The organism is Halomonas colorata (genome assembly GCF_014897985.1).
Taxonomy (GTDB): Bacteria; Pseudomonadota; Gammaproteobacteria; order Pseudomonadales; family Halomonadaceae; genus Vreelandella; species Vreelandella colorata.
The window spans coordinates 1-52,801 of record NZ_JABUZA010000033.1 but is presented as its reverse complement, the minus strand read 5'-3'; the positions used below and the strand labels follow the sequence as shown (position 1 = coordinate 52,801).

Genomic DNA, 52,801 nt, shown 5'->3' with positions numbered 1-52,801 from the left:
ACAAGGTCTCGCCGGAGTTATTAAGGCCTCTCCGTGACGTGAAGTAGGTCAACTACGTCGTGGAATGAACGCTTACGCTCCCACGCAGCGCTGGCGACACAGCCAACGACAGCCATCACCGGCTGCCAAAGGGCATTGATGTCATTACTCTGGACAAGATCCGGGAGTTAATTGCCGACGGCAAGCCCTGGAGTGCAGAGGAAGTGGGCGCCGCCATGGGTGCATCGCGCACTACCGCAAGACGCTACCTGGAATACATGACCGGCACCGGCACGCTAGTGGCCGAAGTCAGCTATGGCAGCATTGGCAGGCCGGAACGGCGCTACCGGATGGTGTAAGGCAAACCGTTCATCGAAATCTCCACAACGTTATAGAACTGCTCAGGGACTATTAATCCGCCCGGACAAAAACCCAGTTGGTCCTAACGTTGTCGCACACAATAACGTCGCGATTGATGGTTTCACACAGAGACAGGCTTTCTGGCAACTCATTGTGATAACGGGTCTTCAAGCCCAGAGTTTTTCGATCCTGTTTGAGCAGCTCGTAGGTCTTTTCCATGCGCTCGGAAAAATCCACGCCGCCGCTTTCCAGGGTATGAAAGGCGTTGTGAAACGCCGTAAAGCTCATGGTATTCGCGCCAAGGCCAATGGCCAGCATTTGGGGAATGTAACGATCATAGGCGGCCGAAAGATAGGTTCGTACGGCTTCATCATCATTACGCTCACCATCGAAAGGCACTATTCCAAGGCGATTACCCGGTTCCAGAACGCCGTCGTCCAATGTTTCCAGTGAACGATTAGCTGCCAGTTCATAGGCCAGGCCCGGACACTGAATGAGTTCTTCCTGCAACTGGCAACCCGCCAACACTCGGGTAATCGCAAGCTCAGAGCCGGATTCTTTCGCGGGCTCCTCTGTTTGCCTGGCCACCTCTGGTTCAGGAATGGAGGAAACCTCAGGCAATGTCAGCCCCAGACTCCTAGCCGGCTGACGCAACAAGAGCGCCTGCACCCTTGAATCATTACGCCTGAAATCCATCATAGAAGGCAGGCCCGCACCACCACGCGCCACAACCTCACAGTAAATACGTTCCAGGTCCGTCTGGGCTGACGCCAGACAATCTTCATCAGCGCTGGCAACCGACATCCAGCCAAAAGCCAGAATCATGGGCAGTTGTTTTTGACACGGAATCACGAAAACTCCATCTGGTGTACTTTGATTGCTTACCATACAGCGACGTGACTGGTTGACGCAGGTATGTTGGAGCGCTTGCAGCATCATTGCAATGCCCACATATCCCTGAACGTACACGGAAGGGCCAGAAACCGGGGGCCATCTGAATAATATCAGGTTCTGGCAGAATCTTGACTACGACGATTAGTACACCACTAGCATTAACGTATATTAAAAAATATTCTAATCAACTATAGAAATGGCCAATGTAAAAACCTGCCCTGGCTCACAATTATAGAAAATTTTAAACACCAAATTCCGCCTCAAAATATCTAAAACACTGGATGACAATTCAACAACAAAATAATTATACTTCTCATTCCAAAAAACCACCTTTGAGTCAGAAAACTCAAAGTATCGATGCGATACCGGATAAATAGCTTTAAATAAACTTTCTTTACCCGAAAATAAAATCGTCAGCCCCTGCGAATAAGAAAGTGATAAACTTTTCAACAATGAAACCTCTGCTCTCCCTGCAATAATTCCTGACAAATCTACACTTTGCTCTTGAGACATCCAATTTTCAACATCTACACCTAGCAACACCGGCTCCCTATACTTTGCAACGGCAACCGCACACTTATCATTGTGGGAAATTGAACCAACAAAACCTTTCGGCCAAATTGGCTCACGATTTCCACCAATATCGAGTTGGACCGGTTTTTCTTCTAACGCACATATAGCATCACAAGCTACAACTCTACCGGCGATGAATTCAGCCTTACGCTTGACCGCCGCTGCATTTAGCTGCAAAGGCAAAAATATATCATATGGATAAATATCATTTTCAATAAAATTAATTACATCAAAATAACGAACATAAATAAACTCACCTCCCAAATGTAAAACTTCAGACTTACCAATAAAACATTCACTCGATCTAGGCACCAGCGACACCCTTAAAATAAAAAAACGATATACAAATAAAAAATCCAGGCACACATACTGGCTAGATATCCAATATGCCTACCCGGAAAACATTTAATGTTATCGCAAAAAACATACAACCGAAAAAACAAAAACTATATACGAACCTACCACTTGACTTTGAAATCAACTCCCATAGTCATTGGATCGCCGGAGCGGCCATACCAATTATCGTTCATGACAAATGCACGAGTAACATATTCTTCATCAAAAAGATTCTTAGCCCACAGCGAAGCTTCATATCTACTGTCTGCATAACCAGTCCGAACATTAAACACACCAAAATCTGACTGACTTTCTGTGTTTTCATTATCAAAATACATTTTTCCTATAACGCTATAATCAAAATTTACAAAATAATTATTCATAAACGTATAGTCAGCGCCCAGCGTATAAGTATAACCAGGTGTGTTCGCCGGACTTTTATCGGAATAATCATAATCTCCTACATAATTACCACTACCATCATACCGAGACACATTGTAATCATCGAAATGAGCATCATTATATCCGCCGTTGGCGAAAAGCTTTAAATCAGAAGTTGCCATCCAACTAACGTCCAATTCAACGCCACGACTGACAGTCTTACCCGCATTATCGGTATATGAATAAGGATATTGCTGCTGCTCAACCTGCTGATCCTTCCAGTCAATCCAGAACAGGGCGCCATTGACTGTCAGGCGGCCATCCAACCACTGACTCTTCATACCCAATTCGTAATTCATGGTATATTCCGGATCATAGGCAGGCGCCACTCCACTTGGTACCAATGGGTTAAAACTACCACTCTTATAGCCTTCAGAAACCGAGGTGTAAACCATGACATTTTCACCTGCATAATAGTTTACGCCCACTTTTGGCAGAAGTTTCGTGTAAGAATTGGTATACTGAGCGGACATCGCGCCACTGGCATAATCGAAATCCAGTTCTGAGCGGTCATAACGCAGACCAGAAACGAATTCCCATTGATCACTTATAAGATAGCTGACGTTACCGAATACAGCGTAGTTTAGTGACTCCATATCTGAATAGGAGTCACCCATTGGGTACTCCATATAGTAATAATCAATATCATTTATTGAATCTTCGTTTTCAAAGTAGATACCAGTCAGCCATCTCAATGCCTGATCCTGCTTTGAATTAAAACGGAACTCCTGCGTAAATCGCTTCTGCTTTGAAATCACATCTAAAACAGTTTGATATTCCGGAAGAGGGGTAAAATCCAGATCCTGCTCGCTATCTTTATTTTCGTATGTATACGCAGTAGTCGATGTAAAATCAACGTTATTACCTTGTCGACTGACCCGTACCGATCCTGTATACACATCAACATCATTATACCCGTCTGTGTCCGAATAGACTTTATGAGAGTCGGATTTTATTTGACTTAACGATGCAAATGAATTGTTTCCGTTACGCTGCTTCTGGCCCTGGATGGTCGTAATCATGTCCCATCTTGAGTCTAATGGACTCCATCTAAGTTTCACGCGTCCATTTAAATTATTCACATCATCGAGTTCATCATTGCCATCCGTAGAGCGCGTGAAATATCCGTCATTCTTATCAAACTGAAATGCCGCCCGATATGCCAGTTCATTATTGATTGCATCATTGGAAATCAGAGTCGTTTTGAGTTCGCCGTAATTACCAACCCCGAGCCCAACGCTTCCTTCTTTTCGAAATTCAGGGGCATTAGTTATGACATTGATAACGCCAGAGGAGGCATTTTTACCATACAGAGTACCTTGCGGTCCCCGTAATACCTCAACGCGCTCTGCATCAAAAATATCTGTATCAAAAGTCAGATAGGGAACGCCATCAACCAGAAACAATACTGTCTGCGACCCTTCCATTGTTGGTGTAATTCCTCGCAAGGACAAAAAACTGGCATCGGAAGGGTTGCCGGATTTAATCATACTTAAATTCGGAGTCTTATTGACCAGGTCGTAAGTGTCACTGATATTTCTTTTTTCTAATTCTTTTTCAGAAAAAACAGACAGGCTTACTGGAACATCCTGAGATCCTTGCTCAACTTTTTGTGCGGTCACAACGATAGGTTCGATCTCGAAAACCTGGTTTTCCGCCTCCTCTGCATAACAAGAAGCCGATATAAAAACCGCGACCAAAGAAACGGGAGGGATTTTTTTCCAACGTGAAGACATTCTTATATTCCTCATACTATTAAGATAAAAATCAAAATAAGCGGGACTCCGAATAAAGAATTCAGAGCACAAAACAGCTATGCACTGGTTGGGATGAAAGCATTAATTTGTGTCAAAGAAATCGCGAATCTGGACTCTTAAAGCGCCAGACAACCAATTTGCAACACAGTATTGCAAATCAGTCATGCAAAATCAATAATGCGATTGATTATCATTGAGATTTTTTTGGAACAGATGAACGCTGGATAAAAAAACAAACAGAAAAGAAACCAGCCCTGATAGATTCAGCGCTGGGGGCCCGCAAATTAAGCGGGCATTAATTGCTGATTAAAGTGCGCGTAATAACGAAGCTTGAATAACGCGACCAGGCACAGCAGCGCAAGACAGGACCCAGCAACAAAAACAACGCTGTAACCCAGGCTGCCGGCAACATAAGTAGCAATCGATGAAAATACAATTTCACACAAAGTCTGAGTGCTTTGAAAAATAGCGATGTTCGTCCCTGGCTGCGGTGTTCTCTGCGAAAAACGCATTGTGTAGGTATAGGTGCTGACCGCCACCAACCCCATCCCCAGACCTACAACCAGCGCACTCATCCAGACAAACCAATTCGCAGAAATCAACGCCTGAGCCAAACAAAGCCACAACCCTCCGCCGAAAAGGACCATCACCAGTCCTGCTGCCAGTGTAAAGCGATATCCCCGCCATTGAATAACCACACTCGCAAATAGACAACCAACTAACATCATCATCAAATGGGCCACGCCAGTAAGCGTACCTATCTCTGTCATCGACCACCCCCCGTCTACCAGGATAAATCTCGAAATGGCCAGAATCACCACCCCGTAAACCGTGACCAGAGAACATAAAACCAGACTCGATGTTGCAAGCGGTGTACGAAAAAACAGTCTGAGCGACGCTTTTTCGGCTCGATGCCTCTGCCCCACCCGAACCTTTTCTGACCAAAACAAGACCGGTAATAACGACAGGAGCACCAGAACAGACAAGGCTATATAGGTGTGGTGATAACCGAGATATTCAAACAATACCAATGCCAGCGGCCCGGCAACCAACAAACCCACCAATATTCCCGACATCTGAATGGTATTGATTAGCCCCAGGTAGTCGGATTGACTATTCTCGGCCGCAAATCCATCCGTGGCGATATCCTGTGTAGAGCCGGCAAAAGACATGATTGCCAGAAATATCATCAGGCTGAATAGCGATGCTTCATCAATCTCAATGAAGGATAAACAATAAATCGATCCCGCCATGAGTAACTGCATTGGAATGATCCACGACTTTCTATAGCCAATGCGAGCAATACAGTGGTTATCAACAAAGGGGCTCCATAAAAATTTCAGTGCCCAGAAGAGACCTGCCAACGGGACCATAGCCGTCATTTCCAATGACAACTGTGAAGATCTCAACAACGTGGGGACCGCATGAAATACCAGTCCCATGGGCAATCCCTGAGTCAGGTATAAGCAGAAGAGTATAACTATCAGTTTCTTACCTGGGCCCGAAGACGGCGACAGCTGCTTCTGCTGTCCGGATAGTTCATGTGTATACATCTCAATATTTCGACCTTTTCGTGATTCATCCATGGCCTGTCTACCCGGCAGCCAACACCCAGCTCTGGGACTGATGCTGCAGATGCCATAACTCGTGGTACAAGGACTGATTGGCCAACAACTCACTATGCTGCCCCTGTTCAACAATTTTGCCTTGGTCAAGAACCACAATCTGATCCGCATGCTGAATCGTGGATAATTTATGGGCAATCACGAGAACCGTTTTCTTTTGAATCAAAGCCTGTATAGCCATCTGAATCTCATATTCATTTTCAGGGTCCAGGGATGCAGTTGCTTCATCCAGGATCACAAAGGGAGCATCTTTAAGCATCGCCCTGGCGATCGACAGGCGCTGCTGCTCACCTCCGGATAAATGTACCCCAGCCGCCCCTATTTCTGTCTCCATCCCATCAGGCATAGCCCGCACACGTGCAGCCAGCTTTGCCATCTCCAGCGCCTGCCATAATTCATCGTCACTCGCGCCTGGTCTGGCGACCCGCAGATTATTTGCAATGGTGTCGTTAAATAGATAACTGGCCTGAAAAACCACACTAACATGTTGCAGCCAGTACTCTTCATCCATCTCGGTCAGTTTCACCGGGTTTTGCAGATCACCAACCCAAATCGCTCCTTCATCCAACTCCCAAAAACGCGCGATCAGGGAGGCTGCCGTTGATTTACCTGATCCGGACGGGCCAACCAATGCAGTAATTTTCCCGCTTTCAAGAGTGAGGCTAAAGTGCTGAAACACAGTGGCCGAACCGGGATAAGAAAAGCTCACGTCTTCCATTCGAACCGTCATGTCCTGCAATTTCGGTCTTTTCGAACCACCGCATAACTGCGGCAGTGCAATCAGTTCATCAACCCGTCCAACAGCCAGGTTGAGGAAGTTCAGTTCGGCCAGAAACATCGACATATTCAGCAACGGACGGAAGAAACGCGTCGCAGCGATCAAAAACAGCAGCACTTCAGCCAGGGTCAGCGATTCCCCTAACCAGGCCCAGGTCACAGCCACCAGTAATACGATAAACCCGACCTCAACCAGGAAATTAAAGCTATATACTGGCCAGACCGCGGCAACCTCGGCTTTCATTGCTTTCTGCCGAGTCTGATTCAAAACCGAGTCCAGACGTTTAAACATACTGCCGACCATCTGATGGGACTTCAGTTCTTTCAGCCCATCCACATACTCCATCACCGCATCGTTGAGCTGGTGCATCAACCCCTGCATATGATCTTGCCACTTTCGGGCATAGTTGCGTGTCAGCCAATAAGCCACCACCGCCAGAGGGAGCGTCGACATCATCGCAAGACCCATACGCCAGTCTTTCAGTGTCAGCCCCAGTGCAAAAAAGATCAGCACTGAAGCCGTTGCGATCATAGGCGCATAGAGATGGGTAAAGATCCGCTCAATGAGATCGACATCTTTTAGTAATCTATTGTTAATATTGCCGAAATCGGAGCTTTGAAAAAAACCCATCGGCATTTTTCTGAGATGCTCACCCAGTCGTTCCCGAATTTGGCGCCCGGCAGCAAAGCCAATCAAATTAATCTTCAGATGAATCGCACGTGCCAGGAATACGCGCGCTACCATCATGATCACACACCACATTACCAGGCTGAGCTGATATTGAAGACTGGGATTGGCTGACAGCATATCCAGCAGAATATAGTAGAGAAACCCATACGGAGCCGAGGCAAAAAAAGCGTCCAGTACCGTCAGACCTATTGTGAACTTAAGGCCTTTTAAGGAAGAGCCCGTCAGTCGTTTCAATGTTTTGATTTTCAACATGTCTCTTTTCCCACTAAATACAATTCGCTTTGCTGCGTCAGTTGTTTCTCTGTCATCCGCCACTGCTTGGTTCGTTGATGAGCATTCCACATCGCTTGGTACAATTCGCACTCTGCAAGCAACTGTGTGTGGGTACCTTGTGAAACATTCCTGCCGTCCTGAATCACAACGATCTTATCGACCTGAGTCAGGGTATTGAGCCGGTGAGCAATCACGAGTACTGTTCTGCCACGCATTAAACGGGAAATCGCCTGCTGAATCCGGACTTCATTCCGGGCATCGGCATAGGCTGTGGCTTCGTCCAAAATGAGGATAGGAGAGTTTTTAGCCAGCGCTCTTGCTATCGCAATCCGCTGAGCCTGCCCTCCACTTAAACTCCCCTGTTTAACGATAGTCTGATACCCATCCGGCATTTCCTGAATGAACTCATGGGCACAGGCGGCTATTGCTGCACTTTCTACTTCGGCAAGAGAAAGCGCCTCGTTACCCATACGAATATTGTCGGCAATTGACTGTTCAAAAATAAACACATCCTGAAAAACAAAACTCACCAACGACATCAATTGATTTAAAGGAAACTGCTGGACCGGAACACCACCAATCCGGATGCTTCCGCTCTGGTTATCAAAAAAGCGTGGGATCAACTGTGCAATTGTAGTTTTACCAGCACCAGAAGGGCCTACGATTGCTGTAATCCTGCCTTGTTCGGCGACAAACGAGACTTCATCCAACGTCTTGTCCGTGGCTCCATCATGGGTAAAGCTCACCTGATCAAAACAAATATCTGTGCTGACTACAGCCTGAAGTGAGTCACCTTCCTGCTGCGGTTTATGGGTACAGAAACGCTGGATCGACTCGACCCCTTTCAACATTTCGCTGAACATGCCCCCAAATTCAACCAGGTTATATAAAGGCTGCATTAACCCTACTCCAAGCAGCATAAAAACGAACAAGGTTGGCAAGCTCAGACTACCCTCTGCATGAAGCCATACGCTGACCGGAAGTATAAATATGAAGCCGAGTTCAAGCGATAACTTAAACAGCGCAGCCGGGGTTTTAGTATCCAGCAACCAGTTGGTGACCAGTTCATGGTGAGCTGCAACGGCCTGGCGGTATTTCTGATAGGAGCTCACCTTTATATTGAAGGCTTTTACTACCTGAATCGATTTAACAAAGTCGACAATACAGATATGCAGATCACCAACCACTTGATAATAACGTTCAACCCGCTGATTAAACCCTTTAAACATCTTCACTTGCAGGAAAATTGCAATCGGAAGAGGCAGAATAGCCAGCAAAGCCAGACGCCAGTCAATATAAAACAAAGCAAGCGTCGCAACTATGGGCATCACAATTGCTGCGGCCATATCGGGCATATGGTGCGCTATAAATGTTTCTACTTTATCTACATCATCGGCAATAATTTTTTTTACCGTCGCTGAAGCTTGCTTATTACTTTCACCCAAGGTTAATCGGCCAACACTATCCACCAGCTTTTGCCGGAGTTCAAACAACAACTGAAAAGCCGCTTTATGTGACAATAATCCGGATAATAGTTGAAATGCCATCTTTGCAACCAGTGCGCTTCCGGCAGCCAACACCCAGTACCACACTTCTTTTGTTCCAGTTATAGTGCCATTTACAAAACCATCGATCATTTGATAGATAATCAGATAAGGAACGATAGTCAACAAAGCATAAATCACAGCCAAAATCATAGAAACGATTAACCGACGCTTCTGGCTACCAACCAGCTCCACAAACCATTCAACCGTTTGATTTTTCAATTTAAAAGCCTCGAAAATTAAATCCCGCCTCAATAAACGCACTTATCATATTCAGATATCTTATTTTTCAGATATTGAAAAAAATGATGACTCTTCTCATTTAAATAAAAGTGCCCACCTTGAAAACCCTGAAACTCGAATCTCCCGCTCGTCACCTCAGCCCAACGACAAATTTCATCAGACCTAACCTCGGTATCTCGCCGCCCCAACAGTGCACTCACCGGACAGGAAAGCGTGTCGAAATTCCGGCGCTGATAGGTTTCTATTGCCTCGAAATCTGCTCTCAAGATTGGCATCACTAACTCTCTTAAAGCCTGACACGCAAATACATCTGATGCCGTACCACCCAATGCTGAGACCTTCTCAATCAACTCCTGATCACTTCGGCGGTAGTAATCCGTTCCACTGTTCTGATCAGGAGGCATACGACCGGAAATAAATAAGTGCTCCAGTGACTGGCCGCGTTTTTCCCACCGTAGCGCCGTTTCAAATGCCAGGGTGGCCCCCATACTGTGTCCAAAGAAAAACGTAGGCCGCTGAGGTAACATCGCCAAACTGCCGACCACCTCATCCGCACACTGGTGTAGGCAGGTCTTCAGCCCTTCCGCCAGCCTCTGACCGCGACCTGGCAGTTGCACCGCATAAACCGCAGTCTGTGCATCAAGATGATTTTTCCAGGGCAGAAAATATTCGGCGTTACCGCCAGCAAAATGAAAACAGATCAACTGGCGTCTCGTTCCAGGTTTAACCAGTCTCAGTTGCTTATGCATACTGCCCTCCTTGGTCGTAGGCCGTTAACCATTGCTGAATATCCGGCTGAGTCCGGACCGGTGCGGCTGCCTGAATGACTTCAGGATTCCCGACACAGCTCATCAGCGATTTCCAGACTGCAGCTTGGGATAAAAGGCTCTGGGCAGTTTTAGGCGAAGGTTGCTCAATCTGGGAGGCAAACTGACGCAGTGCACTGCGAATCGCCTGTGACCAGTGCCGCTCCAGAATTTCTTCCAGTGAAGCGCTACCCTGATAGATGACTTCGCAGAGCGGTGGCGTATAAAAATCACCAGCCTGCTGCTTGTCGACGAGTTCCCGCACACCTTGCCGGGTTTCATGGCGGGGGATATAGAAGGTCCGGTTCCACAACACCGGACCGTGCGTGTTCACTAGCATCAGGTTCCCGCTTGGCAGACCTATCGTGATGCGATGCATGATATGAAAGTGATTATCCGGATCATTCGGGTCGAGCTGATTCTGGATCTTGAGTGTCAGCGGAACCCCGGCAAAGATTCCTTGAACCACTTGGTACGGCGGCGTACAGCGGGCCTTACGGTGCAAGGAGGCAGGGAGTCTGGGGCTGGCATAGAATTCATAGGGAGCAACACATCCCAGCGCACGGGAGAGTATATCCAGCAATCCACAAATGACCTGAACACCACAGGTGGCTTCAATAAACAAGGGTTGCTGGCTCTGCTTCGCGGCCTGACAATAATCAATGAAATGCTGAACTGCCGGCACCGTCGGATAATGGGTATTAATCTGATACTGGCAACCCTTTTCTCTGGCCAGCTTTAGACATTCCACCACATCTTTTTCGTAAACCGGGTGTTCCTGCAAGACGTGAATTCCCCGCGCCAGCAACGAGGTAGCAAGCTCACTTCCCTGCCCGCCTACAATGGCTGATCGCACCACCACACAGGCAATGTCGATATCATCCGGTAACTGCTCTACGTTCTGATACAGGGGAACCCCGTACCGGTCGGCCAGGAGTTGTGATCGTTCACTTCCACGAGCGAGGATACCCGACAGTTCAAACTGAGGAAAATGTCGCTGAAAGGCCGACAGATAGACCTGACCGAATAACGTTCCGCAAACAATCACCCGATAGGTTTTAGTGGACGCCTGGCTTACAGGTCTCGTCGTCATAAAACTCCCTCCTCAAACACGACCTCTTCATCCGGGGTCAATGACATTTCCCAATGACGGAAAAGATTCGCCTGCGACAGTTGCTCCAGCAAGGATTCAATCTCGACAGCTTCAGATAGCCAGCATAGGCTCGGGCGCTGCCGGCGGCTCCGTCGGATCAACTGGTCGGCTGTCACGGCTGCCACCCAGCCCGTCAGTCGGTAGCCGTTATCGAACCGGCAGTTCAGCTCAAACCGGACCGGCTGATCAGCCAGCCAGCCCCGGGCATGCACCACACAGTACTGTTGCGTTCCATGCTGAGATGTAAGCGCTTCACTGGCCGCCACCAGCGCATTCAAACGGCCAGACGGATCTCCCTGATCCGCAAGCACCAAGTGCTTATCGGCGATCAGGTTATAGGCCCGATAGTGATCGAATGACAATGACCGCGCGACTCTCTGATGTTCCGCACTCAGATAAGGTAAAGCCGAGAAGACCGGGGCTCCTGGTATCGGCGCCACCCCTTCTCTGGTGGCAATTCGAGTGATCCGGCCACCGACCACACCACAACCGCTGTAAGATTCCCTTTGACTCAGGCTGGCAAGAAAATCTTTCGCGGAGGTGGGGGTGAAAACTTCGATACCACCGACATACAGTTCAAATTTATCCACACGCTGCATTTTCTTCCGGACAAGGTATGCCAGCAGCGAACTGAAGCCAGGAACAAACCCGGCCCCCAAAACACAAGGGGATGAAGCCTGACCCTGTCTTTCAGCAAGAGAGGTAAATACATCTTCTTCACCCCCTACATCAACGTAGGGAACCCCCTTCAGAAGGGCGATCCGTGCGACGTGATCCCGAATCACCGCCGCCGGACCCGCAGCGTTGATCACCATATCGTGGGAAGCGCAGATTTCCTCAACCCGCCGGGCATCAAACAGATCCGCCCGTTGATAATTCGCTACCTCGGGGCGAGGCTGGCGCCCGATAATCGCAGGGTGATATCCCAAAGCTCTGAGCGCTTCAACCACATAGCTCCCGACTTCACCCATGCCACCAAAAACTGCAATTTCAGCCATGTGGCACCTCACATGCTGCACGCTGATTCAGAGCCTCAGCCAGAGGTTCGACCGCTCCATGTTGCATACAGGTAAAATGATCACCACTCAGCGGGATGTGCGCGATTTCCCCCAAGCCGAACTCCTGCCAGAAGGCAAGCATGTCGGTTTTCAGCGTCGGCAACAGATAAGTCGGCTCTTGCTGACATGCAAATGTCAGATCACCGCAATAGAAAGCCGGCTGATAATGGGACACTGCCTGAACACTATGATGGAACACCGGGTACATACTGCGAATATCCCAGTTACGCATGCCTGGTTCCGGGTGCTGTTCAAGCAGACGTTGCAACATCCCAACCCGCTCATGCTCCGGAGACTGTGCGTATGGCAGATAAGATTCCGCGAGTTTTGTATAACCTAGCCGCCCGGCACAAGCCACTACATCAGCAGGACAAACCGCCGAAGGTTTATCCTCAAGAACGGCCAGATACGTTTCCTCCAGTTCTGCCAGTTCAAGTTCTGGCCACGGGTTTCCTAGACCAAGTTCTTTAGCCAGCGCCAAATCGGTCATCATAGGGTCATTGACTAGATAAGGGATCTGATAACTACTGGCAATGGTCAGCGAACTGACAGTTATCCCCTCATCCAGACACTGCCTTACCAGTTCAAAGGCGATCAGACCGCCCATACAGAAACCAAAAATGTGGCATTGCTCTAGATCCAGCTGCTCCGCAATCAGCGTTTTATACTGATACGCAAGATCGACAATCAGCGTCTCTTGCGGCAGGGCCAGATAATGCTGATGATCCGTCACACTGACACCGTAGACCGGCGCTTTCAGCTGTTCGATCAAGTTAAGGCAAGGCATCACGGTTCCGCTGCCATCATGAATGACTATCACCGGATCTCCCGATCCCGCTTTCAGCAGTTGCATGGGAGACTGCAGTGAGGGTTTTTGCGTTGCATCGGAGTCCGAGGCATTTCCCATCGCAGTCTGCTGACGTAAGAACTCGGCCAGTGCAAGCACTGTCGGTGTAAGCAATACCTGGCGCAAAGTACCTTCCCATGGAACCCGATCTTCACCCAACTCTTTCCTGATCCGGCTGACCCATTGTGTAATCAGCAGAGAATCCCCACCGGCACTGAAAAAGTCATCACTGGCAGACATAGCCGGATTGCCAATAATTTCCCGGCAGGTCGTCAGCAACGTCAGCGCCAAAGAATCCAGCTGTTCTGTCGTTTTCAGTGTGCTTTCATGCTCTTCCACCATTATTTCGGGTAGAACACTGCGGTCCAGTTTCCCGTTGGCCGTCAACGGCAGGCTGCCCATGATCGCCAACTGCCCCGGCAGCATGTGTTCAGGTAATCGGGTCGCCAGCATTTCGGTCAGCACGGCTTTATCGCAGCGCGCCTTACCGCTATTAAACTGCGCCATCATGAAACTCTGTCCGAGCTGATGCAGCACCTCCCGCGGATCCGGAAAGGCATACACGCAATCACCGCCAACATCCCGTATCGCCTGTAACCAACGCTCCTGCGGCATAAATGGCGAGTTCAGTTCCAAACGCTCATCCTGATGTTCTGTCAGGCCGTGTTTGAATTCCATCGAAGTCATCAGCTGATAATTGTCGCGGGTCGCTTCAATAACCAGCAACCAGCCACCAGGAGACAGTAGTTCACGCAGGTGATGCAGTCCCTCACGGGCTACCACCGCATTGTGCAGCACATTCGAGGACACAATTATATCGAACTGACCACAGTCCAGACCCTGTGCCAGCGCTGGTCGATTGAAGTCATACAGTCGATAGCGAATGAAGTCATAGTCCTCATAACGCTCTCTGGCTGCATTGAGGAAAAACGGCGAGACGTCGGTAAAAGTATATTCGACCGGTTTACCCGCCAGCGCCGGGATCAGCTCATTACTGGTTCCCCCGACACCGGCACCGATTTCCAGAATACGGATCGGACGTTGCACTTCTCCAAGATGCGCAACTTTCTCCAATGTCGCCGTAACCAACATTCTATTCATCATGACGCTGAGCAGATTGTTCTGATAGGCGGCTGTTGCAACATCCAGATTCCCTTCCGGGAACAACAGATCCAGAGGGTCTGCAGTGTCCCGAAGCAGTTCCGGCAGGCACTGACTGCTCCGCTCCAGGTAGCCGACCAGACCTTTATCCCCGCCAAGCCGTTCAAGCGCCTGATAACAACCCTGCCAACAACGCTCGATTTCTGCAGCGTCTACGCCTCGGGTAAGCCGATAACGCCCCCGCGTCTGAGTCGCCAGCCCGTGTGCCTGCAAAGCCATCATCCAGCGACTGAGCAAAGGCTCATGGCGCGCCGCATAGTTCCCCTCAGACATTACTTGAGGTAAGGTTTTTGACTCTCCCTGCGCCAACCCGCCACTTTCCTGAAGCGCCTGATTCATGTGCAGGAGTGCAACCTGATCCAGGTGACAGACAAAATCTTCAACAGCTGCCAGGTCTGTTGCCTGACGAATGCGGCCGGCCAGTTCGTCAAGGTGCTGCCGAGTCTGGCTGAACTGGCCGGACAATTGTTGAAACTGATCCGGCTGCGCCGCAACGCCGGGCTGCACATACGCCTGCAGATAGCGCTGGTGCTTTTCACCTCGGGCAATCACCACCGCCTGCGAAACACTCGGTTGCTGTTCCAGCGCCGATTCGATCTCTCCCAGTTCAATTCGGTGACCGCGAATTTTAATCTGGTGATCATTACGACCGACAAATACCAGCACACCATCATCCCGGTAATAACCCCGGTCACCAGTGCGATACCAGCGCAGACCGCTCTCTTCATCAGAAAAGAAATGATGCTGAGTCTTCTCTTGATCCTGCCAGTAACCCAGAGCCACTCCAACCCCGCCGATACATAATTCACCGGCAACCCAGTCCGGACAAGGACGCCCGTGAGCGTCACGGACCATAAACACTTGATTTGCCAGCGGGCGGCCGTAAGGGATTGAGGTGCCATAGCAAGCTTTCGGATCAACAGGATAGAAAATGGACCATATTGCGGCTTCCGTCGCCCCGCCCAGACTAAATATGGCCGCGGCCGGATAGTTGCGGGCAATTTCTTGCGGCAAATCGACAGGAATCCAGTCTCCGGACATCATCACTATCCGCAGTGAATGGTCTGTATCACAAGCTTCATCCGCCAAATAGCGGGTAAGCATATTCATTTGTGCCGGGACGGAGTTCCATACGGTGATCTTATGGGTCTGAATCAGCCGGGCCCAAAGCGCCGGGTTTTTCAGTGCATCTTCCGTTGGCAGGACCAGCGTCGCGCCGCAGGCCAAGGTGCCGAAGATGTCGTAAACAGACAAGTCAAAACTTAACTTCGCCAGCCCCAATACCACATCCTGTCCGGTAATCTGGAAACGGCGATTGATATCCAGCACAGTATTAACGGCAGCCCGATGACTCACCATCACCCCTTTGGGTGTGCCTGTACTACCAGAGGTATAAATAATGTAGGCCAGACGCTCTGTCGTTGACGAGACATTGACCGGTTGAATTTGTTCACCGTCAGCAAGCCCGCCTTCGGAGAGAATGTTCATGGCATTAAAACCGTCTTCCGTGAAGCGGCAGGCAAGCTCCTCATGGTCGGTCAACACCAGATCAACCTGAGCATTGGACAGGATCTGACCGATACGTGCCATCGGCTGGCTAATATCCAGAGGCAGATAAACCCCATCGGCCAGCAAAATGGCGAGTGTCGCGACAACCTGCTGCGCACTCTTTTCCATGGCAACGGCCACTCGTTGACTGCGGGGCAGACGAGTAGCCAGTTGCTGCGCTTCAGCAACCAGCTCCCGATACGTCAGCTGACGCTGTGGCGTCTTCAGTGCTATCGCATCAGGGGTCTCTATCGCCTGCTGCAATACCAATTGATGCAACATGACATCTGGCATCGGATGCTGCGTGTCATTTACCTGCCGGCGTGTTTCTTGCTGTCGCTGCGGCAACGGAATCCCGACCGGATTCCGCCAGGCGGTTTCGCCCTCTACAAGTACATTACGGATAGCATTTTCAAATGCAGCAAACATCGATTCGATCATGTGAGGAGGGAAAATACCATCCAGAACATCCCAGTTCACACACAGACGCTGATCACGAGTCATCAGTTGGCAGTCGATCCAGACTTGCGGGGTCTGGCTGATGCCAAAGACCATTTCCAGACCCATATCGTAATGAGACATGGTCTGCGAAACCTGTTCACGCTGGTTACCGACCAGTGCGCTGGTGAACACCACCGGCATTCGCGCATACTCTGCCCCATGTTTTCGAGCCAGTTCGCGAACGACTTCGATTCCACTGAATACTTTATGTTCCAGGTCCTGCCACAACTGGTTCTGTTGTATCCTCACCTGTTCTGCCAATGGCCTGCGCTCACGTAAATCGACTTCCAACAGGTTAACGCTGGTAAAGTCACCAACCATACGCATGAGATCAGGATGCATCGGTTCACGATTCATCACTGTCAGATTGAGACAAAAATGCTGACTATCAGACCAGCGGGCAATCACTTCGCTATAAAGGGTCATCAGCAATGAGGAAGGTGTTACTCCCTGTTGCTGACACTGCGACTCAAGCGCCTGCCACTCAGCCGGGGAAAAAATAGCTTCATAGCGGGTGAACCCCGGCGCTCTATCAGACGCACGATCCCTGGTTTCGACTGTCATAGCCGTATCAATGCTCGCCCCGGCCCGTGGCAGGGCCGGGCAGGATGGCAGCTCATCTATACGTTCATGCCAGTACTGACGGGCCCGACCGTATTTCACCGTCAATTTCTGCCGTCTCTCGTACTCAATGACATCTTTAAAGCTCAGTGACAGGGGAGGTAACACCAAATCCGGATGGTGATAGAGATGCAGCAATTCTGACAGGACAATCTGAATACTGAGAAAGTCAGCCACCAACAAATCGATACTGAAATGCAGATACGACACGCCATCCGACGACGATACCGCCAAGTCAAACAATGGCCAGGTTTCGGTGTGATAAACCCGGTGAGACATGGCCTCACGGTAGGCGAAGCGCGCTTCTGAGCCCTGTCGGTAACCGATGTTAAATTGAGGAACCTGCGGTAAAATTTTCTGCTGTCCATCACCCATCACAATAGCTCTTAGCATATCGTGCCGTTCGATCAGCCTGTTCCACGCCCGGCTTAACGCCTTGTGATCGAGCTTTCCAAATTCAATTTCGAAATAGCCATGACAACCAGTGCCCCCATACTCAAAAATATTCTGCCGCCCAATCAGATAAGCGGCCTGAACATCACTGATGGCAAATGGCTGGTACCTGTCCTGGGGATCACTGGCCGGTGTCAGCTTCAGCCCCAGCTCCCGCTCTTTCAGCAAAGCGATCAATTCTGGTTTGCATGCTTTCAGTTGAGCGGTGATTTCCGGATTGATTATCCCCTGAGGAGCCCTGAACCTGAGCGCTCCGTCTTCCAGCCAGAACTCGGCATTCTGAGCCTCTAACTGTTGCAATAAAGCAAGCGGCGTTACCCTGACTGTCTCTGATATCATATCGATCCTTCCTCATATTCGAATCGGGGTGTTTTCTGATCGGGTATTGCAATCTCCTGGGCAAGCCGGCCAATGGTCTGCAGATTAAATACGCTTTGCAGTGGCAGCTTGATCTGGTGCTGTTTCTCCAGCCAGGCCGTCAGTTGAATAGCAGCAAAAGAGTCACCGCCAATGGCAAAGAAATTGTCGTGGATACTCATCGGTTCCGAACGGCCCAGTATCTCGGCCAGAGCTTCGGTCAACAGGCACTGCTCCGGGGTCGTTGCCGCCACAAACTCCGTCGACTGCAATTCAAGGAGTTTCATATTGCTCAACTGTTTACGATCGATTTTCCCGTTAGCTGTCAGCGGCCACTGGCTCAGCACCGCATATCCGTCCGGCATCGCGTAAGGCGGCAAGTAACGTCTCAACGTCTGCTCGACTTCAACAAAATCCAGTGATGCTGACGCCAGCAAATAAGCATGAATTCGGGGGCGACTTGCATGCGGCTCGACCATGACCAGAGCATCTTCCACCTGAGGACAACAACGAAGCGCCTGACTGATTTCATCGAGTTCAATCCGCAACCCGGCAATTTTCACCTGTTGATCCCGGCGTCCCAGAAACTCCAACCTTCCGTCCGGCCAGTAACGGCCCGAATCTCCGGTTCGGTACCAGCGCTCTCCCTGAAACTGGCAGAACTGCTTCCCGGTTAAGACCTCATTCCCGATATAACCGAGTGCGACCCCCTCTCCTCCGATCCAGAGCTCTCCACTCACCCAGTCAGGGCAGTCATTGCCGCATTCATTCACGACCCTGAACTTCTGATTCTGCAACGGAAACCCGTATGGGATAGATTTCCACGCAGGGTCAACAGATTCCACCAGCCAGTAGTTTGACCAAATCGACGCTTCGGTCGCGCCACCCATGGAAACCAGTTTGACCTGCGGATTACACGCTTTCAGTCTGTCGGGCAGTGCCAGAGGAATCCAGTCTCCAGACAGCATCACACAACGTAACGATTCCAGATCCTGCTGCGTCGCCCGCAATAAAAGCATATCCATCAGAGCAGGAACGGTATTCCACAAAGAGACCTGATGTTGTTGCAAGAGCCTCAGCCAGACAGCCACATCCCGGCTCTCTTCATCCCGGATCAGGACCACTTTCCCCCCTGCAGACAGTAGCCCGAAGATATCGTAGACCGACAGATCAAAATACAGCGCCGACAGCGCCAATACCGCATCCTGACTGCTAACCTGGTGTTGGTGGTTGATCGCCAGAATCGTGTTCATCGCCGCCCCATGGGTAATCGCTACCCCTTTGGGTTCTCCGGTACTGCCAGAGGTAAAGATGACATAGGCCAGATCATCGGCATGACGGGGAACCGGAGCCAGTAAGTGAGCCGACTGCGACGAATATTCAGGGATCACCACAGCACGTGCATCCCCAGGAAGTAAGCACGACAATCGGACGATCACCCGGCTGATCCCGGCTTGATTCAACACCGATGCAACCCGAGATTCCGGCCAGTCCGCCGCAATCGGGACATAAGCAGCGCCAATCCACTGAATCGCAAGTACAGCAACGACTTGCTCAACAGAGCGGGGTAACATCACCCCGACACATTCACCCGCTCGAACGCCTTCCTTTTCAAGCACGGAGGCAGCCTGGCTGACCCACTGATGCAATGCGCCATAGCTGACGGAATGCGCATCCAGAACCACCGCCACCTGATCGGGGCGGGACAGCATCTGCTGATAGACGGCTTCATGCATAGCATGCCCGGGAAGCTCACCATGGGTTTGGTTCACCCGCTCGCGCGCAGCATGCTGTTGCGGCGGCAGTCCGATCACACAGGGCTGATGCCAGTCGTGGTCAGTCAAATGCGTCAACAAAGTACAATAGGCGGTGAACATGGCATCGATCATTCCCTCCGGGAACAAAGATTCGACGACATCCCAGTTAAAGTGCAACGCACCGTCATGCTCATAGACCTGGTGATCAATCCACACCTGAGGTGTCTGCGAAACACCCCATACCGTATTGGCCGGACTCAGGAGCGAACTTTCATCCAGAGCCGTATCGGCACCAAGCGCACTGGTGAAGACCACCGGCATACTGACATCACTGACCTGCCTCAACTCTGCCAACTGGCGCAGCACCCATACCGCTGAAACATCTGCGTGCTCCAGGTCCTGCCATAACCGTTGTTGTAACCGCTGGGTAGCTGCTAGCCAGGATTCGCTTTCATGCTGCACCGTTTCAAGTAACAGCAGTGAAGTAAAATCACCCATAATGTGGTGAATATCAGCATGAACCTGCCTACGATCAAACAATGTGACATTGATGCTCAGCGCTGGGTTTTCAGACCAACTGGCCAGCACACTGGCGTAGCTGTTCAGCAGCAGACAGGACGGCGTAACCCCCAGCCCGCGTGCTTTGTCAGTCAGTTTCTGCCACTGTTCTCGAGGAAGAACCGACTTACGGCGGACAAACCGAGGCCTGCTCAGCTGATTTGGCTCTTTCGCCAACGGCAGCCGCGGTGCGTCCGGTAGATTGGCTAAACGGGCCCTCCAGTAATCCTGTGACTTTTCCTGGTCACCGGCTGAAATCCGGGCATAAACCTGATCCTGATAGTCTTTGAATGTCACACCCAGCGCAGGTAAGGTCACCTCCGGGTCGCGATAGCACATACCCAGTTCAGCAAAGAAAATCCGCATACTCAGGCCATCGAGAATCGCATTATCCAGACCAACACAAAGACGCTTCTGGCCCTGATCGGACACAATCACCGTCAGATGGAACAATGGCCACTGGGTCGGATCCAACACTTTGTGCGATAACTCGCTCCGCATCCGGGCAACCGTTTCATCCCAAACTTCATCTTTACAGGTTATGACATCCAACGGACAATGCGGCGCTGTGGGTAAAAATCGCTGTTCGCCCGGCTCATCAAATACGATTCTCAGGGTATGATGACGCTCAATCACCCGCATCAGAGCCTGCCTGAACCGTTCGATATCAAGCTGATCATCTTCAAACTCTGAGTAGAAATGGGTTCCGACGCCGCCCATGACCAGCCCTTCCTGGCGACCGGTAATGTACGCCTGCTGAACATCCGTCAGAACAAACGGCTGATACAGCTCCTGCTGATGATGCAGCAACTCAAATGCGGGTCTATTCTCAGACTCATCCCGTTTCAGATGGCGGGCAAACTCCTGCAATACCGGGCGGTTGAACAGATCTGCCAGCCTGACATCCCTGATACCGGCTTCATCCAGCGCGGCCACAATTCGTGTCGCGTGCAGACTGTCGCCTCCGAGCTGGAAGAAATTGCTGTGACGGTCGACATTAACACCCAGCACAGAATGCCAAATGTCTGCAACCAGAGATTCGTTCTCCGTCTGGCAGGCTTCTCCATTCGCAGCGACAGCTTCGATGGTCGGCTGCACCTGTGCGAGGAGTTGTTTTCGATCGACTTTACCATTCGCCGTCAGCGGGATCGATTCACACAGAGTAACCCGCTTCGGTACCATATAGGCAGGTAAATGCTGTGCCAGCCAGCTTTCCAGTTGCCGGGTATCTTCAACAAGAACCTCACCGGACTGACGGCCAGACAAGAGCACTAAATCACCTCGATGACTGCTGACACACAGCTCAGTCTCCAGCGATGAATAGGCCAGACCTATTTCCCAATCCTGAGCATTCAGAAGCGGTGTACAATCGCCCTCTCGGCTATCTTCAAACGCTCCGGCCTGCCCCGAGAACAACTCTGGCTGCAACAAACAAACCGTCAGCCAGGCTAACGGACTTAAATGTTGGGTTTCCAGCACCATAAAATGCCCGCCTGGAGCCAGTAAGCCGGCCAACGAATCAATGCCATGATTGATATTGGCAAACCGGTGCAAAGCGTTGTTGCTAATCACTACATCCGCAGCCAGAGGCTCACATGCAGAGAGCGGCAGCACCTGGACATGCTCACCAAACCCCGCCAGCCGGAAGACAGCTTTCTCTCGCATGGATGCAGCACTTTCAGTGACCCGGTAACGGACATGCTCCGGATCGCAGTGGCTCAGTATCGCACCTGCCAGTCGCCCTTCACGGCCATTGAGTTCAACAACATTCACCGGCCGGCCCAATTGCGCGGATAATTGGGTGATTGACGTACATAGATACGAGATCACCTGAGGCAACTCCGGATGGTTCAAAACCAGCACTTCAGGTGTCAGGTCCGGGTCATCCAGCAGTTCTAGCGCACCGACCTGTCCCTGTAGCAAACCGGCATACCAGTCCACCCGGTTTTCCAGTGCCGTCAGTAGTCCCTGGTATGAGGGCGCGACCTCATCAACCGGCAACCTGTCGGCCAACTCAACAAAAGTTTCTGTCGGGGTAAACTGCATTGCCTGTTGCTGCCATCGCCGGGTCTGAACCAACAACTTCAGCCACGCCTCAATCACAACCCGGTACGAATCAGCCACAGACAGTGCAGCACACCATTCGTCAGCATCCAGAGAACACGGCGTCACCTGACCGCTGCGATCCAAAAGCTGCCGGAGGATCCGATCGGCAATGTAGGCCGTAATTTCAACCTCTGTTCCCCCGGCATCTTCCAGCGTCAACCACTGCATCGGTGACAACCGCGAAGCGGCCAATGCCGCTTCGCCCCCCCTGGCTCGGACAAACGATGTATCCGTTACCGAGGTATCTGTCTGTACCATCAGTTGTATCTGCTGACCCGACTGTTCGGTGACCAGTGCAACGGCCCGCTTAACTCCGGGATATTGAGCAGCTACATGCTCGATTTCTCCCAACTCGATACGGTAACCCCGGATTTTGACCTGATTATCGCGCCTCCCGATGAACTCAATGATGCCCTCGGGCCAGAAGCGTCCCATATCACCAGTACGGTAATATTTTTTCCCTTCATGAATCACAAACTGATCAGCGGTTTTCTGTGGATCATTGAAATACCCGACAGCAACCCCTTCACCACCGATCCATAGTTCACCGGCAACCCAATCCGGACAATCCCGGCGACTTTCATCCATCACCCGGTAATACTGATGGCTGAGGGAATATCCGTAAGGGACACTTTTCCATTCGGGATGCACAGTCTCAATATCGAACCAGTTCGACCAGATCGCGGCTTCTGTCGCGCCACCCAACGCGGCTATACGAGTTTGTGTACTCAAAGCTTTCAGACGCGGATGGAGATCCAGACCAACCCAGTCTCCGGATAACAGCACTTGTCGCAGTGAGCCCGGCAAAATCCGGGCATCGGTACGTTCGGCAGCGATCAGCAACATATCGAACATTGCCGGGACCGAGTTCCAGACGGTGACCTGATGCTGCTCCATGGCCTGCAACCAGGTTCTGGCTTCCCGGAGCTGCATTGAATTAGGCATCACCAGTGCAGCGCCCACCGAAAGCGGCGCGAAAATATCAAAGACTGACAAGTCAAAGTTCAGCGCAGACAGCGCAAAAACCCGGTCACTGACACGCATCTGAATACGGGCATTAATATCGTCGATTGTATTCGCCGCTGCCTGGTGGGTCGCGACCACCCCTTTCGGTATTCCGGTTGAGCCCGAGGTGTATATAATATAGGCATGCTGTGTGGGCAAAAATCGTGGCCACAGACGCGGGGAGGAATCCGGTTTCCCTGGCGCTCCGGGATGAACCAGCACTTCGACACTGACTAGAGATTCTGGCGTAATACCACCCAGCCCGGACAGCAATTCCTGACCCTGCTCATCGACCACGATACAACGAGGGCTCGCCTGATCGATTATCTGCTTTAACCGGGGAAGCGGCTGTTCAACATCTAAAGGGACGTAAGCCGCTCCGAGCAAGTGAGTTGCCAGTACAGCAACGACCTGAGACCGGCTTTTCGGCAATAAGATCGCAACCCGGTCACCGACACACACTCCCCGCTCGAAGAGCTGATCTGCCAGCGATTCGGACTGCGCTGCCAATTGGCGGTATGTCAGCGATCCGTTCTCATCGATCACGGCAATGTTATCGGGACAGCGTCGTGCCCGATCAAAAAATCGTCCGTGCAAGGTCCGCGGCTGGAATTCCACCAATTCCTGCCGGTTACGCTGCTCACGAAGTTGCTGCTGCTGCGGATTCAGATAATGCTCGACGGGCTGATGCAATCGGGCCGAATCTTCCGACAAGGAGAAAATCAGCGCTCCCATAAAGCCAAACATCTGATCGAGCATCTGTGGCGGAAAGAGGTCATCTACCGTGTCCCAGCTGACAATCAGTTCGCCATGCTGCTCCATAACCTGACAGTCAATCCACACCTGAGGGGTCTGAGACACAATATAGTCCAGGGTTCCCAGCGCGCTGCCCTCAAGAAAATCATGGCCCAGATTGCTGGTAAACACTACCGGCATTGTCACTTGCGCCCCATGCTGGCGTGACATTTCCTTGAGTACCTGCACGGCATCATACTGGCTGTGATCCAGATTTCTCATGAATGTCTGATTCAGGCCAAGCGCGTTATCCAGCAAGGTGTCAGAAGCCGTTCTGTGACATTCCAGCAGCATCAGCGTAGTAAAATCAGCAACCATATCTGAAATATCAAACGCATCGAAACGACGGTTAAAAATCGTCAGATTGAGACAAAAATCCGGCTGTTCACTCCAGCCACGAAGCGTTTCAGCATAGCAAGCGGCCAGTAACATGGACGGGGTAACACGGTGATGGCGACAGGTCTCTTTCAGAGCTTGCCAATGTGCCTGCGGCAACCTCCAGTCGCGGTGAGAAAATACGGGAACCGCAATCGCTTCCGGCCTTTTTGCCATCGGTAAAGCGGGGGCTCCTGGCAGATCCGGAATTCGCTCCAACCAGTATTGACGGGCGTCCTTACTGCCATTCCGAGTTGCCATGTGGTGTAAATAACGCGGGAAATGTTCCGTAGCCTCCAATAACCCAGCCTGTGGTGGCTGAGCATAGAAGCGAGCCATTTCCTGCACCAGGATATGAATGCTCAACGCATCGGCAATAACCATATCAATATTGATATGTAACCGACTGCCTTGGGCTGTATGACTGACATGAACCGACAGCCCTGATTGCTGTTCTAAATCGAGCACCTGTGATTGCAACTGTTCACGCAATGCCATCTGCCTGGCCAGCGCTTGCCGACCATCGCAGTCCTGCCACTGATGCTCTGTCACTTGAGGCGCCGGCTGATCGGTAATGATCCCCCGTCCATCCGGCTGCATGCGTAACCGCAGCATACTGTGCCGCAGCGTGAGCGCCTCAAGTGCACGATTAAGGCGTGCGCCATCGAGTTCCGGCTGATTCAGCTCCAGATAGACCTGGCAGGCAACCCCCCCCAAGACCTGATCCCGGTTACGCCCCTGCCAGTATGCTTGCTGAACGCCGGTCAACTCAAAAGGTTTACCAAGCCACCGTTCGCTACTGTTAGCCTGAGGCATCCCGCCTGCCGCTTTGGAGAATCCTTCCGTCCTGCTTCCCTGCATCAACTTCAGCCAGTCTTGCACTGTGGGGGACTCATACATGCGGGCCAAGTCGAGACAAATTCCCAGTTTTTTTGCCTCGTCAACCAGGTCCATCATCTGAAGAGAATCAATGCCCATGCCGATTAAATCATCGGCCTCACCAATAGCTTCAGCATCCAGCATCAAGGTATCCGCAAGCCATTGGCGCAAGAAGGCTTCCCGGTCAACGTCCGCCAGCAGTGTGACTGACGCCGATAGCGGGTGCGACAAGCCCGGCTCAGACGTGGCCCAATACGCCTCCTTAGCAAACGGATAAAGAGGTAATGCCATGCGGGTTGCTACGGAAAAAGTATGCTGACCCGCCAATAGTGACCAGTCATACGATGCCCCATCGACCCACGCACGGATGGGGGAAGGCAGTGTTTGCCCCACCAAAGTATCGGGCGCTGAAGCCTGCGGATCTGCCGAAAACTCCAATAGTGCTGCGATCAGTTGCTCTGCCCCCTGATACGCTATGCAGGCTCGTACCGGCAACTGATGAGAACGATGACACAACCATGCATCCAGAAGCTGACCCCGCTCATCGGGATGCTCACTTAATACCTCGGCCCATTGATGGGCGTATCGTCGGAGAGCATCCCTGTCCGCGGCCGCCAATGGCAGATAACAAATAGCCGCTGCCTGATGCTGTGCAGACTTGACTGGATGCTCACGCTCGGGCTCATGACGCAGGATAAGGTGAGCCAGCGTTCCGGTGAAACTCATCGCACTAACAGCCATTCGTTTCAGGCATTTCGGCTGGCTATGCCGGCTGAAGCAATAGCGGCTCAGCCAGGGTTGAAGGTGCGGATTAGGCCGATCAAAAGTCGGGTGACCAAACAGACACTGATGCTGCATCTGGGCGATTGCGCGGATCACGCCTGCAACACCCGCTGCTGACTCTAGATGACCGAACTGCGATTTGGCTGCGGTTAAATGCAGTGGCTCCTGGCGACAACCATACACGCCATCTATAGCACTCAGCTCAATCGGATCCCCAAGAGAGGTGCCGGTACCGTGTAGCTCAATCGCATCAAGATCATCGATGCTCCCCCCGCTTTGCTCGAGGACCTCCTGAAGCAGTGCCTGCTGCGCCAATGGGTTCGGTGCTGTCAGGCTACTACTTTCTCCATCCTGAGCAACTCCGCTAGCTTCAATCACCGCAAGAACCGGATCTCCATCCTGCCGCGCCTGCTGATAATCCTTTAACAGTAACAACCCCATCCCTTCCGCTCGGGCATACCCATCAGCATCATGGCTAAAGGTTGCACATCGACCATTGGGAGAGAGCATCCCTGCATTTTGCAGAGCCAGTTCTGTCTGAGAGGAAAGCAAGCAGTTCACACCGCCGGCTATGGCCGTCCTCCCTTTTCCAGAGCGGATATAATCCACAGCCATATCAACTGCAACCAGAGATGACGAACAAGCAGTATCAATAGTGATGGCAGGTCCACGGGTGCCGAAAAATTTTGCAATTCTTCCAGAGCCGGCACTCCGGCTATTGCCGGTCGCCAAATAACTTTTGGCATGCTGACTGTCATTCATCTGAGCCAGCGCATCACTGTAATCCTGACTACCCTGACCAATGAAAACTCCCAAAGCCTGCCCTTTCTGTTTCTCAGGGAACCATCCGGCCTGCTCAAACAGATGCCAGCTTGACTCAAGCAGCCACCGATGTTGAGGATCCATAAGCCTGGCTTCTGTTGCAGTAATGCCAAAAAAAGCAGCATCAAATTTGTCGATGTCATCAATTGCACCAACAGGCAAAGAGAAGGAACGCAGTGACGAATCCACCCGAGTCAGCGCATTTTCTCCTTTTGCCAGCCAGTCGGCGTACGTAGACCACGCAGCATATTTTTGCTGGGGCAAGCGACAACTGATTGCCACCACAGCGACCTGACGAAGCTGGGGTTCTGAATACGTATACGGTGTGGACGGCAGTCGTGAAGTCTTTGATTCCAACCATGCACGCAATGACTTCAGATTCGGATAGGCAAACAAGACTGTTGGCGACAACGATAACTGATAATACCTGGCCAACTGAGCACACCACCGGGTTGCTACCAGACTGGTCAACCCCATATCGGCAAAGCCCTGGAACTCGTCGACCCGGTCGCCGCCAAGTAATTTTTTCAGTGAATCGGAGACAAAGTCATCAGTCGTTTGCAAACCGGCTTCATTTGACTGACCGGCCAGAGGTTCAGTTTGCGGTTCTGAGACAAACAGTGGTTTGAGTTGTTTTGCGTACCAGTCAGCCAGCATCTGACTGCGGCGAATCTTGCCACTTGAAGTTTTTTTCAAACCGCCTCTGGTAACCAGTATCAACTGTTCGGGCAATAACTGATGATGCTCAAGCACTAAAGCTGAAATCTCTCTTGCCAGGGCTTCGAGCGTCTCGACTGGCGTATGGCGATGGACCTCACACATCCCGTAGATTTTGCCGTTTGCCGCATCCTGCACAAAACACGCACCACCAACATTAACCAACTCACAGTACGTTTCGATACTGGCCTCAATATCGTTGGGCATATGATTCTCACCCGCAACAATGACGACATCTTTCTCTCGGCCACAAATAAACAGCTCGCCTTCAAGGAGAAAAGCCAGATCACCGGTGCGCAGATAATTGCGATTATCCTGACTATCGGCTAACCGGGCGTGAAACGTCTCGTCGGTTAAACCGGGGTTCTGCCAGTAGCCTTGGGGCATACAGTTTCCGGAGATCCATACTTCCCCGATTTTCCGGTCTTCGCAGACCATCCGGGTATCGGGATCGACAATTTTCAGCGTCCAGGAACCCATACAGTTCCCACTACTGACCAACTCCCGGCCGCATGGACTTTCAACGGCTCTGCCTGCAGCCAAATGCTTCTCATCAAAACGCTTACGGACCAGCGCTGTTCCCTTCGCCTGATAGCAGACCACCAGCGTTGCTTCCGCCATTCCGTATCCCGTCATCCACATATCAGGCCTGAAACCGGACGAAGCGAAATGAGCCGAAAACGCATCAAGGGTTGCCGGACGAATCGGCTCCGCAGCCGTCAAAGCTTCTTCCAGGCATGACAAGTCCAACTGACCCGCCTGTGCCGGGGAAACCGACTCTACACACAGCTGATAAGCAAAGTCAGGAGCCATCACGACATTGGCCCGGTAACGATCAATCAGCGCCAGCCAACTGTACGGATCCCGAATAAACTGGCTGGGACGGATAAAAGTGCTACATCCGCCAGAAAGCAGCGGGTACAGCAGACCGTAGAACAACCCCAGATCATGATAAAAAGGCAGCCAGCTTGCGACATGAATACGGTCGATCGTCGGGTGCATCCCCGTCATCAACTGGTGGTGGTGGTGAATATTGTCATCATGATTGCAAACCGCCTTGGGCTTGCCGGTCGAACCCGAAGAGTACTGCAACAGAATCGGCCCGGAGGCTGCCCGGATAGCTTTCAGATCGATCCCGGGAGCATTACCAGCGATTTGATCAAGATAAATCACCGTTCGGTTTTGATGCCAGCCCATCCTCTCCAGCTCTGCTTTTGATGAAGACAAGGCCAGAATCACCCGAGGCTGACAGTCCTGCAGAATATGCTCCAGCATGAGACGCACCCGTCGCAGCCGCTGAACCCCCGGCAGATTAACCGGTACTGCGGTGACCCCTGAAATAACACATGCCAGAAAGCCGAAGACAAACTGAGAATCACCAGGCAACAAGAGCAACGCCCGCTCACCGTAAAACGGACGAAGCTGACCAGAAATACTGAAGACTTTCCGGGAGAGCTCCCCGTAACGGTATTCCTGATGTCTGTCAGAAGTACAATCGCGTATGGCAACATCATCGGAACAGTCATCAAACCGCGCCAACAATGTCATCTGAACCCAACTTGGCCTAGAGTCTTTCATGTAATAACTCCGTACTAAAAGCCTGCTCACGGCACACTTTTCACTTGATTATTTATTAAAATTCATGGCTTATTTAATTTACAAAAACCAAACCCCAGTTAAATCTGACTAACAAAATGGACCAAATAATATATAGCTTCCAACTCTCCACAGAAATAAAAAACCTTAAAAACTCCAGACTGAAAAATATGAAAACCTAATAAAAATAAACTATTATCCAATACATTTGAAAATAGCCTAAAAACAAAAACTCAACTAAATTATATAAATAAAATATCCAAAGCAAAAAATACCGAAGTGTAATATCGACCCACTATAACGATACAAGCGAAGGATCGCAATGATAATCATTACCGTTCAAGAGCCATGTCAACCCTTCTTAAAACCGACCTTGCGCGCTGAGCCGAAGAAAGCCTGATCAACGAGTAATTTTGCCGATGAATCGCATTCCAGCTCGCAAATCCATATATAAGGCTGCTAAAACCCTTCCTTGCGGCTGGCAATACCTGCAATGTCGCTGACCTGAGGACTTGCCCACAGGCTCTTCAGGTTTGCAACATAGTGTTTCAAATTACGCCTCCATAGTCAATAATGATATTCATTATCATTTGGCAATTCCTTTAATTTTCTTTGAAATCATCATGTTAACAACAATCAGAGCTTGAAAATCTACCTGATCGCCCGAGAGAGTCGTCTGGTTTCATATCAAGTCAGGAGGGTTTCGGGCGGTCATATCGCCTTGTTCAGAGCAGGTAAAGGGCTCGAAAGAACCCGGACGACGAGGACAACTGACACTGAGTTATTAGCTGAGCGTGAAGCGGTTTATAAACGAACAAAGAGCTTGAATCCCGCGCGCGGCGCTGATGACATCCGAATCCGGATAGCAACCGGGGCCGTATCGCTCACACCTGGAGAATTGCAAGAAAGCGTTAAATGCCTCATCATTAAAAACCAAACAAAAAAGAAAATTAAACCTCGAAAACACAAAAAATAAAAAAATAAATACGAAGCCGTTTAAAAAAAACAGCACACTTAAAACAATTTTTTTAGAAAATAATATTTAGGGAGACTCTGATTAAGTCTCAAAATCAGCGATAATACGGCCATCGTCAACCGCATAGGATTCGTTGCCACCATGGATCAGATCACCTTCTCCGAAGCCGAGTACCAGACCAAAAAGCGCAAGACTCGCCGCGAGATCTTTCTGGAGCGGATGGACAAACTGATTCCGTGGAAGCAGTTGGAGAAGAAGGTCGCTCGTTATTATCCCAAGGGCCAGACTGGCAGGCCACCGTATCCCCTGCCGACCATGCTGCGAGTCCACTGCATGCAGTTGTTCTATAACCTCAGCGACCCGGCCATGGAAGATGCCCTGTACGAGATTGAATCCATGCGGCACTTCGCCGGCCTGAAGTTGGATCGCTTACCGGATGAAACCACCATTCTCAAGTTCCGTCATTTCCTTGAACGCCATGGCCTCGGCAAGGTGTTGTTCAAAGAAGTGAACAAACACTTGGAGAAGAACGGTCTGATGCTGCGCGAAGGTAGCATTGTGGATGCTTCCATCATTTCTGCTCCAAGCTCCACGAAGAACGAGAGCGGCAAGCGTGACCCAGAGATGCACCAGACCCGAAAAGGCAATCAATGGTACTTCGGCATGAAGATGCACATCGGCGTCGATGACACGCTCGGCCTGATCCACAGCATCGATACCACGGCAGCCAACATCCACGACATTGTGCCCGCCGGTAACCTTTTTCATGGTGACGAGCAGCGCGTGTTCGGTGATGCTGGTTATCTTGGGATTCAAAAGCGCGATGAGCATAAAAATCGTAAAAACGTATCCTGGTTCATTGCTAAACGTCCTGGCTCTCGCAAGAAAATGGATGACCGTCAGTTGAAAGCTGAAAAGCTCAAAGCCAGTGCTCGGGCCAAAGTGGAACACCCATTCCGCTACATCAAACAGGTCTTTGGCTACAGCAAAGTCCGCTATCGCGGCCTGGCCAAAAACAGTACCCGGTTGCACTTGCTAGCAGCATTCACCAATTTACTGATCGGTGAAAAATACTTGCTGGCGTAGGGCCAGTGCGCCCGAATTCCGCCAAAACGGCGGGAAACGGGCAAAAAACGAACAAAAAAGGGAAAAATTACGCCGAAATCGAGTTTGAACGGCTTTTTTTCGAATTGAAAAGCGATTCAGCGACAAATCAGGCGTTAATCAGACCCTCCTTAGGAGATTTCAGTGGTGTACGAACCTCGTCCACTCAAGATTAAGAACTTTGGGAATGATCTTTTGTTCAGAAGTGTAGAGGAGCTTAAAGAGACGCTGAAAAAAGAATTCAAGGGAAAGGATACCAGTGTTGTTTTTCGCACTAAGCCCAATGGGATGCGTTCAACCGTTTTTGTGTCGGTGGGTGAGGATGGCGTGATCCGTGAGAGTTACGGCGAAGAACCCGAGGTAGATTTTGACGCCATCTCAGAGCGATTGATGGTGATCTAGCCCATCACGGGCTGTGACAAAGGAGTTTGTTATCACCATGCGCGTAAGACTCCTTCCAAATGCCCGGTGAGGATGTCAAGGGTGCATACTGGGGTAGCCGCTGGTTTGCGGTAACGGATGATCCAAAGACTGCTCGGGTTGAGCAAGTGGATCTGGTATCAGACGGAGTGATTGGCACTAGCGATCGTGTGATCTGCCCGGCAACGCCGGAGCTTGAGGGTTGCCAATCCTGCGAGTCTGAGGAGGACGCTGTTAAGAAGCGCATTTTGGCGCAAACAGAAAGCAAGATTGTTGAGCTGATCTGCGCTATTGAGTTGTCTAAGCTGCGAATTGAGAACAACCGGCTCTTGAAGGACAAAACAGAACTCGCTCAAAATTCTGATAGTAATGATCGGCTCGACATTAAGAAGTGGACGGAGGAGCTAAAAGAACTCCGCCAGTTGCGCCGGGCTAAAGTCATCGTTGCTTGAGGGTTTTGTTATACGCCTCTTGTCGGTTGGCACGGCATTGGCTCTAAAGCGGACGGTACTCTGTAAGCTGGGCATACTTCGTGAACTGCTCGCCGTCCCAGTGCAGTGAGTAGTGTCCCGCCTGCGTAACGGGGCTTGTCGCTGGCGGTCTCAGCAATGCGATCGCTTCCGCCCCCGGAGAGCGCACCGAACTATACAGAATGCCGAACTCATCTGCGTTAATGAGGTTAGCTGCTTCCTGTTGGCCGGGCGCATAGTTCGTATCGTGCATGTACTGGGGTTGATCTCGAAGGTCAACCAGTGGTTCAGCTACGTGCCCGGTGTAGCAACGCACCACTGCTGAGTAGTCGACTCCGACGCCAAAGCCTCGCCAGATCTTGCCGGAATGATAGATCCATTCGTGCAGAGCCGTTTCCAGACTGTCTCCAGCGTAGTACGCACCTCTTGATAGGGTGTTAAAGCGCCCTTCCGACGGATAGCAGAATGAGGCCATAACAGCGCCCCACCCCGGCCCCGCCCGGTAATCTTTGTTGTCGACGTACCGCGGCCAGTGAATAACTCGATCACTGGTTGCGGACTCCAGTTCAGCAAGAATCATGGAGTCCGGGCTTTCAAAGCAGTCAATAGGTGGGTATTTGCTGTGTATGACGCGGTGGTGCTTCCATAGCGGTTTAACGTGTTCCAACTTAATCTCCCTTAACCGCGCATGGCATCCAGATTACGACGAATATAGTACAGAGCTTCCATGGAGCCCTGTTCCAGCAAGTAACGCTTGATTGAGCGTCCCTGCAGCCCCATTAGATCTATGGGTTTCTGGAACCACTCATTAGCCATGCTTTCATGCCCTGCCGGTGTAATAAGAGAAAGTGCTTTATGGATGCCCAGAAGCAAGCTGATTCGGTCCATCATATCCCGGGATACTTCTACGGTTTCACCGTTGTTCACCTTTGCCTGCCACCCAGTCAAAGTGCGACGACTGACGCCTCCCAGAAGAGTGCCCAGATCGTCCATCGTCAGGCCCCAACGCTCACGCCGGTCGAATAGCCAGCGGAGCCCGGCGGTTCCATGAGCACTGGTCAGTGTTGGTCCATCGTGTTGTGGTGGTGCTGTGTCGACAGGATACTGCTCTCGTAGGGCAAGCATAATCTCCTCCACTACTCTTTTTGCTTGTGAGTTGATTATAGATGTCCGATCCCATATAGGCAACAATGCTCACGCCGGTAACAACTGAGCACTATTGCCCTGACACCTGTTCGATTAACTTATCCCGCTGAGTCTCAACGGCTGCCAGTCGAGTTTTAATTTCATCGCGCTCTTTACGGAGGTCGGTTTTATCGTTGCTGAGATCATCGTTTCGGCGGCGAATATCTGCCAGCGACTCTTCGGCGCTTTCCCGCTGCTCGTACTCTTTGGACAGTTTCTCCCGGACAACAGCAAGCTCGCGCTCCGCTTTCGACGCCGACTTTCTGAGCGTGACCAACTCCTCTTGAGCCTTGCTGAGCTCGGCCCGGACGTTGCCTAGCTGATCCTCCAGATCTTCAACGGTCGTGGCGGCATCCACCAGCTCGGCTTCAGCGTTCTCCTGCTGCTCTTTTGCGGATCGCATAACGTCCGCGACTCGCCGCTCGGCTGTTTTGACTGCCCTTGCGTTCAGGTTCTGTGCCAGTCCTCGGACCTGCTCCAGAAAGATACCTGTCATTTCGTTGAGCGCTTCCTCTACTTCCACTGGGAGTTCTTGCGCGGGCTCGCTCGCCACTACTTCCTGAGATCGTCGGTGGTCTTCCCAGACCCTCGCCAAACGGCTTGGGTTGCCGCCGCCAACGATTTTTCTTAACGCAAACCCTGTGACCTTCCTGCCGTCTTCCTGTAACTGCTGCCCAGCGTTGATGATTTGCTCATTCTCGATCTCTGGTGGTCGCATTCCTGCCGCTCCGGTTGGTGTTTCAAGCATTCTAGTTGCGCACTAACAAACTAACAAACTAACAAACTAATTTTTCTGTTCAGTGTCCCGCTTCAACTTCGAGTCGTTTTTGGCGGGCAAGTAATCCTGCGGCACTTGTAGTTGCGATAAGTCATGCGACATTTAGGGAGCTCAAACAACGACCGTAACGGAGTCGGTTATGCCAGTAATCCCAGACACTATTGCAGAAAATGCCTTCATGGATGAGTACAAGCCTGTTGAGCTAGAGCGCGAAGCTGACGTGATGATGCAGACATTTGATGAAGCCTTGGCGCTTGCGGAAAAGCGTGGCGGTGGCGTCTCGAATGTCTGGTCGATTGCTGAAGGTGACGAGGGTGATTCCTTGTATGCACTTGCAGGCTTCCATCATGTGAATGTCATTGGCTTCATCGTGACAGAGAAGGCGTGGGAGACCGGCATAGAAGAGGTTTTGTGGTTTGACAGTGAAGACATGTGTGACTGAGCGAGGAAGGGTGTTATGCAAAGCGTGAGCGTATCGGATTTGCAGGGGGAAGCGCTTGATTGGGCTGTCGCCAAGGCAGAGGGGTTAGTCATCAGGCGCGACCCTATGGGGTTTGGGTCGGGCAGTGAGTCCGGGTACTGGATATGGGAAGAAAGCGGTCGCGGCTTGAAGCGGTACGGCTTAATAGGTCGGGAGTATTCCCCTTCAACTAAGTGGTCTGAAGGAGGGCCGATCATTGATGCGCTGCGAGAGTGTGGCCAGCACCAGTTTTCGTTGCAGACTGATGCAGGGGGCGTTTGTGTTCTTTCACGGTCAACGGAGAGCATTTCTTTTCGTGGGTGCGGAGAAACTGTGCTTATCGCTGCCATGCGTTGTTACGTTGCAGTCAAGCTGGGTGAGAGCCTTGCGGTTCCTGCGTTTTTGTCGGTGTCGGATTAAGACGCGGGTAAAGTGTGGGTTGCTGCAGCGTGTATGGGTTTCTTGGCGGGCTGGCAACGACAGCCCTTGCAGTTGCCCTGCCCAATGCGATGTTGGTGGTTTCGAAAACGTGAGGAGATCATCTATGCACCCCAAACAAATGCGATACCTGATACGCCGACCACAAGCGTTCATCCGACACCAGGTGACAGGGCAACTGCCACGTACGGTTCGACCCCAGAGCCCTCTAATCACTCTACTGGAGAGCATGCATCATCATCAGCGGCTGCGCTATCGTGGCATCCGCCTGTCGCCGGAGTTGGGGTATCAAACAGGTCACCAGTTCCATAGCGCCGAGCAACTACTTCGTTGGCTCAAGCCTAGTGATCAGATGATTGAGGGTGAGCCTTGGCCAGCCGAGAGCTTCCGTATCAAGCGTTTCGTCAGCACCCTGACTCTGGAAGATCTCCAGCGTCACAGTGCCCAGCATCCAGAGCAGGAGGGGCGTAAATGAAAGGGGTGATCACATACGAGTGGTGGCCGGAAGGTGTAGAGTCTGCGTCGGGCGGTGTGCTGGATCATCATAAAGAAGCATTGGCCGAGAGAGCGCTTGAGGTTATTGGCCCTCAGGCCATAGAGGGCTTCCGAGAGGGGGTGCTTGCCGATAACATACACATGTCGGGCGATCCAGAGCAAGGCGTGGCCTACAGAGGTTACTGGAGCTTGTCCGAGTCAGGGGGTAATTAACGTGAATTCCAACCTTATTTTTTGGCTGGCTGTTTTGGTAGCGGGCGTCTCATTGGTTTTTGGTGGGCCTGAAATCCTTGCTGCCTATGGTTTTGGCGGTTCTTGATCTCTTGTCACAGTGTTCGGCTCGGACGCTGTGGCGTTGATCGTCTTGGTTCAACAATTAAATTATTCAAAAGGTAGTAGTAATGGCGTCAAAGCTTGCTGTCAGTTTCGGGGTTGTGATTGTAGGTATGGCTATTTCGATTGCTGGCTTTGTCGGCAAAATAGCCATGGATGAGGCGGATAAAAGGGCCAGAGCAGGTGTAAGTGATCTGGTTAACTTGGTTGAGTCATCGAGCGAAGGCAATGTGCGCGTCACCTATGGATCGATTAGTAATAGTCTTTTTGATAATACGGTCACCGTTGAGGATGTTGCGTTCAAAATGGTAGACGGTACGACCATGTTCACTGTGGACTCTGTAGGTTTTAGTGCTGAGGAAGGCTTTAAGGATAGCCGGATTCCCCATGCCGCTAGCTTGTCGCTTCGTGGTGTTGAGGTCATTTATGCGCAACTCCTGCGGGAGCTAGAGCAAAAAACCGGTGCAGACTTCAGTGGCAGCCCTTTTAATGCTGCCTTCAGCTACGACTACAACAGTGCTGGTGATGTCATACACCCCATTGTTTCGTTCTCAGGTGAGGGCTTTGCCGATCTCGATATAGTTTGTTGGGAACTGCCAAAGAAGCATCAAAGCAGTAAGCCTTGTAAAGCTGTTGCGCAGTACCTTGTATTCGCTGCTTTTGATGCAATACTTCCAACCAGGCATCAGGAATGGAAGCCACACCGTAAAATGCACCCGCCAGCTGACCAGTAATAGCCGCTGTCGTATCGGCATCGTCACCCAGATTCGCTGCCATTAGAACCGCATCCTCAAATGACTCAGTTTGCCACAGGCACCATAGAGCAGCTTCCAGGCTCTCAACGACATATCCGCTGCCAAAAATATCGACTCGCTCTTTAACGCGATATTCACCCTCTGCCAATGCATTGATAAGTGAGGGTGCATGTACCTCGGAAGGCACTGACATTAACCAAGCTGTTTTATCGGTGGCCCCCAGAAGCGCATTGCTTATCAGCTGAGACATCAGCCTGCTGGCACTGACGCAAAGTGAAGAGGCATGCGTAGTTTGCGAGCTGAGCTCAGCATACTCACCCAGCATTACTGATCCTGCGTAACGCATTGGAATCGGGGCCAGGCGCATAAGGGAACCATTACCGGAAGATGCTGAAGACTCACTTCCACACCAGGGGGAGCCAGACTGTTGATATCTTGCCAGTGCACCCGCAACCGTCTTACCGATTCCAAAGGCACGTGGACGGGTTGAGTTTTCCCCCTCCTCAGCCCAACGCCAATAGCGTGCCATCTGATCTGCTGCATCAAAGCCATCACAAGCAATCAGACTATCCGCCAGACATAGTGCCATGGCTGTATCATCCGTCCACTCCCCTTGGCGCATCCGAAACTTGCCACCTTCAATCATACCGGTGATCGGTTTAAGCCGGTCGCGAGAATGAAACTCCAACGGTGCTCCCAGAGCATCACCTACGGCCAGACCCAACAGGCATCCTGTCCACCGAGATGGATCCGGTGAAATATTCACTATTGTGCTCTCTCTACGGCAACCGTTTTATCGCTACCTACTTCATAGCCACTGACCAGCACATAACGGCTTCCACGACGATGACTTTTCCATTTGCCTCGGTAAAAACGTTCATCGCGCAGCTGCCGCCAGTAAGGTGAAACGGAATGGGGTGACACCATGGCGGCCACCAGTTCGCGATCATGTCTGTCGTACTCCACCTGCGCAAAGGGCATACCGCCCTTGCCACTGGGGTGCTTATTTTTCATATACGATGGCACGCCACTGTTAAGAGACTCCGGGTAGGCAGACAAATACATACCCAGCGAGACCACATAGCGAATCACGGCATTCAGGATGCGTTGCTCATCGGCGTTCATAGACATACCGGATAGCCCAACGGTCTTCATGGCTTCCCGGTTGATAAAATCCGTCAGCTGTTCCGGCGTAAAAGCTGCCCGTAAAAGGGAAGGATTAAGGGTCGACTGAGGCTCCAGCGGATTATGAATACTGATAGTTAACCACTGCTCCGGCTGAGAGGCAGGCACTTCCATCTGGAAAGAAGAACCATACTGGCGGAGAAAATCATCATACCGCTGTTGAAGAGAGGACGCCTGCATCCAGCTCACCATCACGCCTTCAATGGTATAGCCTTCAAACAGCTGGGCAGTCGGCAGAGAAATCGTACTGAACTCATATGGCCAGGCAAACGAATCACCTTGCACCTTGCTCAAAGACACCTGCTGTAACCAGGCCGAAAGCGAGGGTTCCGGCACGATGATTCGCCCCTGACGCTCATGCCAGTATTCGAGCACAAGTGCCTCACCGTTGATACTGGTCATGGTTCTGGGGTCTTCTACCAGATCAAGAAACACTTCCTTTTCATGCTTCTTGGGCAACCCTACCTGCTTCAGGATGGAGCGGGTGAAACGACGTGTGAAACTGGGATAATGACGATAGGTACTGGCGGCGGACATCCGCATCTCCTTGCAATCTACAGCTGCCCCATACTTTGCCGCAAAAGCCTGCACGTTGCACAGTCCCGCTACATCAGAAACTGGAAAGGCTGGTTTCGGCCAGGAGCGGTCTTTTAGGAGCCGTTGATATAGCGCTTTAACGCCCGCAGTACGTGCAACTTTGTAATGAAGGCGCAGCCGCAATGGAAAAGCCGTAGCTGTGCCTGCGATTGTTAGGCAATCTCTTCACTTGGCCATGCTCAAAAGGTAGTTACGACCTTGAGCGGTAATATTCCATGCAATTGATCGGCGTGATGTGACAATTTGGGATGCTAAACCCTTTTCTTCCAAGCCAGCCATGAGCTGTCGCACGGCAGATACGGAAAGCTCTAAATTCTGAGCAAGACCGGTCGCCGTTCTGAAAGTGAAAGGACTGTCTTCGATCGCTTGCAATGCCTCTCGCTCTTGAGCAGAAACCTGAATCGTGGCGATTTTCCCAAATTGAGCGTCAGAGACATCGTCAGCATCGACTTCAGTTTCTCTAACTGCCATTGCCTCGACCTTTTTAGCCACATCGCGAAGCTTTGCGGAAAAGCCTACGCCGCTGAACTCAGAAAAATTTTCCAACCTCAGAAACGCCATGCAAACAGCAGAGAAGCCCGCCACAACGGCCATCTCTGCAGCTTTCCCTAATAAAGCCAGCACAACAAGAAGTAAGAATGATAATGGCACGAGCACTGAGAAAAGATCATCGTTTGAGGCGGTAAAGCTACAAATTCTGCCTAATACCTTCGTTTGACGCTCTGACTGTCTTTCTTTTTGAATCGACATACGACTCCCCTAAGTCAACAATTCGCCTAATGCCTCATATGACCGGCAGCAATAAACAGAGCGTCGAAGGAGCGGCGCTTATTGCTGCCCGAGTGCATGTGATCGTTATAACTTACTTTCCGGCAAGCTTTGCTGCTTCTTCTATCCACTTAGAAAGATCTTCTGAATTTGTATACTTATATGCCTTAAAGCCATTTTTTTCGACCTGACTCGGTATCGCTCCTGGAGAACCAGTATTGCCATCTTTATCTTTCAAGTGATGAATTTGTACAGCTACGAGGCCATTCCCCCTAGCTAAAGATTGCTCTATTTCATAATCAATATATTTACGGTCTTTAGTACCATAAGTAACAAAGACGACAGTCACTGAGGTGCGTACGAGCGCCTCGTCGATCATTTTTTTAATTTCTTTGTCACCTTTTTTCTTTGCCTCCTCCCACAAAGAGGCGTCTTGGAATCCCGCTGCTGCAGTTCCGGTTACATTAGGGATGCTACGTATTTGATTGACCTTCCAAACATACTTGTAAGTGCCTGATCACAAATTTCCGTGTAACATCGATTTTAAAATCACTGATACGGATAAACCTATGGCAAGGCGTCGCTTTGTTGATCCTCTCACAAAGTCTGAGCAGCAGGCACTAACCAAGGCCTATCACCAAAGCGAGAAGCGGGCTTTACGTCGACGTGCGAATGCCATCCTGCTGAGTGGTCAGGGCCATACCATCAACCAGATCAGTGACATTCTGCAGGTTCGCCGCGATGCCGTCTCTCGATGGCTCAAACAATGGGAAACGTTGGGGCTTGACGGGCTCGCCGATAAGCCCCGCAGTGGTCGGACACCTATTCTGGACGAGCACGACAACCAGCGATTGAAAGAAATGGTTGTTGAGCAGCCTCATCAGATTCGATCCTTACAGGCTCGGTTTCAGGAAGAGACTGGCAAGACAGTTAGCACGGTGACCCTTCGCCGGGCGTTGAAAAAAAAAATGATCTCAGCTTCAAGCGCATTCGTCATTCACTGAAGGCACGGCGTAACGAAAGGGATTTCCGCAATACTCAGGGCCTCCTTAAGGCGCTTCAGCAGCAGGAAGACGAAGGCGAGCACGAGCTTTACTATTTTGATGAGTCAGGCTTTTCACAATCGTCGTCAGTGCCATACGCGTGGAGCCCTGTCGGTCAACCCTGCGAAGTGACCGCCTACTCTCGTAGCCGAAGACTAAACGTATTAGGGTTCCTCAGCCGTGCAGGGAAGCTTGTCTACCATACCACGACGGAATCAGTGACGGCCGAGACGGTCATCGAAGCCTTCGACACGTTTGTGACTCAGAAAGACCCTGACACGTTCGCCGTTGTGGTGCTCGATAATGCCAGTATGCATCGCTCCATGGCCTTCAGGAGAAAAATAGTAGAATGGATGTCGCATCCAGGAGAAAAATAGTAGAATGGATGTCGCATCGTGTGCATTTGATCTACCTATCAGCTTACTCGCCAGAGCTGAATCTAATTGAGATTTTATGGAAGCAGATGAAGTACGCATGGTTGCCGTTAAGCGCCTATCTTTCGTTTGACCGCCTCTGCAATGAGGTTCATCGCCTACTCGGCGGCTATGGAGTTTTGCACGCGATTAATTTTGAATAGGCACTTACATGAACGTTTCGAGTCATATCTTGGCACATGAGCCACTCAGTTAGAGGATGTAGATCGTGCTGCTTGCATCAAGGACTATTGCTATGGCTTCAAGCGACGGGAATTAGAACCGTTAACAGCAATTTCTGACCAATCAATCTTGTGTCATGTGATCTCTAACAGGGGATAGTTTATGTCTGACAACCGTTACCAGTTTGATATTACCGATGGGCATGTTTTAGCTATTCGGGAATGGGACGATGGCCGCTGGGAAAATGAGGCCATTGATAACGACGATCGTTACAGCGTTCAGGGCAACCGTATCGTCAAAACCGAGTGGAACGATGATGATATAACGATTTATGAAGATCGTGGCGACGGCGTGTATTTTGAAATTTTTGACGGTGAACTTAATGACTGGAATCGTCGGAATGACTCAAATGACATGAATAACATCGATGGATTGGATATTCAGAGTGACTGGGATGATCGGATTGATTTTAACGAGGACCGGCTTACCTATGACCAGCAAGTGACACTTTTGTATAGCGCTGCGTTCGATCGTGCTCCAGACCAAGCTGGTCTGACTTACTGGAGTAACCAGATGCGGGGCGAAGACGATCTGGACCTGGATGATATCGCTGAGATTTTCATGGCCTCTGATGAGTTCATCAACCGTTATGGCAGCAACCTCAATAACAGTGATTTTATTGAGGCGCTGTACAACAATACCCTGGGTCGACCTAGTGATGCTGAAGGCAAGGAATATTGGTTGAACCAATTGGCGACCGATGAGGATCGTGACGACATTCTGGAGGCGTTTGCGCTTTCAGATGAACATATCGCGCTGGTGCTGGATGATGACCGCCCGCCTTCTACTCAGCAGAACATAACCAGCAATGATGGTGACAGCCTCAATCGTGGCGATGATTTTGATGACGCTTCTGAGAGCGGGTTAAGCATTGATGATCAACTCACCCTTATGTACAGCGCTGCGTTCGATCGTGCTCCAGACCAAGCTGGTCTGACTTATTGGAGCAACCAGATGAAAGGAGAAGATGATCTGGACCTGGATGATATCGCTGAGATTTTCATGGCCTCTGACGAGTTCATCAACCGTTATGGCAGCAACCTCAATAACAGTGATTTTATTGAGGCGCTGTACAACAATACTCTGGGTCGCCCCAGTGATGCTGAAGGCAAGGAATATTGGTTGAACCAGTTGGCGAGTGACGAGGATCGTGACGATATTCTGGAGGCGTTTGCACTTTCAGATGAGCATGTTGACTTGGTGCTCATCGGCCAGAACAATCAGGATGCTACTATCTTCTGATACTTCAGCATGAAGTTTAAACTGGAAACACGTTTCTGGATACGTTTCTGACTATGCTTTTCAAAACTGTCTGCCAACCCTATTCAGAGATTTCGTTGGCAGACAGTCCACATTATGAAAGCGATAGGAACTCATCACGAAGACAACTTGTCAGATAAACCCTAACTTAAATTTTTCATGGCGTATAAAAGAAAACGATTGGCAATTTTAAATTTTCAAGATCTTGCATCAAAACCAAGATCAAAAGTTACTTCCAAAATAATGCCTGAAAAATTGACCTTCTCGCTACTCTCACGGCACCAAATTGAAGCTGGCTTGTTGAGGTCACATCACCTCCGATGCAGGGTTACTTTTGCTACGGGAAGACGACAAGCAATGTCGACTTACACGTCGCTTGGCATCGATACTTCATTATCTTCTGGCACCAGATAAAATTCGCCACAAGTTCGGCACCTTGGTCCGTCAGCGCGTGTTTGGAATCGCCGCTGGCTATCAAGATCTTAACGACCATGAAAATGAGGTGCTTGCAGGTACGCAAGGGCTCCAGTAAGTGCCTATTCAAAATTAATCGCGTGCAAAACTCCATAGCCGCCGAGTAGGCGATGAACCTCATTGCAGAGGCGGTCAAACGAAAGATAGGCGCTTAACGGCAACCATGCGTACTTCATCTGCTTCCATAAAATCTCAATTAGATTCAGCTCTGGCGAGTAAGCTGATAGGTAGATCAAATGCACACGATGCGACATCCATTCTACTATTTTTCTCCTGAAGGCCATGGAGCGATGCATACTGGCATTATCGAGCACCACAACGGCGAACGTGTCAGGGTCTTTCTGAGTCACAAACGTGTCGAAGGCTTCGATGACCGTCTCGGCCGTCACTGATTCCGTCGTGGTATGGTAGACAAGCTTCCCTGCACGGCTGAGGAACCCTAATACGTTTAGTCTTCGGCTACGAGAGTAGGCGGTCATCTCAAAGGGCTGCCCAATGGGACTCCACGCGTATGGAACCGGTGACGACTGCGAAAAGCCCGACTCATCGAAGTAATAGAGCTCGTGCTCACCCAGGTCTTCCCGCTCCTGAAGCACCTTGAGGAGGCCCTGAGTGTTGCGGAAATCCGTTTCGTCGCGCCGTGCCTTCAGCGAATGCCGAATACGCTTGAAGCTGAGCCTATTTTTTTTTCAGCGCCCTGCGGAGCGTCACCATGCTGATGTTTTTCCCCGTCTCTTCCTGAAAGCGGGCATGCAAGGAGCGGAGCTGGTGGGGCTGTTCGGCGACAAGTTCCTGCAGCCGATGGTGGTCGTCGTCATCCAAGGCCGGCGTGCGGCCACTGCGCGGCTTGTCGATCAGCCCATCAAGCCCTGCTACCTCCCACTGTTTGAGCCATCGAGATACGGCATCGCGGCGGACCTGCAATATCTCACAGATCTGAGCGATGGTATGACCCTGACCACTCAGCAAGACGGCATGCGCACGTCGACGTAGGGCGCGCTTCTCACCATGGTGATAGGCGGAGGACAGCGTCTGCTGCTCAGACTCAGTGAGAGGTGCAACGAAGCGCCTTGCCATGGTTCCGTCCGTGTCAGTTATCCTACGTACATTATGCACGAAAACTTTCAGTTAGGCACTTACCTTCAACCCAAAAAAGCCTCTACGCCTTCATCCTTGAGGCTCTGCTTTGCTTCACTTAGCGCTTGAGCGTCAGTCTCAAACGTCTTGTCCCACACAAAAGATGTACCTGCCTCATTAACCACTTCCAGAGTCCAGGTTGTCTCTGCTTCCAAACGGTAGATGCTCACCGTGAATGCATGGCCTTCCGCTTCCACTGTTTCATTGAGCGGGCTATCGACCAGGTTCGGCTCATCTTGCATCACGGCTACTCCTTAACCCTTCGTTTTCTGGATGGCGGCTCGAACGTAACGACGCTCACCGATGATATTCGAGCGCTTGTGTGACGCCTTCATCTCTCGGACTAGAGACGCTGAAGCAAACATACGCGCTTCCACATCAATGACGCGCTTGCCTCGCTTCTTCTCGACAAACTCAACGTGCGAAAGCAGCCCCTCTGCCTCGATCCTTTGTATATGCTCACGGAACTTGCGGCGCGCATGATACGGGCTCTTGTAATTCAGAAGCCCTGTCGTCTCCTGTAAGGACGACAGTTTGAGCGAGTAAGGTGTCTGCTCAGAGATGTTACGGCCGTTGAGCAACAACAACTTGATGATGGCATGACCGACATGCGTTTTGACTTGTGCAACACGAAACACGTTGTACTGCTGATACAGGCCCGCATGAATACCCAGGCTGATAATGGGGTGAAACCTTGCCGTCCAGAAACCGTTTCGATCATGAGCATCAAACCCATTCTGCTCAAATGACACAAGCTCAGGCAGAATCGCCCCTCGCGCATTGATTCCCCCTTTCGAGGTCGAGCGAACAGACAGATTGCACTTGTTCAATACTTCCAAAGAACGCATCAGGGCTGGGTAGCTACGCCCCCTCCCCCAATGCTTGAGCTGTTGCATCAGCTGGTTAATCGTGAAATGCACCCCGTAACTCGGCAATGCGGCATTGCCCTTCGCAGGTTTATGGGATATGTCCGCCGGTTGAAGGATATCGCCGTTATTCATTGCCAGCTTGACCAGCGCCAGCTCCACAAGCTCATCGGTATTATCGGGGTAGCAAAAGATGGTCTGCTGAACGCCGTTGGCTTCTGTCCGAATTTGTGCCGGTGTCATCTCAAGGGTGTAATGCTCGCCGCTGTCTTCAAACGAATAGTTGACGATCCCCATTTCCTTCGCGTCAGGGCTGTTATTGATCCCTTGGATATCGCTGCAATTGTAACGGGGTATGCGCTCCCAAAACTGCATCAGGTTGGACGCATTGGCGCGTTCTTCCGGCGTGTTTGTCAGCGTCGACTGGAAATCACGAAGAGACTGCCCTTCAGGCGTCAGTGCTGCGTCAGGCAGAACATCCGGCTCGGCCAGCTTGAGTGCCGGTACATTGGCAACGTCTTCAGCCTGCCCACTTTCCGGCATGATCGAATCAAGATCGAGTGACAGGTTCGTCGGCGGTGAGTCCGATTGATCGGCTTTGCTTGTTTTTGATCTGCGCAGGTCGCTAGTGACCTTCTCCCAGTCCGTGCGAGGATGCTGTGCCATGTCCTTTCTCTGATTCGGTGAGTACGGCTTTATGGAACTGAGTGTAGCGAAGCGAAGCCGCTCCTTCTATGTACGCTCTGTACACATTCTGCACTTTTTTTGTCGCACCCTGCTTCTATGTACCCTCTGTACAGGTTTCTAACGTGAGAACACCTGTATATTCTATGTACGATCTGTACACATTCTGCAGCGTGAAGCCTCTCGCGTGGACATAGCCTCTTTCTGATTGGAGCCTCCAGAGCAAACCATCGGGTTCTATGTACGATCTGTACACGTTTCTATGTACGATCTGTAAATCTTCTGAGTTATCCACAGATTTTGGGGATAACCCAGTGAAAAAAAGCTGCCATTCTATGTACGCTCTGGACGGGTTTGAGGTATTTCAGGGTTTTGTATGTACGGTCTGTACACGTTTCTATGTACGCAGTGAACAGGTTTTCTATGTACGCTCTGTACGGATTGCCCAGGGCAGTAAGGCCAGAGCCCCCTTTCTATGTACGGAGCAGACAGGTTTCTATGTACGACTCGGACAGGTTTCTATGTATGGAGTGAACAGGTTTCTATGTACGGAGTGGACAGCTTTGATCGCTAAACAACTGTCTGAAATAGATATTTTTGAGCCTCCTTCTTCCCTTTTGTCCTTTTATCCTTTCCATATATCCTTTAGAGATCGCAGGCCAACCCTGAAGAAGAAATGTCCTCTACGCGGCCATCGCTCAAGCCACTGACGGCAACAAGCGTATCAAGTGACGACCAAGGCCGACCATCAACAATCGCTGTTGCCCTGCTCTCGCCGACATGGGGCAGATCGTTTAATTCATCCGCTGGCGCTGAATTGATATCAATGCAGGTATTTGTCTTGGAAGATGCCACGACTGTCGCATCATCGGGTAAGCGCAAAGACGCGCCGTTCAAGGCAATCCATACAGGCACATGATCAGAGATCGCATCACGGGCAACTTCATGATTGATTCCCCAGCGCTCAGGGAATCTCAGAATACCTTGGTCGGTTACTGACAAAGACGTGCCTTCCTGCAGGAACATGTGATCGTAGTGATTCGGATACCTGTCCTCTGTCGTGCTGATCGTTGTGCCTCTGCCATCCTCGTATGCCGCTTCAACACCCAAAAGTTCAAGCGTGTCAAAGCCAAGGTGCTCGCTGTCGAGGTTGAAGTCCCCTGCCAGTATGCGAGGCACACCAGGATAGGCTTCTTCACCTAACCACTGCCAGTAATCAGCCAACCCCTCAATCTCAGGCAGCCGGTCACGAACACTATCGCCATATAGAATATGCACGTTGGCAATGGCAAATGTCTCACTGGTATCTCGATCAGTAAACAGCGCTGAATACGGCTCCCGTGCAAAGACGTCCGCACCGTCGAAAAACACAGCGTCCCCACCCGATGCTGACACCTCTGATTCTCGCCAGAAGAACGCATACGCCTCTTTATAGCTACTGCGCCCGATCAGGTGACTCATCACGTATCCCCAAGGTTCACCTGATGCTTGCTCCAACGACAGATGCAAATTTTCAGCGCCATCTTCGCTCATGACCTCTTGCACTGCGAGCAAATCGAAACTGTTACCTATCTCACCTAAAATCGCTAAGTCCTTGTCGTTGTTCCAGCCCAAGTGGTTAATGTTCCAGGTTGCGATGGCAACGTCAGCATGGACAGACAATGATGAAATCATCAAGGCACCAAAAGCGGATAACCTCAAAACCTTGTTTGATACTATCATCAAAACCTCATTTGCTGTCCGGCTGTCTATTAATGCCCAGCGCCCACCAGTAAGGCTCAAAGCTGTTTTCCACGCTGTCACAAAGCAAGTCGACAAAAAGATCGTAGTTGCCGGTGCAATGGGCAGTATCCAGTGCTTCGTAGTAAGCCAACCGCTGCTCTACCTTGATCAGAGCGGCAGGGAACCCTGCTTTCATCAGCTCGAAATTCATCAGAAGCCGCGATGTCCGCCCATTCCCATCAACGAAAGGGTGAACCTTGACGAACTCACCATGCAAACGGGCAGCTCGCTCAATGGGGTGCAAAGTGCCAGCCTCTTGATGATACCAATGAAGAAAATCGCTCATCGCCTGAGGAACCCTGTAGGCTTCAGGTGGCCGGTGCTCGGCACCTGATATCATGACATTGACCTGGCGATACGCTCCGGCATTCTGATCGTCGACGTTTTTGAGTACCAGCTGGTGCAGCGATTTGATCAACCATTCGGATAGAGGCTCACGCTGCTTAACCCAGTCTTCAACCATCCAAATCGCTTCTCGATGGTTAATAACCTCAAAGTGCTCTCGCAGGGTTTTTCCACCCACCGTAATACCTTCAAGAGCGACCTTGGTTTCCTTGAGCGTGAGCGTATTCCCTTCGATGGCGTTGCTATGGTAAGTCCATTGCAAAACCAGCGATTCATGTAGGTTGCGGACAACGGCATGAGGCAGCGGTCGATACTGATCCAGCTGCTCTTTAAGCCGATCAAGTCGTGAGAACCTGTCAGACATCCGCCCTCTCCTGATCAGTCAACCTCAAAAAACCCGATGGGCTTTTCTTCAAATGAGGTTTTGATGCAATGAATAAAAACACTTTCACGCTTGATCGCCGTCGATCAACTTATCAATTTGTTCACGCAGGATATCCTTGATGGTCATGCCATTCTGAGCCGCGTATATCTTCAACCGCTGATGTTCTTCATACGTCAGATCAATGTTGACCCGTTTTTTGGCCGGTCTGTCTGCCAGGCTCGCTAACGTCGCTTCTTTTCGCTTGTCTGCTTTCGCGCTTGGGCGTCCAGCACTAAGTACACCTTTGGTCATCTCAACAACCTCAAAAAATCATAACTTCAAATCATTATTGCCGCATTAACGTAAAAACTCAATTGATCAAAGCCCCAAAACCTCAAATGAGCTTTGCTTTCAGCTCGTTCATCAATGCGTTGATTTCAATAGATGCGGGGCCGTCAGGGTCTTGGTCGAAGACCGTTGTACCTGTTGCGGCCGTCGTGGGGTAGATAACCCGCTGAGTAACCCGACTCTCAAGCACCGGCAACTCATATTCGTTAAGTGCATTGGTGACTTCCGACCCTATCCGCGTCCCCTTGATCGCCCTGGAGACAACAAACGCCGCTTGCATCTTGCCGTCAGTGATCTCAATACGCTGCTTCACCAACTCGACAAGATCAGCTGTCGCCCAAATATCGTACGGGCTTGGTTGTGCCGGAATCAGCACAAAATCTGCTGCCTTAATGGCAGACGCTGCCAGATCGGCTGCCTGTGGCGCGCCATCAATCACCACAAATTCTTTGCGAGCCAGGTTTTTCAAATCACGCCCTATGGTTGGACGGTCAATGCCGACTACCGGCACCGGCTGATCCTCACGAACCGCTGCCCAATCACGGGCGCTGCCTTGGGGGTCTGAATCAACCAACAGTACATCATGTCCTGCCATCATCAGCGCAGTAGCCAGGTGCGTTGCAATCGTCGTCTTACCCGAACCGCCTTTCTGATTTAAAACCGCAATAACGTGCATTGTATCTCCGCCATCGTGTAGGAACCTTATCTGAGCTTATGAAGAAATGGGGATTTTATCAAATGGTCATAAACTCAAATAAAAGAATGAGGTTATGAGGTTATGAGTCATTACGTTTAAAGGAAGGGGGTATGGGGAGTTTGCGTATATACACCAGCTCAACGCGCATGGAAGGTGAACGATCAGCTTGCTATCGCTAGTATATATGTCAATGCGATAGGGAGTAGCAAGGATATCGTGCTGACGGCCTCCCAATCAGGTCTCAGGAGTCTTATTGGTGCTGAAATTGTGATGAATTGAGCGTATGAGTCTATGAGCTTATACACATAAGCGCTTTGCCTCATGACCACAAATACTTAATTGAGGTTATGAGGTTTTAAGTTAAAACGTTTAAGCGCCTTCACACGCTCGTGGTGCGTCGGATGTGTGCGAAGACAGATAGGCCGCTGCAAAGGCTCAAACGTGGAAGCCGCTGCCAGCGATCTGAACAGCGCGATGCCTGGCTCTGCACCTTCCTGTGACGCTGCAAAGGCGTCAGCGCGAAATTCACTACGCCGTGACGCCCAAAGTGTCAACGCCTCGTAAGCTGCACCACCGAGCTGTCTGCCAGCTTTATCCAAATTTTGGAATAGACGCTCAAAACCAACCAACAAGCGGCAAAGAGGATGGCCTACTAGCGGTATCCAGTAACATAGCCGAACAAGCCATTTCACGACCTTCAAGCGTAGGCGCTGCCAAGCAAGCACGCTGTCCAGAAAGCGCTGCCAGGCAAACACATGGCGGGCATCCCCATGAACCAGATGGCCGACTTCGTGAGCGATCACCCAGCGCAATATGTCCGACGGCAACTGCAAAACACCCGCTGACAGTACCAAGTGAGATTTTCTTATTGGCGGCGCAACGACAAAAGCAACCACATAGGCATTCTCGGCGGCCCAAAGGTGTGGGCATCGGATACGATGTTGCTTGCACAGACGTTGTGTATAGAGCGCGATAGGATGGTCTGCCGATACCTTAACCAATCTCCCCTTGGCCAAACGCTGCAACTGTCGTTTGCGGTGTCTCATCGCTTGCTTCGCCCCATTCCAAACCAAAAGACACAGCAGCCCCCACGCGATCACCAGGGCGAGATGAATCAACGTATTTTGGGATAGCGGCACCCAGTCAATCTCTGGCCATGCAGGACGAACACCGGCGGCGAACAACCAAGAAGAAATATGTGCAAAAACGCTATAAACAGCCCAAAGAATTATTAAAGGTAAAAAAGCACTAAAAATACTCAATAAAATAAAGCCAGCTAAAAAAGCTGTGTTGTGCAAAAAAGCCCATAAAAAATTCGCTATGCCTTGTAAAGACCGAAGATAAGAACATTTGCAGAACGATGTCATGAGCCATCGCCTTCTTTACTAATGACATAACGCACTTTTTCAACCAAAGGGTTTATATAATGCTCAACAGCGTTATTTAATCTAGGAAGCCATCCTTGTGTTTTTTTGTCTGCTGAGTCTATCAAGGTTTGCGAGTTAGCCGACTTCCATTGTGAAAGCGATGAAGGGGGCATCCAGTCTGGTAACGTCCGCCAAGGGGTACGATGCGTCGATTCTGTAGGTTTCACTGATGAGGCACCCGACAAAAGCTCGGCATTGACCCAGGGTGCTGGCGCGCCTGGCGGCATATTCCCTTGACCGCCCGCTGTCAAAACATCGAGTCGTCGTCGGGGCTCGGCAAAACGTCCATGTCGTTCTAGCGGTTCAACTGTGATCGTTGCAAGGTGTCGGTCTGGCCGATAATGAGCTGCTTGTACCTCTATCTGTAAACGATCCCTAATATCGGGACACCAGGCACGCTGACAGTCGTGGCTCACGACGATCTGGACGTTGTGGTGGTTTGTCGAATCCGACACAGTATCGCCGGAGGAGATAACTGTTTTCGCCGTTCCCAGGGCTGGCGGAATTGTCAGCGCGAGCCCAAGTGCCATCGCTGGCAATGCTAGATATGGAAGCATGTTCCGCTCCAAAAAAAACGCCCTCAAAAGGGCGTCAGTCATTAGGTGAATGGGGCGTTTTACTCGGCATCGGGCGTCACGGGAGCAGACTGATTGGACGCGTCCAGCCAGTCCCCAATGCCCAGCGAATCCAACAAGCCGCCGACCCAGGTATAAACGGGCATAAAGTATTCCGGCCAAAGGTGCATCAATGCCATCCCCAGCACTGCACCGCCTATCAAGCCTGCCAGGTTCGTTCTGGCCAGAAAGAGGGCGACACCAATGGCAATCGCAATCGGGGAAATGGGGAGCATAATTAACCTTCCTGTTCAGCGGGTTGGCCGTTGGCTGTTCCTGCCTCCGCACTCTCCTGCTCGATCATGCCCCTTAATGCCGAAATGATGGCTCCTGGCGGCTGCGCCCCAGACAAACGGACTTCCTCTCCCGTTTCGTTGTCGATCAAAAACGATGTCGGCGTACCCGTAACACCTTCTGATTGTGCTTCACGCCCAAGAACAGCCACATGGCGTTGTACATCGCTGCTTTGCATACACTGACGAAACGCTGAACGATCAAAACCCATCGTTTCAGCTACATCGAGCAAACCCGCTTCGCGCACCTGATGATTCTCGTAGATATAGTCGTTAAGCGCCCAGAAATGCTGATTATCACCGAGACGGCCTGCACACTCACTCGCCAATGCTTGGGTGGTCGAGTTGGCATCCATGATCGTCATGTGATGGTACTGAGCCTTCATCACGCCCTGACTGCTATCAACAAGTTGCTTGGGAGTATTGTGAAACTGACGGCAGTACGGGCAGTTGGGATCGGAATAGGTGTACAGCGTGAAGCGAGCGTCAGCATCCCCGTATGTCCAGGGCGTATCGTCTTCCAAATCGGTAGGGGCATTGTCATACCCCTCTAACAATGCCTGGCGCTGTGCCTCTTGCTCGGCCTGCGCTCGCTGCTGCATCACCTGATCAACGGCGGCCACCAGGTCAGTGTTACGCGTTTGCTGTCCAGAGGAAGTGTTGATGGCATCGGCAAGGTCAGACAGTTTCGCATTGGTCTGTTGGAGTTGATCAGCCGTTTCAGTCTGGGCGTTCAGCAGCAAACCGAATGCAAGTGTTGCCAGCAATCCGCTGCCGATAATACCGCCAAGCGCAAGGTGCATCGTGCGACGGTCGCCTGTGGCCGAAGATGTAGCTTTTGACATGAGTATTCCTCTGGAATGAAAAGTACCTTGGCAGAGTACGCGCAGGAAATGATCAGACAGGCCAGCGGAACACCGGATTTCTAGGCAAAAACAAAAAACCCCCAAAAAGGGGGCTGTAAGCCTTTGTGAGAGCCTGAAGGCATCAGGCGGCCCAAGGTAGCAGGTAGGGGGTAGAAAACACGACAGAGGCCGTCAGGAGCCAACAGAAAAGGGCGTATAGCTGCAAGCCAATGAAACGCCGCATCCCTCCCTTCCTGACATATCTTCCAGCCGTAGAGATGGCCATAAAGACCCCGCCAACTGCCAGAGCAAGAATCGACGGCATGATCCATTCGATACCGACACCCGCAAATGCCCGCCAGAAAAAGAAAACAAAAAGGCCGATGATCGGGGAAAGAGACACAATGCCCTGTACCGAAACAGCCTGGCGATACTTCCCATGTGGCGTGTCGTCAACAAGGTATGCACGCACCAGACGGTGAGGTAGAAGTGACATAGCTTTCAGTGAACAGCGCAAAGAACGGTTTTGACGGCTCATCAGATTTTGCGCGGGATACCCGGTACTTCTAGTGCCGGGAGGGATAGCGCGTCGCTCGCAGAGCGACTCGGTT

Annotated in this window: 38 protein-coding genes and 4 pseudogenes; 12 read left to right on the top strand and 30 right to left on the bottom strand. The window is 50.9% G+C overall.

Features of this window, described 5'->3' with window-relative positions:
- Nucleotides 1–122 precede the first annotated feature (122 nt).
- The gene (locus INT33_RS21530; protein ID WP_328515357.1) at nucleotides 123–338 is read left to right on the top strand and encodes a hypothetical protein; all 216 of its coding nucleotides are present in this window, start codon (nucleotides 123–125) and stop codon (nucleotides 336–338) included.
- Between the two features lie 52 nt (nucleotides 339–390).
- On the opposite strand, the gene INT33_RS15275 is transcribed toward INT33_RS21530, so the two are convergent.
- From INT33_RS15275 to INT33_RS15225, 11 genes are all read right to left on the bottom strand, one after another.
- The gene (locus tag INT33_RS15275; protein WP_226912595.1) at nucleotides 391–1,191 is read right to left on the bottom strand and encodes a hypothetical protein; all 801 of its coding nucleotides are present in this window, start codon (nucleotides 1,189–1,191) and stop codon (nucleotides 391–393) included.
- Between the two features lie 222 nt (nucleotides 1,192–1,413).
- Entirely contained in the window at nucleotides 1,414–2,118 is a 705-nt protein-coding gene (locus INT33_RS15270) for a 4'-phosphopantetheinyl transferase family protein (protein WP_193060392.1), read from the bottom strand.
- Between the two features lie 146 nt (nucleotides 2,119–2,264).
- Nucleotides 2,265–4,319, bottom strand: coding sequence for a TonB-dependent receptor (locus INT33_RS15265; protein ID WP_193060393.1), 2,055 nt, complete (start codon nucleotides 4,317–4,319; stop codon nucleotides 2,265–2,267).
- A 305-nt stretch (nucleotides 4,320–4,624) separates the two neighbouring features.
- Nucleotides 4,625–5,893: an MFS transporter gene (locus INT33_RS15260; RefSeq protein WP_226912599.1), complete on the bottom strand. Its 1,269-nt coding sequence runs from the start codon at nucleotides 5,891–5,893 to the stop codon at nucleotides 4,625–4,627.
- A gap of 40 nt (nucleotides 5,894–5,933) precedes the next feature.
- Complete coding sequence (locus tag INT33_RS15255) at nucleotides 5,934–7,685, bottom strand: ABC transporter ATP-binding protein (protein WP_193060395.1); 1,752 nt, start codon at nucleotides 7,683–7,685, stop codon at nucleotides 5,934–5,936.
- Nucleotides 7,679–9,472, bottom strand: coding sequence for an ABC transporter ATP-binding protein (locus INT33_RS15250; RefSeq protein ID WP_226912594.1), 1,794 nt, complete (start codon nucleotides 9,470–9,472; stop codon nucleotides 7,679–7,681). The genes INT33_RS15255 and INT33_RS15250 overlap by 7 nt, the downstream gene beginning before the upstream one ends.
- Before the next feature lie 29 nt (nucleotides 9,473–9,501).
- Nucleotides 9,502–10,242: a thioesterase II family protein gene (locus INT33_RS15245; protein WP_193060396.1), complete on the bottom strand. Its 741-nt coding sequence runs from the start codon at nucleotides 10,240–10,242 to the stop codon at nucleotides 9,502–9,504.
- Nucleotides 10,235–11,392 carry a Gfo/Idh/MocA family oxidoreductase gene (locus INT33_RS15240; protein WP_193060397.1) on the bottom strand — a complete coding sequence of 386 codons (1,158 nt, stop codon included), beginning with the start codon at nucleotides 11,390–11,392 and terminating at the stop codon, nucleotides 10,235–10,237. Before INT33_RS15240 ends, INT33_RS15245 begins: the two co-directional genes overlap by 8 nt.
- A complete protein-coding gene (locus tag INT33_RS15235; RefSeq protein WP_193060398.1) occupies nucleotides 11,389–12,450 on the bottom strand; it encodes an NAD-dependent epimerase/dehydratase family protein in 1,062 nt (353 codons plus the stop codon). Before INT33_RS15235 ends, INT33_RS15240 begins: the two co-directional genes overlap by 4 nt.
- Nucleotides 12,443–17,980 carry a non-ribosomal peptide synthetase gene (locus INT33_RS15230; protein WP_193060399.1) on the bottom strand — a complete coding sequence of 1,846 codons (5,538 nt, stop codon included), beginning with the start codon at nucleotides 17,978–17,980 and terminating at the stop codon, nucleotides 12,443–12,445. The genes INT33_RS15235 and INT33_RS15230 overlap by 8 nt, the downstream gene beginning before the upstream one ends.
- Nucleotides 17,977–29,373 (bottom strand): non-ribosomal peptide synthetase, encoded by an 11,397-nt coding sequence (locus INT33_RS15225; protein ID WP_193060400.1) that lies wholly within the window; start codon nucleotides 29,371–29,373, stop codon nucleotides 17,977–17,979. The genes INT33_RS15230 and INT33_RS15225 overlap by 4 nt, the downstream gene beginning before the upstream one ends.
- Before the next feature lie 1,135 nt (nucleotides 29,374–30,508).
- On the opposite strand from INT33_RS15225, the gene INT33_RS15220 reads away from it, so the two are divergent.
- The 3 genes from INT33_RS15220 (at nucleotide 30,509) to INT33_RS15210 (ending at nucleotide 32,343) form a co-directional block, all read left to right on the top strand.
- A complete protein-coding gene (locus tag INT33_RS15220) occupies nucleotides 30,509–31,453 on the top strand; it encodes an IS5 family transposase (protein ID WP_193068189.1) in 945 nt (314 codons plus the stop codon).
- A 165-nt stretch (nucleotides 31,454–31,618) separates the two neighbouring features.
- The gene (locus INT33_RS15215) at nucleotides 31,619–31,873 is read left to right on the top strand and encodes a hypothetical protein (protein WP_319643936.1); all 255 of its coding nucleotides are present in this window, start codon (nucleotides 31,619–31,621) and stop codon (nucleotides 31,871–31,873) included.
- A gap of 59 nt (nucleotides 31,874–31,932) precedes the next feature.
- Nucleotides 31,933–32,343, top strand: coding sequence for a hypothetical protein (locus tag INT33_RS15210; RefSeq protein WP_193068187.1), 411 nt, complete (start codon nucleotides 31,933–31,935; stop codon nucleotides 32,341–32,343).
- Nucleotides 32,344–32,386: 43 nt separating this feature from the next.
- Here the strand turns inward: INT33_RS15210 and INT33_RS15205 are convergent, their stop codons facing one another.
- The 3 genes from INT33_RS15205 to INT33_RS15195 all read right to left on the bottom strand — a co-directional run bounded on the left by INT33_RS15205 (nucleotide 32,387) and on the right by INT33_RS15195 (nucleotide 34,264).
- On the bottom strand, nucleotides 32,387–33,028 hold the full coding sequence (locus tag INT33_RS15205; RefSeq protein ID WP_193068186.1) for an RES family NAD+ phosphorylase: 642 nt from the start codon (nucleotides 33,026–33,028) through the stop codon (nucleotides 32,387–32,389).
- Nucleotides 33,029–33,039: 11 nt separating this feature from the next.
- Nucleotides 33,040–33,486, bottom strand: a complete 447-nt coding sequence (locus INT33_RS15200; protein WP_193085152.1) for a hypothetical protein — start codon at nucleotides 33,484–33,486, stop codon at nucleotides 33,040–33,042.
- 91 nt (nucleotides 33,487–33,577) lie between these two features.
- Nucleotides 33,578–34,264 carry a DNA-binding protein gene (locus INT33_RS15195; protein ID WP_193085153.1) on the bottom strand — a complete coding sequence of 229 codons (687 nt, stop codon included), beginning with the start codon at nucleotides 34,262–34,264 and terminating at the stop codon, nucleotides 33,578–33,580.
- A 199-nt stretch (nucleotides 34,265–34,463) separates the two neighbouring features.
- Between INT33_RS15195 and INT33_RS15190 the strand changes: the two genes are divergently transcribed.
- The 5 genes from INT33_RS15190 (at nucleotide 34,464) to INT33_RS21195 (ending at nucleotide 36,784) form a co-directional block, all read left to right on the top strand.
- Complete coding sequence (locus tag INT33_RS15190; protein WP_193085154.1) at nucleotides 34,464–34,766, top strand: hypothetical protein; 303 nt, start codon at nucleotides 34,464–34,466, stop codon at nucleotides 34,764–34,766.
- 15 nt (nucleotides 34,767–34,781) lie between these two features.
- Nucleotides 34,782–35,204, top strand: a complete 423-nt coding sequence (locus tag INT33_RS15185; protein WP_193085155.1) for a phage protein NinX family protein — start codon at nucleotides 34,782–34,784, stop codon at nucleotides 35,202–35,204.
- Between the two features lie 247 nt (nucleotides 35,205–35,451).
- A complete protein-coding gene (locus tag INT33_RS15180; protein WP_193092301.1) occupies nucleotides 35,452–35,697 on the top strand; it encodes a hypothetical protein in 246 nt (81 codons plus the stop codon).
- Nucleotides 35,694–35,930 carry a hypothetical protein gene (locus INT33_RS15175; RefSeq protein WP_193085157.1) on the top strand — a complete coding sequence of 79 codons (237 nt, stop codon included), beginning with the start codon at nucleotides 35,694–35,696 and terminating at the stop codon, nucleotides 35,928–35,930. Before INT33_RS15180 ends, INT33_RS15175 begins: the two co-directional genes overlap by 4 nt.
- 188 nt (nucleotides 35,931–36,118) lie before the next feature.
- The gene (locus tag INT33_RS21195; protein WP_226940223.1) at nucleotides 36,119–36,784 is read left to right on the top strand and encodes a hypothetical protein; all 666 of its coding nucleotides are present in this window, start codon (nucleotides 36,119–36,121) and stop codon (nucleotides 36,782–36,784) included.
- Between the two features lie 10 nt (nucleotides 36,785–36,794).
- Here INT33_RS21195 and INT33_RS15170 read toward each other — a convergent pair.
- The 4 genes and pseudogenes from INT33_RS15170 to INT33_RS15155 all read right to left on the bottom strand — a co-directional run.
- A pseudogene (locus INT33_RS15170) lies at nucleotides 36,795–37,571 on the bottom strand (ADP-ribosylglycohydrolase family protein); the annotation flags it as partial.
- Nucleotides 37,571–38,527, bottom strand: coding sequence for a hypothetical protein (locus tag INT33_RS15165; protein WP_193068174.1), 957 nt, complete (start codon nucleotides 38,525–38,527; stop codon nucleotides 37,571–37,573). The gene INT33_RS15165 and the pseudogene INT33_RS15170, both read right to left, overlap by 1 nt.
- A gap of 225 nt (nucleotides 38,528–38,752) precedes the next feature.
- The gene (locus tag INT33_RS15160) at nucleotides 38,753–39,337 is read right to left on the bottom strand and encodes a hypothetical protein (protein WP_193061741.1); all 585 of its coding nucleotides are present in this window, start codon (nucleotides 39,335–39,337) and stop codon (nucleotides 38,753–38,755) included.
- Between the two features lie 112 nt (nucleotides 39,338–39,449).
- Nucleotides 39,450–39,842, bottom strand: a pseudogene (locus INT33_RS15155) (TIR domain-containing protein); the annotation flags it as partial.
- A gap of 82 nt (nucleotides 39,843–39,924) precedes the next feature.
- Here INT33_RS15155 and INT33_RS15150 point away from each other — a divergent pair.
- The 3 genes and pseudogenes from INT33_RS15150 to INT33_RS15140 all read left to right on the top strand — a co-directional run.
- A pseudogene (locus INT33_RS15150) lies at nucleotides 39,925–40,975 on the top strand (IS630 family transposase).
- Nucleotides 40,976–41,156: 181 nt separating this feature from the next.
- Nucleotides 41,157–42,296, top strand: coding sequence for a DUF4214 domain-containing protein (locus INT33_RS15145; RefSeq protein ID WP_193086011.1), 1,140 nt, complete (start codon nucleotides 41,157–41,159; stop codon nucleotides 42,294–42,296).
- 258 nt (nucleotides 42,297–42,554) lie between these two features.
- Nucleotides 42,555–42,810, top strand: a pseudogene (locus tag INT33_RS15140) (transposase); the annotation flags it as partial.
- Nucleotides 42,811–42,850: 40 nt separating this feature from the next.
- Here the strand turns inward: INT33_RS15140 and INT33_RS15135 are convergent.
- From INT33_RS15135 to INT33_RS15080, 12 genes are all read right to left on the bottom strand, one after another.
- Nucleotides 42,851–43,865, bottom strand: a protein-coding gene (locus INT33_RS15135; protein ID WP_193092300.1) for an IS630 family transposase whose coding sequence is annotated in 2 segments (ribosomal slippage) — nucleotides 42,851–43,477 and nucleotides 43,479–43,865 — 1,014 coding nt in all. Because the reading frame shifts where the segments join, the coding sequence is not laid out codon by codon here.
- A 65-nt stretch (nucleotides 43,866–43,930) separates the two neighbouring features.
- Complete coding sequence (locus INT33_RS15130; protein ID WP_193059640.1) at nucleotides 43,931–44,167, bottom strand: hypothetical protein; 237 nt, start codon at nucleotides 44,165–44,167, stop codon at nucleotides 43,931–43,933.
- Nucleotides 44,168–44,179: 12 nt separating this feature from the next.
- Nucleotides 44,180–45,457 carry a hypothetical protein gene (locus tag INT33_RS15125; protein ID WP_193059641.1) on the bottom strand — a complete coding sequence of 426 codons (1,278 nt, stop codon included), beginning with the start codon at nucleotides 45,455–45,457 and terminating at the stop codon, nucleotides 44,180–44,182.
- 663 nt (nucleotides 45,458–46,120) lie between these two features.
- Nucleotides 46,121–47,149 carry an endonuclease/exonuclease/phosphatase family protein gene (locus INT33_RS15120; protein ID WP_193059642.1) on the bottom strand — a complete coding sequence of 343 codons (1,029 nt, stop codon included), beginning with the start codon at nucleotides 47,147–47,149 and terminating at the stop codon, nucleotides 46,121–46,123.
- Between the two features lie 55 nt (nucleotides 47,150–47,204).
- Nucleotides 47,205–47,966: a Fic family protein gene (locus INT33_RS15115; protein WP_193054913.1), complete on the bottom strand. Its 762-nt coding sequence runs from the start codon at nucleotides 47,964–47,966 to the stop codon at nucleotides 47,205–47,207.
- 84 nt (nucleotides 47,967–48,050) lie between these two features.
- A complete protein-coding gene (locus INT33_RS15110; RefSeq protein ID WP_192539307.1) occupies nucleotides 48,051–48,278 on the bottom strand; it encodes a plasmid partition protein ParG in 228 nt (75 codons plus the stop codon).
- 82 nt (nucleotides 48,279–48,360) lie between these two features.
- Complete coding sequence (parA, locus tag INT33_RS15105) at nucleotides 48,361–48,990, bottom strand: ParA family partition ATPase (protein ID WP_192539306.1); 630 nt, start codon at nucleotides 48,988–48,990, stop codon at nucleotides 48,361–48,363.
- A 356-nt stretch (nucleotides 48,991–49,346) separates the two neighbouring features.
- Entirely contained in the window at nucleotides 49,347–50,057 is a 711-nt protein-coding gene (locus tag INT33_RS15100; RefSeq protein ID WP_193067736.1) for a M48 family metalloprotease, read from the bottom strand.
- Nucleotides 50,058–50,374: 317 nt separating this feature from the next.
- Nucleotides 50,375–50,995 (bottom strand): hypothetical protein, encoded by a 621-nt coding sequence (locus INT33_RS15095; protein ID WP_192539304.1) that lies wholly within the window; start codon nucleotides 50,993–50,995, stop codon nucleotides 50,375–50,377.
- A 59-nt stretch (nucleotides 50,996–51,054) separates the two neighbouring features.
- On the bottom strand, nucleotides 51,055–51,288 hold the full coding sequence (locus INT33_RS15090) for a hypothetical protein (RefSeq protein WP_192539303.1): 234 nt from the start codon (nucleotides 51,286–51,288) through the stop codon (nucleotides 51,055–51,057).
- A gap of 2 nt (nucleotides 51,289–51,290) precedes the next feature.
- Nucleotides 51,291–52,190: a DsbA family protein gene (locus tag INT33_RS15085; protein ID WP_193054912.1), complete on the bottom strand. Its 900-nt coding sequence runs from the start codon at nucleotides 52,188–52,190 to the stop codon at nucleotides 51,291–51,293.
- 142 nt (nucleotides 52,191–52,332) lie between these two features.
- Nucleotides 52,333–52,801: hypothetical protein (locus tag INT33_RS15080; RefSeq protein ID WP_226916982.1), on the bottom strand; the 469-nt coding region annotated here is incomplete at its 5' end.

Excerpts from the sequence above, each read along its gene's own strand:
- INT33_RS15225 (WP_193060400.1), bottom strand. The coding sequence starts at position 29,373 with ATGAAAGACTCTAGGCCAAGTTGGGTTCAGATGACATTGTTGGCGCGG.
- INT33_RS15125 (WP_193059641.1), bottom strand. The coding sequence starts at position 45,457 with ATGGCACAGCATCCTCGCACGGACTGGGAGAAGGTCACTAGCGACCTG.
- INT33_RS15160 (WP_193061741.1), bottom strand. The coding sequence starts at position 39,337 with ATGTCGATTCAAAAAGAAAGACAGTCAGAGCGTCAAACGAAGGTATTA.
- INT33_RS15190 (WP_193085154.1), top strand. The coding sequence starts at position 34,464 with ATGCCAGTAATCCCAGACACTATTGCAGAAAATGCCTTCATGGATGAG.
- INT33_RS21195 (WP_226940223.1), top strand. The coding sequence starts at position 36,119 with ATGGCGTCAAAGCTTGCTGTCAGTTTCGGGGTTGTGATTGTAGGTATG.
- INT33_RS15085 (WP_193054912.1), bottom strand. The coding sequence starts at position 52,190 with ATGTCAAAAGCTACATCTTCGGCCACAGGCGACCGTCGCACGATGCAC.
- INT33_RS15100 (WP_193067736.1), bottom strand. The coding sequence starts at position 50,057 with ATGAGACACCGCAAACGACAGTTGCAGCGTTTGGCCAAGGGGAGATTG.
- INT33_RS15115 (WP_193054913.1), bottom strand. The coding sequence starts at position 47,966 with ATGTCTGACAGGTTCTCACGACTTGATCGGCTTAAAGAGCAGCTGGAT.
- INT33_RS15185 (WP_193085155.1), top strand. The coding sequence starts at position 34,782 with ATGCAAAGCGTGAGCGTATCGGATTTGCAGGGGGAAGCGCTTGATTGG.
- INT33_RS15095 (WP_192539304.1), bottom strand. The coding sequence starts at position 50,995 with ATGCTTCCATATCTAGCATTGCCAGCGATGGCACTTGGGCTCGCGCTG.
- INT33_RS15165 (WP_193068174.1), bottom strand. The coding sequence starts at position 38,527 with ATGTCCGCCGCCAGTACCTATCGTCATTATCCCAGTTTCACACGTCGT.
- INT33_RS15240 (WP_193060397.1), bottom strand. The coding sequence starts at position 11,392 with ATGACGACGAGACCTGTAAGCCAGGCGTCCACTAAAACCTATCGGGTG.
- INT33_RS15220 (WP_193068189.1), top strand. The coding sequence starts at position 30,509 with ATGGATCAGATCACCTTCTCCGAAGCCGAGTACCAGACCAAAAAGCGC.
- INT33_RS15200 (WP_193085152.1), bottom strand. The coding sequence starts at position 33,486 with ATGCTTGCCCTACGAGAGCAGTATCCTGTCGACACAGCACCACCACAA.
- INT33_RS15265 (WP_193060393.1), bottom strand. The coding sequence starts at position 4,319 with ATGTCTTCACGTTGGAAAAAAATCCCTCCCGTTTCTTTGGTCGCGGTT.
- INT33_RS15110 (WP_192539307.1), bottom strand. The coding sequence starts at position 48,278 with ATGACCAAAGGTGTACTTAGTGCTGGACGCCCAAGCGCGAAAGCAGAC.
- INT33_RS15245 (WP_193060396.1), bottom strand. The coding sequence starts at position 10,242 with ATGCATAAGCAACTGAGACTGGTTAAACCTGGAACGAGACGCCAGTTG.
- INT33_RS15195 (WP_193085153.1), bottom strand. The coding sequence starts at position 34,264 with ATGCGACCACCAGAGATCGAGAATGAGCAAATCATCAACGCTGGGCAG.
- INT33_RS15175 (WP_193085157.1), top strand. The coding sequence starts at position 35,694 with ATGAAAGGGGTGATCACATACGAGTGGTGGCCGGAAGGTGTAGAGTCT.
- INT33_RS15210 (WP_193068187.1), top strand. The coding sequence starts at position 31,933 with ATGCCCGGTGAGGATGTCAAGGGTGCATACTGGGGTAGCCGCTGGTTT.
- INT33_RS15090 (WP_192539303.1), bottom strand. The coding sequence starts at position 51,288 with ATGCTCCCCATTTCCCCGATTGCGATTGCCATTGGTGTCGCCCTCTTT.
- INT33_RS15145 (WP_193086011.1), top strand. The coding sequence starts at position 41,157 with ATGTCTGACAACCGTTACCAGTTTGATATTACCGATGGGCATGTTTTA.
- INT33_RS15130 (WP_193059640.1), bottom strand. The coding sequence starts at position 44,167 with ATGCAAGATGAGCCGAACCTGGTCGATAGCCCGCTCAATGAAACAGTG.
- INT33_RS15255 (WP_193060395.1), bottom strand. The coding sequence starts at position 7,685 with ATGTTGAAAATCAAAACATTGAAACGACTGACGGGCTCTTCCTTAAAA.
- INT33_RS15230 (WP_193060399.1), bottom strand. The coding sequence starts at position 17,980 with ATGATATCAGAGACAGTCAGGGTAACGCCGCTTGCTTTATTGCAACAG.
- INT33_RS15180 (WP_193092301.1), top strand. The coding sequence starts at position 35,452 with ATGCATCATCATCAGCGGCTGCGCTATCGTGGCATCCGCCTGTCGCCG.
- parA (WP_192539306.1), bottom strand. The coding sequence starts at position 48,990 with ATGCACGTTATTGCGGTTTTAAATCAGAAAGGCGGTTCGGGTAAGACG.
- INT33_RS15235 (WP_193060398.1), bottom strand. The coding sequence starts at position 12,450 with ATGGCTGAAATTGCAGTTTTTGGTGGCATGGGTGAAGTCGGGAGCTAT.
- INT33_RS15120 (WP_193059642.1), bottom strand. The coding sequence starts at position 47,149 with ATGATTTCATCATTGTCTGTCCATGCTGACGTTGCCATCGCAACCTGG.
- INT33_RS15260 (WP_226912599.1), bottom strand. The coding sequence starts at position 5,893 with ATGTATACACATGAACTATCCGGACAGCAGAAGCAGCTGTCGCCGTCT.